The following is a 57,528-nucleotide window of genomic DNA, read 5'->3' on the forward strand; positions in this document are numbered from 1 at the left end:
TGGACTCCCCCCACCGTTCTGTCCACCTTGCCATTCATCGGGGCTTTCGCGGCGGAGACGTTGGTCACATCCCACCGGAAAACGGACAGCCCCCGGTCTCCCGGGGGCCGCTTCACACCGTCACGCGTCCTCCTCGGCTCAGCGCACGCCCACCGCCGTGAGCGCGGCGAGCTGCGCGGCGGTCGGCCGTGCCGGGAAGTACAGGTAGCAGACGCCGCCGGTGCCGGACACGACCTTGCCGGTGGCGTTGTACCGCTTGGTCCGCAGCCAGATGTTCTCGAACTCGCGCCGCGCGTAGACCCGTCGTACGGCCTGATTGGTCGCCGAGAACGGGTCGTTGGCGATCACGTCACCGTCGGCGGTGAAGCCGATCACGGTCATCAGATGGCCGGAGGTGCCGTAACCCGCCCCCGTCAGCTCGCCCTTGAGGAACGACTGGGACGTTATGGCCGGGATGCCGGCCGCGATCAGCGTCTCCAGGTCGGTGAGCGAGCCGAGCCGGGTGACCACGCCCTGCAGGTCCTTGTAGGTCGCCGCGTAGGCGGCGTTGAAGGGCCAGTTGCCGCAGCCGCCGTACTGGAAGTCGTAGGTGAAGCGGGCCGCGTGGCACACCTGCGGGTCGGCATAGGCCGGGTCGACCCAGGCCAGTTGGGCCGCCGTGGGCTTCCGGCCCCAGTACTCGATGATCATCTGCGAGGACGTGGGGCTGCACCAGGCCTCGCCTCCGTTGTCGTACTCGGGGTACTGGCCGCTGTGGATCTCCTGCGAGTAGCGCGGGACGATCAGCTCCCCGGCCGGTCCGGGCGTCGAGGCGGGGACGGTGAAGCGGTCCGGGACGTCGGAGGCCATCGCGCCGAGCCGCCAGACCGTGGGCGTGGCCGTGGTGCCGGGCCTGCGGTAGAGGGTCAGGCGCAGCCGGTACGAGACCAGGCGCAGACCCGTGGCCGGGTCGTCGATGGCGAAGGTGTCGGTCCAGACCGTGCTCCTGTCGTCGGTCTGGTCGTCGACGGAGGTCCGCTTGATGTCCTGGTCGCCGGAGGCCCAGCGGCCCATCACGTACCAGGGTGTGGCGGTGCCGTCGGAGTACGTGCCGGTCAGCTCGACCTGGAGCCAGGTCCCGGCCGGGGTGCGCGCGTTCCAGGAGGCGATGACCTCGGTGGCGGGCACCGCGGGCCGGTGCACGGGGGACGTCCAGGTCGCGTACTCCCAGGCCGCCGTCGTACCGGTGTGCGGATCGGTGTAGTCGACCTTGCCGGCCGGAGCACCGATCTCGACCCCGGGCCGCGTGCCTGCGATCACACGGGTGCCCTTGGCCGTGCCCGCGCACCAGTCCACGGACGAGGTCCAGGCGCGGTTGTCGACGGGACGGGCGGAGTCGGCCGCCACCGCGTGGCCGGTCGCCTCCGGGGGGTCCGCCGCAGCCGGGCCGGCGCTGCTCGCGACGGCGGCGGCGACCGCCGCGGCGAGGACTGTTCTGCGGGACGGCTCTTCGGCTCTGCTCATGGGCGGGTGACCCCCAGGTGTCCTAGGCGGGCGGGACAGTGCACGGCTGTGCGCCCACTATGGCCGCCGATGGCCTGCTCCTGCCAGCACTCAGGGCCGTGCCACGCCCACGAGTTTTGGTCTCGACCATTGGCGTCACCTGGGCGTCGGTGACGGCGGCGGCGGGCCACTCCCTAGAATGGCGCCTGGCAATATGTCCGAATCCCATCGCCCTCCGGGAACCGTCATCCACGACCTCGCACACACCCTGCGCCGACTGCCGCCATCCTGTGGCCCGGTCCGACTGATCGCCGTCGACGGACACGCGGGGTCCGGGAAGACCACGTTCACCGGACGACTGGCCGCCGCTCTCGGCACAACGCCCGTGCTGCACCTCGACGACATCGCCACCCACGACGAGCTGTTCGAGTGGACACAACGTCTGGTCGGCCAGGTGATCGAGCCACTGGGGCGCGGCGCGACGGCCTCCTACGCCCCCTACGACTGGACGTCCCGGCGCTTCGGACCGCCCCGGATCCTGCCGGCCGCGCCCGTGGTGCTGGTGGAGGGGGTCGGGGCCGGACGGCGTGCGCTACGGCCGTTCCTGGCGCGGCTGTTGTGGATGGAGCTGGCGGACGAGGAGGCCTGGGCGCGCGGGCGGTCGCGGGACGGGGCGGAACAGAGCGAGTTCTGGGCCGAGTGGGTCGCCGCGGAACGGCGGCACTTCGCCGCAGACCCCTCGCGTCCGTTCGCCGACACATTGGTGCGGCAGTGCGGCGAGGGATACGAGGTGCTCCCGGGGCCTGCCGGGATCGCTGGATCAGACCTGGATCTCACTCACCGTGACGGGCCGTCGGCTGTGTGCTGAACTTGTGAAGACCCTTGTCGCGCAACTTGTCCGAGTGCTTCAACTCCGCTTGACCGGTGGGCCGTACAGGACTTACGTTCTCAATGCGCGGCCGTTCGTAGCCGCCCGCAGTCGCGAAGCCCCCGGTTGTTCCCCCGTGATCGGGGGCTTCGTTCTGCCCGCGGCCTGTTTTGCGGCCGCTCCGGGGCGCGATCCGCTCACCCTCGGTGACCGCGCCGTGTGCGCCCCATCTGCTCCCACCTCGTCAAACGGCCTGTGCGGCACCCTGCTGCGGGCACGTGAAGCGCAGGTACGATGCCCTCGGTGCGACTCGGACGGCTGCTCTGCGCACCGTTGCAACTCCCGTCCGCGGCACAGCGGTTCGACCAAGCTGCCGACGGGCACCGGCCCGTCGGAGAGGCAATCGGGGGCACGGTTTGTGGGGGACGTGATGGACTTCGGCACGCAGGGCCCCGAGGCCCCGGCCGACCTCGCCTGGATGCGAGGTGTGGACGCCTACACGATGGGCGCCTATCCGCAGGCGGAGGAGGAGTTCCGCACCGCGGTGCGGATGGATCCCGGGATGGCCGACGGCTGGCTCGGACTGCATGCGCTGCGCGTCGACACGACGACCGCGCTGCTACGGATGTTCCGGCACCGGGAGCGCTTCGGGGAGCAGCGCTCCCGGCACCGCCGGACCCTCAACTCCTGGTACTGGCTGGGCTGGTGGGTGCAGCCCGTGCTGGAAAGCCCACGCGATCTGCTGCTCGCACACGCCTCCCACTGGCTGGACGGCCGTCATGTGCCGGAACTGGACCGGGCGTTGGCCGGTCTGCCGCCGGTGGACACCGACCCCCAGGTCCGTTTCCTGCACGCGTGCCGCGCCTATCTCGTCAAGGACTGGGAGCAACTGGTTCGGCACACCGACCCGTTGATCAACGACGCGATGCTGGGCATCGAGGCGGGTCTGTTCGGCGGGATGGCCCGGGTGCGCCTGGAGATGTACGGGCAGGCGGAGCCGCTGCTGTCGGCGGCCCTGATGCGATGTCGCAGCGAGCAGCCGCAGCGCAAGGAGCTGCGGTACTGGCTGGCGCGGGCCCACGAGGGTACGGGCCGCTCGGCGGCGGCCCTCCCCCTCTACCGGGCGGTGCACCGCGTGGACGCCGCCTTCATGGACACGTCGGCACGGCTCGCCGCGATCTCCGAGGGCGACGGGTACGACGAGGCGGCCGACCTCGCGGCCATAACGCTCAGCGGGATCGGACAGGAGCTGCTGGAGAGCCCGGACGGCATCGATCCCCTGTTCGGCGGCGAGGGCCGCGACCTGAAGCTCTCGGAGCCCGAACTCCCGCCTCCCGGAAGCCCGTTGCCGTCGGCGACCGACTCGGTGCGTGAGAAGGCCGCCCTTCCGGTGCAGCCGCTGCCGACCGGCCCGACCGATCCCGCGCTGCTTGAGGAGGCACTCGCCCAGCTGGAGTGCATGGTGGGCCTGGAACCGGTGAAGCGCCAGGTGAAGGCGCTCTCCGCCCAGCTGAACATGGCGCGGCTGCGGACGGGGCAGGGACTGCCGGTACAGCCGCCGAAGCGGCACTTCGTCTTCTCGGGCCCGTCGGGCACCGGCAAGACGACAGTGGCGCGCATCCTCGGCCGGGTGTTCTACGCGCTCGGGCTGCTCGGCGGCGACCATCTGGTCGAGGCGCAGCGGGCGGACCTGGTCGGCGAGTATCTCGGCCAGACCGCGGTGAAGGCCAACGAGCTGATCGACTCCGCGATCGGGGGCGTCCTGTTCGTGGACGAGGCGTACTCGCTGTCCAACTCCGGGTACGGCAAGGGCGACGCATACGGCGACGAGGCCCTGCAGGTGCTGCTGAAGCGGGCCGAGGACAACCGGGACCACCTGGTGGTGATCCTGGCCGGCTATCCGGAGGGCATGGACCGGCTCCTCGCCGCCAACCCCGGGCTGTCGTCCCGCTTCACGACCCGCGTCGACTTCCCCTCGTACCGCCCGCTCGAACTCACCTCCATCGGAGAGGTGCTGGCGGCGGAGAACGGTGACGTGTGGGACGAGGAGGCACTGGACGAGTTGCGCTCGATCGCCGGGCACGTGGTGGACCAGGGGTGGATCGACGAGCTGGGCAACGGGCGATTCCTGCGGACGTTGTACGAGAAGAGCTGTGCGTATCGGGATCTGCGGCTGTCGGTGTATCCCGGGATGCTGACGCGGGACGACTTGTCGACTTTGCGGCTGCCGGATCTTATGCAGGCGTACGGGGAGGTCCTGTCGGGGCGGGGGCCACAGGATCCGTCGGCCCCCTGACCGGCTCCGGGCGCCTTGAGTTCGGCGCCCGGAGCCGGTACTGGGGCCGGGGTGGGTCGGACGGGCGCGGAGCGCCCTCCTAGGGGCGCGGGGAACTGCGCGACCAGCCCTCACCGGGCCCGCAGCCGAAGCACCCGCCCAACAGCGGAGCGTTCAGCTCGCCAGCACCTCCTTCTGCGCCTCCTTCTGCGCCTCCGCCCTGGGCTCCGTCACCTTCGGCACCGGAGGTGACTGACGGTGGGCCGGGTCGCGCACCTCCCCCACCAACAGCTCCAGTACGTCCTCCATCGCGACCAGGCCGATCACCCGGCCCGAACCGTCCGCGACCTGGGCCAGGTGCGTCGCCGCCCGGCGCATCACCGTCAGGGCGTCGTCCAGCGGGAGTTCGGAGCGCAGTGTCGTCATGGAGCGCCAGATGTGCTGCGGCACCGCCCGTTCCGACTCCTCCAGGTCCAGTACGTCCTTCACGTGCAGATAGCCCATGAAGGCGCCGTTGTCCGCCACCACCGGGAACCGGGAGTAGCCGGTGCGGGCGGTGAGGGCGACGACCTGGCCCGGGGTGACCGACGGGCCCACCGTCACCAGGGACTCGCGGTCGAGGAGGACGTCGGTGACCGGGCGGGAGCCCAGTTCCAGCGCGTCCTCCAGGCGTTCCTGCTCACCGGGGTCGAGCAGTCCGGCCTGGCCGGCGTCCTCCACCAGGCGGTTGAGCTGTTCGCTGGTGAAGACCGCCTCGACCTCGTCCTTGGGGTCGACGCGGAAGAGCCTCAGGACGAGTCGGGCACAGGCGCCCAGGCCCACCGTGACCGGCCCGCACACACGGGCGAAGGCGACGAGGCCCGGGCTCAGCCACAGCGCGGTCTTCTCGGGCGCCGCCATCGCCAGGTTCTTCGGGAGCATCTCCCCGACGACCAGGTGGAGGAAGACCACGGCAGCGAGCGCGATCACGTAACCCAGCGGGTGGATCATGCCCTCGGGCAGGTGGACCGCCTCGAAGACCGGTTCCAGCAGGTGGGCCACGGTCGGTTCGGCGACCGCGCCGAGGGTCAGCGAGCAGACGGTGATGCCGAACTGGGCGGCGGCCATCATCTGCGGCAGCCGCTCCAGGCCGTACAGCACCTGGCGGGCCCGCGCCGTGCCCAGCGGCTCGATCTGGCTTCGGCGGACGGAGACGAGGGCGAACTCGGCTCCCACGAAGAAGCCGTTGGCGAGCACGAGGAGAAGGGCGAAGAGGAGTTGGAGGACGCTCATCGGGCCGCCTCCACCGCGAGGTCAGCTGTCTTCGTACTGCCCTCTGCCCTGATCAGGCGTACCCGCTCGGCCCGGTAGTGGCCGACCTGGCGGACCGACAGACGCCAGCCCGGCAGTTCGGCCCTGTCGCCGGGGACCGGGATCCGGCCCAGCAGGTCGGCGACGAGGCCGGCGACCGTCTCGTACGGTCCCTCCGGCACGTCGAGGCCTATGCGCTGGAGGATGTCGACACGGCAGCTGCCGTCGGCGTCCCAGGCGGGGCGGCCGTCCTCGGGCGGGGCGGCGGCGAGTTCGGTCGGTTCGTTGAGCACGTCGTCGTGCTCGTCGTGGACCTCGCCGACGAGTTCCTCGACGATGTCCTCCAGGGTGACCACGCCCGCCGTGCCGCCGTACTCGTCGACGACGACGGCGATGGGCTGCTGGCTGCGCAGCAGTTCGAGCAGCGGCTGCACGGGGAGCGTCTCGGGGACCAGCAGCGGTGACTTGGCGATCCGCCCGACCGGTGTGCGCAGCCGCTCCCCCGCGGGCACCGCGAGGGCGTCCTTGAGATGGGCCATGCCGACGATCTCGTCGATCCGCTCCCGGTAGACGGGGAAGCGGGACAGGCCGGTGGCCCGGGTCAGGTTGACGACGTCCTCGGCGGTGGCCGACGACTGCAGTGCGCTGACCCGCACGCGCGGGGTCATCACGTGCTGCGCGGTCAGCTCGCCCAGCGACAGTGTCCGTACGAAGAGGTCCGCGGTGTCCTGTTCCAGCGTGCCGGCCTGGGCCGAGTGCCGGGCCAGGGAGACCAGCTCGCCGGGGGTGCGGGCCGAGGCCAGTTCCGCGGTGGGTTCGACGCCCAGAGCGCGGACCAGGCGGTTGGCCACCGCGTTGAGCCCGGCGATCACCGGGCGGAAGAGGCGGGAGAAGGCGTGCTGCGGGCCGGCCACGAAGCGGGCGACCTGCAGCGGCCTGGAGACCGCCCAGTTCTTGGGCACGAGTTCGCCGATCACCATCTGCACGGCCGAGGCCAGCAGCATGCCGACGACCACCGAGACGGTGGGGACGACCCCTTCGGGCAGGCCGATCGCGGTGAACGGGCCGTGCAGCAGCTCAGCGAGCGCCGGCTCGGCGAGCATGCCGACGACGAGCGAGGTGATGGTGATGCCGAGCTGGGTGCCGGAGAGCTGGAAGGAGAGCTCCTTGAGGGACTCGACGACCGTACGGGCCCGTCGGTCGCCCTCGGCGGCGGCCTTCTCGGCGTCCGGCCGCTCGACCGTGACGAGGCCGAACTCGGCCGCCACGAAGAAGCCGTTGGCCAGGATCAGCAGGAATGCCGCGGCGAGAAGCAGCAGGGGGGTGGTCATGATGCCGCCGCCTCGATATGTCGGGAGGGGGCGGCGCAGGTACTACAGGACGATCCGTCCATCGCTGGAGGGAGTCACTCCTCGGGTAGCAGGGGGCCTCTGAAGACCGGGGGGAACATCAGTGGCGGAGGCGCGCGAAAACGCCTCCGCCAACAGATTAATCAAGACATGGGCCTGTGCGGCAGGGTGGACGGCCCTGAGTCAGCCCTGATCTTGCTCGGGGGCACCGGCGGACCGCGCCTCGGTGAGCGCGCGCAGGGTGCGTGCGTCCTCGATGGCGCGCTGTTTGGCGATGCCCGGCTGGATGCCGAGCGCGGGCAGACTCGTACCGTCGCTGAGGTCGAGGAACACCCAGGGGTCGCCCGGACGGAGGTTCACCCGGAGGATCTCCGCCCAGTCCAGACGCCTCTTGCTCGCGATGTTGACGACGGTGACCCCGGACTCGTCGGCGACCACCTTCGGCCGGGACAGGAGCAGGAGTACGGAGGCCAGCAGGGCGCCGGTGAAGACGAAGCTGAGGCGCTCGCCGGGGCTGAGCGTCTCCAGGAGCAGCGCGATCGTCGTGATGACGACGAAGATCGCGATACCGGCGGTGGCCAGCACGGCCCGGGTACGGCCCGGCCGGAAAGTGACGGGCAGCGCGGGCAGCGCCGCCGGTACGGGTGCGGTGGGCGGATCCTGCATCGGTGTACGGTCCCTGTCGCTCACGGTGTCGGTCGCTTCCCGTGCATCAGAGGCGGCAGGCGTGAATGGCCGTGGTCAGGATGGCCCGCGCGCCGATGTCGTACAGATCGTCCATGATCCGCTGGGCCTCCTTGGACGGGACCATCGCGCGGACGGCGACCCAGCCCTCGTTGTGCAGCGGCGAGACGGTCGGCGACTCCAGACCGGGTGTCAGGGCGACGGCCTTCTCCAGCTGCTCGACCCGGCAGTCGTAGTCCATCATCACGTACGTCCGGGCGACCAGGACGCCCTGGAGGCGGCGCAGGAACTGCTGGACCTTCGGTTCGGCGGTGTCCTCGGTCTCCGCACCGACCCGGCGGATGACGATCGCCTCGGACTTCATGATGGGCTCGCCGAACACCTCCAGGCCCGCGTTGCGCAGTGAGGTGCCGGTCTCGACGACGTCCGCGATGACCTCGGCGACGCCGAGTTCGATCGCGGTCTCGACGGCACCGTCGAGGTGGACGACGGAGGCGTCGACGCCGTGGTCGGCGAGGTGCTTGGCGACGATCCCCTCGTACGAGGTGGCGACGGTCAGACCGGCCAGGTCCTCGATACCGGCCGCGGTGCCGGGCTTGCCGGCGAAGCGGAAGGTGGAGCGGGCGAAGCCGAGCGGGAGGATCTCCTCCGCGTTGGCCCCGGAGTCGATGAGCAGGTCGCGACCGGTGATGCCGATGTCGAGGCGGCCGGAGGAGACGTAGATCGCGATGTCGCGGGGGCGGAGGTAGAAGAACTCGACCTCGTTCTCCGGGTCGACGATCCGCAGTTCCTTGGACTCGCGGCGCTGCTGGTAGCCGGCCTCATGCAGCATCGCCGACGCAGGGCCTGAGAGGGAACCCTTGTTGGGGACGGCGATGCGCAGCATGGGGTCGGCTTCCTTTGCGTGAGATGCGTGGAACGGTGGACGTGACAAGTGGTGCGTTACCGGTCGGACGAGGCTTACAGGTGGGCGTACACGTCGTCCAGCGAGATTCCGCGGGCGACCATCATCACCTGTACGTGGTAGAGCAGCTGCGAGATCTCCTCGGCGGCTGCTTCCTTGCCCTCGTACTCGGCGGCCATCCATACCTCGGCGGCCTCTTCTACGACCTTCTTGCCGATGGCATGGACACCCTTGCCGACCAGTTCCGCGGTGCGGGAGGTGGCGGGATCGCCCGTGGCGGCCTTGTGCTGGAGCTCGGCGAAGAGCTCCTCGAACGTCTTATTGGACATGATGGCCCCACATTACGTGGTGAGGAGGGCTCCCTATCGCCAGGGTTCGGATACTGAGCGGAGGGTGGCCGCCGTCGCCACGGCCGCCGTCACCGCCTCGTGTCCCTTGTCCTCGTTGGAGCCCTCGACGCCCGCGCGGTCGAGGGCCTGTTCCTCGGTGTCGCAGGTCAGCACACCCATACCGATGGGGACTCCGGTGTCGACCGAGACCTGGGTGAGGCCCTGGGTGACGCCCTGGCACACGTACTCGAAGTGGGGAGTGCCGCCGCGGATGACGACGCCGAGGGCGACGATCGCGTCGTAGCCCCGCCCGGCCAGCACCTTGGCGACGACCGGGAGTTCCCAGCTGCCGGGCACCCTCAGCAGGGTCGGCTCGTCGATGCCCAGGTCGTGCAGGGCGCGCAGGGCGCCGTCCACCAGACCGTCCATCACCTTCTCGTGCCACTGGGCCGCGATGACGGCGACGCGCAGGTCACCGCAGTTGCGTACGGACAGTTCGGGTGCACCCTTGCCGCTCACGTTCTCGTCTTCTCCTTGGTGATCTCTACAGCGATTTCTACGGCGATCTTCACTGGTTGGCGCAGGGGGACACCGGGGCCGCGTCCAGCCAGGGCAGGTCGTGTCCCATCCGGTCCCGCTTGGTGCGCAGGTAGCGGAGGTTGTGCTCACCCGCCTGTACGGGCATCGGCTCGCGGCCGGTGACCTTGAGTCCGTGGCGGACGAGCGCGTCGGTCTTGTCGGGGTTGTTGGTCATCAGGCGCACACTGTGGACGCCGAGGTCCTGGAGTATCTGCGCGCCGGCGCCGTAGTCGCGGGCGTCGGCGGGCAGGCCGAGCTCCAGGTTGGCGTCAAGGGTGTCGCGGCCCTGCTCCTGGAGCTCGTACGCCCGGAGCTTGGACAGCAGTCCGATGCCGCGCCCCTCGTGGCCGCGCAGGTAGACGACCACTCCCCGGCCCTCGTCCCGGATGCGTTCGAGGGAGGTCTCCAGCTGGGGGCCGCAGTCGCAGCGCAGGGAGTGGAAGACGTCGCCGGTGAGGCATTCGGAGTGGACGCGGACCAGGACGTCCTCGCCCTCGCCGATCTCGCCGTGGACGAGGGCGACGTGCTCGACGCCGTCCACGGTGGAACGGTAGCCGTACGCCGTGAACGTGCCGAAGACGGTGGGGAGCCTGGTCTCGGCCTCGCGGCGGACGGTGGGCTCGGCGCTCTGGCGGTAGGCGACCAGGTCCTCGATGGAGATGATCGTCAGGCCGTGCTTGCGGGCGAAGGGGATCAGCTCGGGCAGGCGGAGCATCCTGCCGTCCTCGCCGGCGATCTCCACGATGGCGCCGGCCGGGCGCAGTCCCGCGAGGCGGGCGAGGTCGACGGCGGCCTCGGTGTGGCCGTTGCGGACCAGCACACCGCCCGGCCTGGCACGCAGCGGGAAGATGTGGCCGGGGCGGACGAATTCGTCGGCGCCGGCGTCGCCGCTCGCGAGAAGCTGGAGCGTGGTCGCCCGGTCGGAGGCCGAGATACCCGTGCTCACGCCGTGAGCGGCCGAGGCGTCGACGGAGACGGTGAACGCGGTCTTCATCGACTCGGTGTTGTCGTCGACCATCTGCGGCAGCCTGAGCCGGTCGAGCTCGTCGCCCTCCATGGGGGCGCAGATGAGCCCGCGGCACTCGCTCATCATGAAGGCGACGATCTCGGGGGTCGCCTTCTCGGCGGCGATGACGAGGTCGCCCTCGTTCTCCCGGTCCTCGTCGTCGACGACCACGACCGGGCGGCCGGCCGCGATGTCCGCGATGGCCTGCTCGATCGGGTCGAGGGACCAGTCCTCGATGTTGTCGGTGCTGTAGAGGATCGGGGCCGTGGTCATGCGGGCGCTCCTTCCAGGACGGGCCGCGTGTCCTTGCGGGAGCGCAGCCACCAGTCGCGCATGCCCCACAGGACGAGCGCGCCGTAGATGACGTAGACGAAGCCGGAGAAGGCGTAGCCGTTGGCGAAGTTGAGGGGGACGCCTACGAGGTCGACGAGGAGCCAGGCGAACCAGAACTCGACCATGCCGCGCGCCTGGGCGTACATGGCGACGATGGTGCCGACGAAGATGTAGGCGTCCGGCCAGGGGTCCCAGGACAGGGTCGGGTAGGCCTTGAAGAGCAGGGCCACGGCGACCGTGCCGACGGCGGCGGCGCCGATCATCGCCGCTCGCTCGCGCCAGGTGGCGAACCGGGGGGTGATGTGGCCGTCCTCGCCCTCGCCCTTGCGGCGGTTCCACTGCCACCAGCCGTAGCCGGCGACGAGCATGACGACGACCTGCTTGCCCGCGCTGCCGGTCAGATGGCCGAAGAACGCACCGAAGAGGATCAGGCCGGAGAGGAACTGCACCGGCCAGCTCAGCAGGGAGCGCCGCCAGCCCAGCGCGAGGGCGATCAGGCCGAGGATGTTGCCGATCATGTCCGACCAGAGGATGTGCTGGTCGAGGAGGGTGAACGCCTCGGTGTTCAGCCGGTTCACTTCGCCGCCCCCTGTGGTCCGAGCAGCCGCTCGACGTACTTGGCGATGACGTCGACCTCGAGGTTGACCGGGTCACCGGGCTGCTTGCGGCCGAGCGTGGTCAGGTCGAGGGTGGTGGGGATGAGGCTGACGGTGAAGTAGTCCGGCCCGGCGTCCACGACGGTGAGGCTGATGCCGTCGACGGTGATGGAACCCTTCTCGACGACATAGCGGGTGAGGTCGGCGGGGAGCGAGATCCTGACGATCTCCCAGTTCTCGGACGGCTTGCGTTCGAGGACCGTGCCCGTGCCGTCGACGTGGCCCTGCACGATGTGGCCGCCGAGGCGTGCGCCCAGGGCCATGGGACGTTCGAGGTTGACGCGGGAGCCGACGGCGAGGACGCCGAGGCTGGAGCGGTCGAGGGTCTCCGCCATGACGTCGGCGGTGAATTCGTCGCCCTCGTGCTCGACGACCGTGAGACACACGCCGTTGACGGCGATCGAGTCGCCGTGGCGGGCGCCTTCGGTGACGACGGGGCCACGGAGCCTGAAGCGGGAGGCATCGCCGAGGTTCTCGACGGCCGTGACTTCGCCCAGTTCTTCGACGATTCCGGTGAACACTTCCCGGGTCCTCCCTGCCTCTTCGGGCACGGACTCCGGGGCCTGTCGATGACGACAGCTGTGAACGGGCAGGGACACCGGGAGCGACGCCGGACGGAGCTCGGCCCACGGCCGAACGGTACGGCGGCGCGCACGAATGCCCGCCCGCCGCGCACTGCCTCCCATCCGGACTTTAACCGTCGGTCCAGGAATTCCACCTGGTCAACCGGCCGCCGAAAAAAATGCGGACGGGTCGCGGACTATAACCGCCGGTTCGGACTTTCACCGACCCCGGAGTGCGCTGCTTCTGTTACAGGCCAGTGTGCCACGCCGGGTCGTACTCCATGCGGGTGAGTTGTGTGGACTGGCTCACAAGGACCCATGGGAATAAACGCCACGCACAAGACGGGCAATCAAGCCAGAGGATTGGTCCATACCTATTGACCGTCATGGTCCAGACCTCTTAGCGTCGATGCCGGACCGGCGGCGGTGACGACGGCCCTTGCCCGCCGCCGGGCCCTCAGACCCTCCCGCCGCGTCCGACCGGCGCCCCGAACAGCTCCTCCTGCGCGCCCTCCCGTGCGGTCAGCAACGCCCCTCGCAGTACCGCTCCGCCGCCCAGCGCACTCGCGCGCACCTGGGCCGGGAGCGGTGACATCCGGGCGAGCCGTTCCTCGACACGGGCGGCGAGTACGTCACCGCCCGCCCGTCCGACCTCACCGCCCAGCACGACACACCCCGGGTCGAGGACGGCGACGACGGACGCGGCGCCGATGGCGATGCGATCGGCGAGGGTGTCCAGGAAACCGTCGTGGGCCGGCACCCCGGGGGTCGCCACGGCCTCGCGGACCAGGGCCGCCGCATAGGGCTCATGGGCGCCGGCATCGGCCACCAGGCCCTGCGCGCCCGCCAGTCGGGCGACGGCCGCCGCTCCGGCGAGGGAGTGGAAGCCACCCGCACAGTCCGTGGCCGACGGCAGCTGCCCCGTGCCCGGCACCGGCAGGAAGCCGATCTCGCCCGTACCGCCGGAGGCCCCCCGGCGCAGGACGCCGTCGAGAACCACGGCCGCACCGGTGCCGTGACCGAGCCACAGCAGCACGAAGGTTTCCCGGTCCCGGGCGGCGCCGTCGCGCTGTTCGGCGAGGGCGGCGAGGTTGGTCTCGTTCTCGACGATCACGCGGGCCCCCGGAAGCCGTTCCTGGAGCGCGGCGACAAGCCTGCGGTGCCACTCGGGCAGACCCGTGGAGTCCCGGAGTTCGCCGGTCGCCGGGTCGATCAGACCGGGGGCGCCGATCCCGACCGTGTGGAGCTGCCCGGCCCCTGCCTCTTTGGCGACCCGTTCGACGAGAGCGACCGCCCGTTCCACGGCGGGGCCGGTGCCGGTGTCGTCCCCGATCGGTACGGACGCCTCGGCGAGAGCCTCGCCCAGCAGGTCGGCGACGACGACGGAGACGCCTTCGGTCCGGATGTCGAGGGCGGCCAGATGGGCGAGGCCGGCGACGATCCCGTACACCTTCGCGTTGGGGCCGCGCCGCTGCTCCCCCGACTCCCCCACGACCGTGACCAGTCCGGCGGCGGTGAGGCGTTCGACCAGGTCGGCGACCGTCGGCCGGGACAGGCCGGTGAGCTGCTTCAGCCGCCCGGCCGTCAACGGGCCCTCCTGCTGGAGCAGACGCAGGGCGAGCCGGTCGTTGATGGCCCGGGCGGTGCTCGGTGATGCGGGCATGCCGAGATCCTTCCAGATCGGCGGGGCCGTTCCCGCTGCGGACGGCCGGTATCCCGCTATCTATCAGGCAGGGTTCCTGATAGTTTACGCCAGCGCGCGGCCGAGCCGCTGTGCCGCAGAGGAAGACCGAACAGAGAGCCGACCCGGGGAGGGGCGCAGAATGAGTGCGGTGCTGTACGAACGACACGAGGTGAGGCGCGCCCGGTACGCCGTGGCCGCCGTCTTCGCCGTGCACGGCGCCGTCACCGGCTCGTTCGCGACCCGGGTGCCGTGGATCCAGGACCACGCCTCGGTCAGCGCGGGGCAGTTGGGGCTGGCGCTGGCGTTCCCCGCGCTCGGCGCGTCCCTCGCGATGCCGCTCGCGGGCCGTGTCAGCCACCGTTTCGGCGCCCGTACGGCGCTGCGCGGTCTGATCTCCCTCTGGACCCTGTCGCTGGCCCTGCCCGCCCTGGCCCCGAATCTCCCCACACTCTGCCTCGCCCTGTTCGTCTACGGCGCCACGGCCGGTATGGCGGACGTGGCGATGAACGCGCTGGGCGTCGAGATCGAGAACCGGCTGGGCAGGTCGATCATGTCCGGCCTGCACGGCATGTGGAGCGCGGGCGCCCTGATCGGCGCGGCGGGCGGCACCCTCGCCGCGCACCTGGGCTCGGACGCGCGCCTCCATCACGTACTCGCGGCGGCGACTCTCACGGTTGTCGGCGTGGGTGCCTGCCGCTGGGTGCTCGATCTGCGCCCCACCGAGGACGAGGAGCCGCCCCCGAGGTTCGCGCTGCCGCCCAGGTCCGCGCTGCTGATCGGCGCGGTCGGCTTCTGCGCGGTGTTCGCGGAGGGCGCGAGCCTGGACTGGTCTGCGGTGTACCTGCGGGACGAGCTGGGCACCTCGGACGGGCTGGCGGCGGCCTCCACGACCGGCTTCATGCTGACGATGGCGGTGGCCCGGCTTGTCGGCGACTCGGTCGTGAACCGTTTCGGCGCGGTGCGCACGGTCCGCGCGGGGGGTGTGCTCGCCGTACTCGGCGGTGTGCTGATCGTGGTCGCGGAACATCCCGTCACGGCGATGACCGGCTTCGCGCTGCTCGGCCTCGGCATCGCCGTGGTCGTCCCGCTGTGCTTCGCGGCGGCTGGCCGCAGTGGCCCCAACCCCAGTCAGGCCATCGCGGGCGTCGCCACCATCACGTACACCTCGGGGCTGGTCGCGCCGAGCGCGATCGGTACGCTGGCCCAGGCAACGAGCCTGGTGGTGTCGTTCGGGCTGGTCACGGTGCTGGCGGGTGGGCTCGCCGGGTTCGCGGGGGTGTTGCGCGCCGGCGAGAAGGACCGCCTGAAGGTCACTCCGCCGAGCGCAGGAGTTCCCGACCGCAGGCCCTGAACCGGTCGCTCCACGGCGTGGGCCGCAGGGTGCCGGCGTCGAGCCGGACCAGCACCCGAGTGCCCCGGGCGTACGTCACCTCACCGTCGGCCGAGCAGAGCCGGAAGCCGTAGGTGAGGCCGGTGGTGCCGAGGCGTTCCATCCAGAGGTGCACGGCGTAGGCACCGGGCCGGTCGACCGGCGCCTCGTAGCTGATGAGCAGCTCCCTGACCACGTTGCAGAAGTCGCCGGCCGCCGCCCAGTCGCCGTCGAAGGTGAAGCCGTACCCGTGCAACAACTCGTTCCAGGCACGCTCGACCAGCAGCGGGTAGCGGGCGTTGTGGAGCATGCCGAGGAAGTCGAGGTCGTCGAAGTGGACGGTGACGGGCATCAGCCGCCCGTACGAGCCGTACTGCGCGGCGGGGGCTATGGAGGCTTCGGCGGTCACGACGGGGCTCCTGGGACGTACGGGATGAATGGTGGATGCAGTTACCTGCGCACCCTCATCCTAAGCGCACGCTCAGAATCACCCTCCGGTCGGCTTACCGCGCCAGGTCGTAGGCGTACGACGCGGTGAACGTGCCGGGGGTGCCCTTGCAGCCGTCCGACTCCCCCGGCAGCTTGACCCACAGATAGGCGTCGATCCGCGCCTCGCCGGTGTTGGTGGTCGGCGCCCGGCCGAGTTTCCGGCCCGCCGGGTCGCACCACTCGCCGTCGGCCGGGGCGCCGTTGCCGTTGCGGCTGGTGTCGATCACGGCACCCAGGCCGGCGGGGCCGCCGAGGGCGTCGAGGACCTGTCGGTCGTAGGAGATCTCGTCGTCCGTGCGGTGGAAGTTGGAGACGTTGCTGAAGACGCCGTCGGAGGAGGCGGCCGAGGCGGCGCCCGCCTGACGGAGCAGGGTCGCCTGCTTGGCGGGGGCGTTCCAGCCGGAGTGGCCCGCGTCGTAGTAGACGCGGGCGTTGGGGTCGGCGGCCTTCAGGACGCGGCCCGCGCGGGCCAGCGAGGCGAAGCGGGCGGTGCGCTGAGCGGTGGAGAGACAGTCGGACAGGGCGACCGAGTCGGGCTCCAGGACGACGATGACCTCGTCGGAGCCGAGGCCCGCCGCGAACGCGTCGATCCAGTCGTCGTACGCGTCGAGGCCGGGCGCGCCGCCCTGGGAGGCGCCGCCGCAGTCGCGGTCCGGAACGGCGTACGGCACAAGCACCGGGACCCGGCCGGCGACCGCCGCGCCCGCGGTGACCGCGCGGACCCGGGCGGTGATCGTCGACGGCGAGAAGTCGGCGAACCAGACCGCCGCCGGGCGGTCGGCGATCTCCGCCTCGATGACGGGGCGGCGCGGATCGTCGCGGTGGGTGCCGACCCAGTCGAGGACCTGGGAGTCCGGGTAGCGGTAGAGGCGGGCGGACGCCTGGGCGGGCGCCTGCTTCGCCTCGGGCCCGGGCTTCGGCGCCGTGGGCGAGGGCGTGCGGCTCGGTTCCTTCGCCTTCGTCGTTCGGGCGGACGGGGAGGGCGACTTCGAGGCGCTCGGTGTGGGCGGGGCCGACGTCACGGCCGGCAGCGGGGCGAGCAGGGGTGAGCTGGTCGCCTCGGGCCTGGCCTCGTCGGCACCGCCACCGCCGGTGTCGAGCGCGGAGAGCAGCCCGGTGGCGGTGCCGACGGCGACCACGACCGAGGCGGCGGCGACCATGACGGAACGCCGGGCGGCGCGCCTGCGTTCGGCCCGGCGCGCGGCCAGGCGGTGGGCGCGCAAGCCTGACACGTACAGCTCCTCTTCCTCTGCCGCGGCGGGCGCGTTCCCCCGTTCTGGGGAAGCGTCCGGCCCGGCGGCACGTGCGCCAGCCTAGGACTGGGACCCTGCCCTCATGGTGCAATTGGAACAGTTCACCACTTCTGTCGACCACGTCCTCTCCCGTATGCGCGCGCTGGAGGCACATCTGCCGCCGCGCGACGGGCTGGCGGTCTTCAACCGCGTCTACCTCGCCGTCACGGAGGCCTTCGACCGGCGTCTGGAGGCCGGCGCGTTCCCCGACGCCGAGGCCGCGATCACTTTGGACGTACGGTTCGCCGAGCGGTATCTACGGGTGGCAGAGGACGACCACGCGCCGGCCTGCTGGCGCCCGTTGCTCCAGTTCCGCCACCATCCCGGCGTACGACCGCTGCAGTTCGCGCTCGCGGGCATCAATGCGCACATCGGGCACGACCTGGCGCTCGCCGTCCTGGACGCCTGTCGTACGCTCGACTGCGAACCGGCCGATCTGGAGGACGAGTTCGAGCGCGTGGGTGATCTACTCGTCTCGCTGGAGGAACGCATCCGCGAAGAGCTGATGCCGGGCCCCGACCTGCTCCAGATCGCCGATCCGCTCACCCACCTGCTCGGCGCGTGGAGCATGGAGCGGGCCCGGGCCGCCACCTGGTCGGCGGCCCGCACGCTGTGGGCGCTGCGCCGGCTGCCCGATGTCACCGAGGAGTTCACCGACCGCCTCGACGCGGCGGTCGGCTTCGCGAGCCGCATGCTCCTCACGCCACTGCCGGACTGATCCGGCCAACTCCCGCGCACGGCCCCCGCCATAGCTAGATGAACGTTGTACGTTCGATGGCCAGAGCATCTCTTGCGAAGGAGCACGAGTATGGCCGTCCGTCTGGGTCTGGGTCTTCCGCAGTCACGGCAGTACGAGATCGGACGGGACGTGCCGGACGTGGCACGCGCGGCCGAGCAGATCGGCTACGAGAGTTTGTGGGTGTTCGAACGCGCCCTGTATCCGGAACCGGCGACCCAGGGCCTGTACGGCATGGAGGGCGTCCCCTGGCCCGACGCGTACCGCGGTCTCGCCGACCCGCTGGTGACGCTGACGCTGGCCTCCGCGGCCACCGAGCGCGCCCGCCTCGGCACCAGCGTGCTGGTCGCCCCGCTGCACGGCCCCTTCCAACTGGCCCGCACGCTCGGCACGTTGGACGCGGCGAGCGGCGGCCGGGTGGTGGCGGGCCTGGGCACCGGCTGGTCCCTCGACGAGTACGCCGCCGCGGGGGTGGCCCCGTTCGCCGAGCGCGGCCGGGTCCTGGACGAGATCCTCGACGTGTGCCGGGCGGTCTGGGGCCCGGACCCGGTCCAGTACGAGGGCAGCCTGACGAAGATCGCATCGTCCGTCGTCGGCCCCAAGCCCGCCCGGCCTATACCGATATTCCTGCCCGCCTTCAGCAAGAAGTCCCTGACCCGCCTCGTCGAACGCGGCGACGGCTGGAACCCGATCGCCATGGGCGCCGAGCAACTCGCCACCCAGTGGCGGCAGGTGCAGGACTTCGCCGCCGAGAAGGGCCGCACGAGGCCGATCGAAACGGCGGTGCGGGTGAACCCCTCCTACACGGCGAAGGCGTACGACGGTGCCGACCGCCGGCCCTTCCAGGGCAGCGTCGACCAGATCGTGACGGACCTGGCCGCCCATGCCGAGATCGGCCTCGACGAGTTCTTCTTCGACTTCGGCGACGCCCCGAGGGACGCCGGCGAACTCAAGGAGCTGGCCGCCGAGTTGTACGAGGCGGCTCGGGCGGCCGGGATCTGACCGACCCCGACCGCCTCTAATCCTCGGGGAGTTCGACGGGCGCGATCTCGTCGTACACGTCACCGGGGCCCGGGTTGGTCGGGTCAGTGGTCCCACCGAAGTGGTGCATGACGCCCCAGACCGCGTTCAGCGCGGTCTGGACGGCGCCCTCGGCCCAGCCCGCCGTCCAGGAGATGTCGTCGCCGGCGAGGAAGATGCCCCGCTTGTCGGCGGGCAGCCGGTCCTGCATGAAGTGCGTGAACAGGCGCCGCTGGTAACGGTAGTGACCGGGCAGGTTGGCCTTGAACGCGCCCATGAAGTACGGCTCGTTCTCCCAGGAGACGGTGACCGGGTTGCCGATGACGTGCTTCCGGATGTCGACCTTCGGATAGATCTCGCCGAGCGATTTCAGCATGACCTCCATCCGCTCGTTCGCGGACAGCGGCAGCCACTTGAGGCTGTCGTCGCACCACGTGTACGAGAGGCAGATGACAGCGGGCCTGTCCGGACCGTCGTCGAGGAGGTAGGTCCCGCGCGTCATACGGTCGGTGAGGGTCATCGACATGACGTCCCGGCCCGTGCTCTCGTCCTTGTCGAGCCAGAACGGCCGGTCGACGGGCACGAAGAGCTTGCTGGACTCCATGTAGTGGGTGCGCTCGATGGCGGTCCAGTGGTCGATCGGGAAGAGCGAGTCGTCGCAGGCGATCTTCGAGAGCAGCATCCAGGACTGGGCGGTGAAGACGGCCGCCGGGTACGTACGGATGTCGCCGCCCGCGTCGGTGACGGTGATCCGGTTGCCGGCGGTGCGGTGGAGACGGGTCACGGCCGGGCGCGGTACGCCGTTCACGTGCAGGGACGCGAGGGAGGTCCCGTACGGCCAGTGGAGGATCTTCCCGGGCTCGCGTTCCCAGAGCCGCAGCGGCAGTTGCTGGCTGCCGCCCACGATGCCCCGGTGGTGGTCGTCGGCCTCGGTGTAGACGACCCGCAGGATCTCCAGGATCGAGTTGGGGAAGTCGGTGTCCCAGCCGCCCGTCCCGAAGCCGACCTGGCCGAATATCTCGCGGTGCCGGAACGACTTGAAGGCCTCGGAGTCGCAGAGGAAGCCGTAGAAGGTCTGGTTGTCGAGCTTCTCGACGAGCCGTGCCCAGATCTCGCGGATGCGCGGGATGTCGCGCTCGCGCAGGGCCCGGTTCATGTCGGAGAAGTCCGCGCCCTCTTCGAGGCACGTGTTCCAGGCCTCGGCGACATCACGGTAGACCTGCGGCAGATCGCCGACCGTCTCGGCGTAGTGCGACTCGCCCTTGAGGTCGACGACCGTCGAAGGTGTGCATTCCGCGAGGGGGTTGGGGAACGGCCTGGTCTCCAGGTCCACCAGGTCGATGTAGTGCTGGAGGGCGGTCGAGGAGGGCGGGAAGCGCATCGCGCCCATCTCTGCGGTGAGGGAGGGGTCGCAGCCGTCGAACCCGACGGTCCGCAGCCGCCCGCCGATCCGATCGGCCTCGTACACCACGGGCTTGAGGCCCATCTTCATCAGCTCGTACGCGGCGATGATCCCCGACAGCCCGCCGCCGATGACGGCGACCTCGGTACCGTGCTCGGTCGCGGGCACCTGCCCCAGGCCGGCCGGATGGGCGAGGAAGTCGTCGTAGGCGTAGGGGAAGTCCGGCCCGAACATGGTGATCGGCGGCTGCTGCGCGTCGGTGTGCTGGACGGCGGTGGGCACCGTGGACGTCATGGGGTACGGACTCCTTGCGGGGTGAAGCAGGTGAAGGGGGTACGGAAAAAACGGGGGAGGCTCAGCCGAGGGAGCCGTACAGGCCGGGACGCCGGTCCTGGAGGTACGGGTTCGCCTCGCGGGAGGCGGCGAGGAGAACGGGGTCGACGTCGGCGAGGAGGAGTTCCTCGCCGCGGCCGGCCCGGGTGCGGGCGACTCCGTCGGGACCGGCGAGCGTGGAGAGCCCGACGAATTCGAACTCCCCTTCCTGGCCTACCCGGTTGACGTAGGCGACGTACAGCTGGTTCTCGAAGGCCCGCACCGGGACGACAGACTCGGCGACGAACTGGAAGGGGTGCATCTGCGCCGTCGGGACCAGGAGGAGGTCGGTGCCCGCGAGGGCGTGGGCGCGGACGTTCTCCGGGAACTCGACGTCGTAACAGATCATCAGGCCGATCCGGAGACCGTCGAGTTCGGCCTGTACGACGGACTGCTCGCCCGGCGTGAAGTGGTCGCGTTCGAAGCAGCCGAAGAGGTGGGTCTTGCGGTAGTTGGCGAGCCGGTCACCGTCGGCGGAGACGAGCTGCGCGGAGTTGAAGACCTGGTCGCCGGCCCGCTCGGGGTAGCCGTAGGCGATGGCGAGACCGTGTCGGCCGGCGATCTCGGCGACCGCGTCGGCGGAGTCCCCGTCGGCGGGCTCGGCGAGGTGGCCGATGCCGTCGCCGATCGCGTACCCGGTGAGGAACATCTCCGGCGCGGCCAGCAGCGCGGCGCCCGCGGCGGCGGCCCGGCCCGCGGCCTCGTCGAGCACCTTGAGGTTCTCGACGAGGGAACCGGGGCGGCCGGAGCTCTGGAGCAGGGCGGTGCGCATGCGGGGTCCTTGCAGGGGCTTAAGGGGGGTTGAGGGCCAGATAGACGGTACGGGGGGTGGGCACGGCGGTACAAGGAGCAGCTGTTGCGCGCTGACAGGCGAATCGTTGCGTGAAGCGGGGGCGAGGCGACGATTCGTTGTTCCGCCCCCGCCGCCCCTACCCGTCCCATCCTCGGGGGCTGCGCCCCCGAACCCCCGCTCCGGCCCTGAACGGGCCTTGTCCTCAAACGCCGGACGGGCTGGGGGTGCCGGCCGGGGCTTGATCTTTCAGCCCGTCCGGCGTTTGAGGACGAGCGCCTTCAGCGCGAAAGGGGGGTCTGGGGGCGCAGCCCCCAGTAACGAGATGGGACGGGTAGGGGCGGCGGGGGGCGAGGAAAAACCTCTACCGGAGCCCGAACGTGGTCAGTACCGCCGCGTGGTCCGAAGGCCAGACATTGCCGGCCACCTCGGGCCACGCATGCACCGCCCCGCTCACCACCACCCGGGAATCCAGCACCCTCAACCCCCTCCCCCCGTACAGCACGAAGTCGATCCGGTCCTGCGGCTCGGGCCGGCCACTCCCGTCCTCGTGCTCGACGTGGATCGGCGACCAGGTGTGACCGGGCTCCCGGACCGGGTCCGGATGCACCTCCCGGTACGAGTCCCGCAGCCCCGCCTCCTGCGCCGCCTTCGTCACCGGCCACTCCACCCCGGGCCAGTCCAGATGCGACGGCGTGTTGAAGTCCCCGACGAGCACGACGGGCACGACCCGGGTGGAGGCGGCGTCCGCGGCCGCAGCTCCGGTCCGCCGCAGGATCTCCCGCATCCGCTCCAGCCGCCCCGCCTCCTTGCCGATCACCTCATCCGCCGGAAGCCCGTTGAAGTGGACCTCGTAAGGCCCGTACGGCGCGCAGTCGAGGTGGGCGCTCCAGACGTCGACCTCCTGCCCCGCGTCCAGCCGGACGCGTACCCCGGTCGCCCCGTAGAAGCCGACGTCCGGGTCACCGTGGTGCGCGGTGATCGGATACCGGCTGATGACACCCAGGTTCGGGCCCGCCTGGTGGTGGTACCAGCCGAGCGCCTCCGCCAGTTCCCGGGCGGAGGTGCCGGCGGTCTCCTGAAGACCGACGACGTCGGCGCCCGTCTCGGCGATGACCTTGAGCTGCTTCGCACGGTGGTCGTCGATCTTCGTACCGCCCAGCCACAGGTTCCAGCTCATCACCCGGAGCTGTCGCTCGGGGGTGACCATGGCGTCGAGCCGCGCCACGGTGACCCCGGCCAGGCTGGTCAGCACCGTCCGGCCGGGCGCCGCCTCGATCGGCGCGAGTGAGGGAACGGCGAGCACCGCGCAGCCGGCCGCCTCGGCCGAGGTGACGCCGGTCTCGGTGTCCTCGACGGCCACGCAGGCGGCCGGGTCGACGCCCAGGGCGTGGCAGGCGGCGAGGTACGGATCGGGGGCGGGCTTGGTGTGTTCGGTGTCGTCGGCGGTGACGGAGACCGCGAAACGGGAGGCGCCGAGCGCTTTGAGTACGGTGTCGGCGACAGCCCTGGGGGAGGCGGTGACCAGGGCGGTGGGTATGCCGGCCTCGGCGAGCGCGTCGAGCAGGTCGAGGGCGCCGGGGCGGGGCACGATGCCGGTGCGGACGCGCACCGCGAACTCGCGGTGCAGTTCGGCGGCGAGGCGGCCGGGCTCCGCCCCCGTGGCGGCGGCCAGCCAGTCGGCGGTGTGCTCGACCGGCCGACCGAGCACATCGGGCTGGTCCGCCTCGGTCAGCGGTCTCCCGGCGACCTGTTCCACCGCCTCCCACCACAGCCGCTCGGTGTCGACGAGCGTGCCGTCCATGTCGAACAGGGCTGCCTGGAGCTGGAGTTGTGGCAGGCCGGAGGTGTCGGAGGTACGGGGGATGTGGGGGGTCACGTTTCTCTCTCTCGCAAATTCTTGTTCACTACGGGCGGTTGGCGCGCTCTGCCACCAGCACCGGCCGCTCCGGCAACGACACGTGTACCGCCGTTCCCGCGCCCAGCGTGACGGCCTCGTGCGCGGGCAGGTCGGCCTTCACCTCCGTGCCGTCCACGAGCCTTACGGTGATCCGGGTGACCGCGCCGAGGAAGGCCGTGGCCACCACCCGCGCGTCACCCCCCGCGTCGGCGCCGACCCGCACCGCCTCGGGCCGGACCAGTACGTCGACCTCGGCGGTGGCCGGCGCCTCACCGTCGACCGGGAGCCGCTGCCCGAGCACCTCGACCGAGCCTGCGTCCAGCCGCCCCGGAATCCGGCTCATCGTGCCGACGAACTCGGCGACGAAGGCGGTGGCGGGCCGGCCGTACAACTCGGCGGGGGCGGCGCACTGTTCGAGTCGCCCGGAGTGCATCACGGCGACCCGGTCGGCCATGGACAGAGCCTCCTCCTGATCGTGCGTCACGAACAGGGTGGTGATGCCGAGTTCCTGTTGCAGCCGCCGGATCTCCTCGCGCAGGTTCAGCCGCACCTTGGCGTCGAGCGCCGACAGCGGCTCGTCGAGGAGCAGTACACGCGGACGCAGGGCGAGTGCGCGGGCCAGTGCGACGCGCTGCTGCTGGCCGCCGGAGAGCTGGTGCGGAAACTGCTCGCCCTTGTCGGCGAGGCCCACGAGGTCGAGCAACTCGGCGGCTCGGGCGCGCCGTTCGGACGTACGCACCTTGCGCATCCGCAGCCCGAAGGCCACGTTGTCGAGGGCACTGAGGTGCGGGAAGAGGCTGTACGACTGGAAGACCATGCCGGCGTCCCGACGGTGGGCCGGGACCTGGGTGACATCCTCACCGTCCACCAACACCTCACCGGCGTCGGGGTGTTCGAACCCGGCGAGCATGCGCAGCGCTGTGGTCTTGCCGCAGCCGGAGGGACCGAGCAGCGCGAGCAGCTCCCCCGGCCGCACGGCGAGGTCGAGTCCGTCGAGGGCGACGGTCGGGCCGAACTCCCGGCGCAGGCCCCGGAATTCGACAGTGGCTGCCTTGTCGAGCGTCATGTGGATCATCCCTTGGCGGCGACGGTTCGGGAACGCCCGCCGAGCCCGGCGAGCGCGAGGAGGAGGGCCCAGGTGACGAGCAGGCTGAGCACGGAGACGGCGACGGACAGCTGGGCCTGCGAGCCACCGACGCTGTAGATCCACACGGCGAACGGCTGGAAGCCGAGCAACTGGGCCACCGTGAACTCGCCCAGTACCAGGGCCAGCGTGAGGAAGGATGCGTTGAGCAGCGCCCCGCGCAGATTGGGCAGCACGGCCGTCACCAGCGCCTGCGCCGGGCTCGCACCGCAGCTGCGGGCGGCCTCGACCAGCGTGCGGACGTCGATCGCGCGCAGCCCGGCGTCCAGTGCCCGATGGACGAAGGGCAGCGCCATCACGACGTACGCGAGGACGAGGACGACGGGGAAGTCGGGGTTCTGGATGGCGACGAAGGTCTGGAACAGGGGCGTACGGGAGAGGTGTTCGGGACCCCACTTGAGGACCGTCGAGATCCCGGCGACGAACGCGATCGGCGGGACCACCAGCGGCAGCGAGCAGATCACCTCGACGACCGGACGCAGCCGGGGTGCGCCGAGCCGCAGGGCGACCATCGCGGGCACCATCAGCAGCAGGACCACGGCGATGGTGGCGGCGGCCAGTTCGAGGGAGAGCACCAGACCGGGCAGGAAGCCGTCGGCGCCGACGATCTGGCCGTACGCGTCGAAGGTGACGCCCTCGCCCGGTACGTCGACCGTGAAGATCACGGAGGCGGCGAGCGGGACGATGAAGTAGACCGCGGCGCCGATCAGGACGACCCCGCGCCACAGGTTCAGGCGAGCCATCGCGCGCTCCTCCGTTGCAGGGGCAGGTACACGGCCATGACCAGGCCCGCGACAAGGACCATGTCGAGGCTGAGGGCGAGCGCCACGTTCTCCTGGCCGACCAGCACGTTGCCGGAGATGGCGTCGGCGATCTGGAGAGTAACCAGCGGGACCGAACTGCCCACCATGGCCGCGGCGGTGGCGTACGCGGCGAAGGCGCTGCCGAAGAGGAGCACGAACCCGCCGAGCAGTGAGGGCAGCAGCACGGGCAGGGCGACGTGCTGCCAGTACTGGACGTTGGTGGCCCCGTTGTTCCGCGCGGCCTCGCGCCACTGGGACCGCAGGCCGTCGAGCGCGGGCGTGATCGTGAGGACCATCAGCGGGATCAGGAAGTAGAGGTAGACGATCACCAGTCCCCAGAAGCTGTAGAGGCTCCAGCCCTTGTCCGTCAGCCCCAAGTGCCGGGTCAGCACACCGGAGTTGCCGAGGGTGGCGACGAAGGCGAAGGCCAGCGGCACTCCGCCGAAGTTGGCGAGGACCCCGGAGGCGGTGAGCACGGCCTCGCGCAACGCCCGGAACCGCGAGGACACCACGGCCTGGGCGAGCAGCAGTCCGAGGACGGTCGCGATGAGCGCCGACACCGCCGACAGCTTGACGCTGCCGAGCAGGGCGGTGAGATACGCGCCCTGGAGGGAGTCGGTCAGATTGGCTGTGGTGTACGAACTGGCGCCGGTGGCCTGGTTCTTGACGGTGAAGGCGCCGTTCAGCATGGCCAGGGCGGGCACCCCGAAGGCGACCGCCACGAAGGCGAGCAGCGGCAGTACGGCGAGCCAGCCGGGGGCGCGGCGCCGCCGCTTCACTGAAGCGGCGGGCGCCACGTCGACCCGGGTGAGGGTGGCGGTCATCCGGAGACGGCCTTGCCCCAGCCCTGGGCCAGCACGGTCTTGGCCTTGCTCTGCTGGGCCTCGGTCGGGAAGGACGGCGTGCCGGAGACCTTGGGCAGCTTGGCTGCGGCTGCCTTGTCGAGGGTGCCGGCCTTCTCCATGGCGGTCATCAGGGCCGGCCGGGCGTACCCCTTGAGCCAGAGGTTCTGCCCCTCGGCGCTGTAGAGGTACTCCTGCCACAGCCGGGCGGCGGCCGGGTGCGGGGCGTCCTTGTTGATGGCCTGGGAGTAGAACTGGGAGAACTCGCCGTCGCCGGGCACGGACACCGTCCAGTCGACGCCCTTGGACTTGAACTCGTCGGCGTAACCGGCGTTGAGGTAGTCCCAGTCGATGCTGATGGGCGTCTCGCCCTTCTCGACGGTGGCCGGGGTCGACTCGACGGGCGTGTAGTTGCCGTTCTTCTTCAGCTTGGCGAAGAAGTCGAGGCCGGGCTGGATGTCGTCGAAGGATCCGCCACTGGCGAGCGAGGCCGCCCAGACGCCGGCGAAGGCCGAGCCGGACTTGGTGGGGTTGCCGTTGAGGGCGACCTGCCCCTTGTACTGGGGCTTCAGCAGATCGGCGAAGGAGGTGGGACAGGTCTTCACGCGCTTGGCGTCGCACCCGATGGAGATGTAGCCGCCGTAGTCGTTGAACCAGCGCCCCTCCGGGTCCTTCTGCCCCTCGGGGATGTCGGCGAAGGAGGCGACCTTGTAGGGCGCGAGCAGCCCCTGCTGAGCGGCGCTCAGCGCGAACGAACTGCCCAGGTCGAGGACGTCCGGTGCCCGGTCCTGCCCCTTGCGGGAGGTGACGGCGTTGATCTCGTCCTGACTCGCCCCGTCGGGGTTCTCGACCTCGATCTTGATGCCGTACTTCTTCTGGAAACCGTCGATCAGGGCGCCGTAGTTGGCCCAGTCGCGCGGCAGCGCGATGGCGTGGAGCGTGCCCTCCTTCTTGGCGGCGGTGACCAGCTTGGCCAGGCCGCCGAAGTCGGCGGCGGAGGTCGCGGTGGCCGCGCTCCTGCCGTTCGCGGTGGTCGACGTGTCGTCGGGGGCCGCGCCGCAGGCGCTCAGGGCGAGCGCGGCGACGACGGCGAGGGCGCCGCCGCGGACGGCTGTTCTCGGCAGGGTCACGATCACGGTCTCTCCAGGGGTGCGCACGAGGGTTGAGGTAGTGCGGAGAACTTGTCTGAACAAGTTGGCTTCAGTAGGACTTCCGCTGGTATCACGCCCGTAAACACTGGCGAAACACTGACCACTGATTCCCTGCACATTTCCGGCGCGCCTGGACCGGTCGCAGATGTCGATTAGGCTGGTCACGCTGTGCACAGCGACAAACCCAGAGGGGAAGCATGACGGCGCGACACGAGGAGATCGCCGACGAGCTGCGCCGGGCGATCGACCGCGAGCAGTACACGGTCGGCAGCCGTCTGCCTCCGGAAACCGAACTCGCCGCCCACTACGGCGTGGCCCGCGGTACGGTCCGCCAGGCGGTGGCGGCCCTGACGGCCGAGGGCCTGATCGGCTCCCGCCAGGGCGCCCGCCGGGTGGTCCTGGCCAGCCGCCGCAGCCAGACCTTCGAGGAACTGCGCAGCTTCGCCCAGTGGGCCCGCGCCATGGGCCGCGAGGCGACGGGCCAGGTGGTGCACCAGGAGTACCGCCGGGCGACGACGGAGGACGCGATCCGCCTCCAACTCCGCGAGAAGACCAAGGTGTTGCACGTCCTGCGCGTGCGCGGCCTGGACGGCGAACCGGTCCTCCTGGAGCGCACGGTCTACGCCGACTGGATCGCCCCGTCCGTGGAACCCATCGAACCGGACTGTCCCTCGGTCACCCAGCGCCTCTTCGAGGACACGGGCCTGGTCTTCGCATACGGCGAACACGTCATCGACGCCGTGGCGGCCGGCGCCCAGGACGCCGAACTCCTCGACATCCGCCGCACCAGCCCTCTCCTGCGCGTCCGCCGCGTCACGACGACGAGGGAGGGCCGCCCGGTCGAATGGTCCGACGACCGCTACCGGGGCGACGCGGTGAGCTTCAGCGTCCACAACTCGATAGCGAGCAACGCCCTCGCGAGAAAGACAGCCGAATAGGCGGTGACTTGCAAACAGGGCTTTGGGCACTGCCGCCAAGGGGCGCGGGGCTATGACATTTGCGGCTCCGCCGCGTGGGCGCGACAAGCCACAACGAACCCGCACCCGCCAACGAACCCGCAAGAACCACCTACGTAGGCGACCCGGCAGAAAACCTCCGCAGCAACGGCGACAGCACCAGCACGGACTTGGTCCGCTCGACGAACGGCTCCCCGGCGATCCGCTCAAGGACCCGCTCGAAGTGCCGCATGTCAGAGGCGAAGACCTGCACCACCGCATCCGCCTCCCCCGTCACCGTGGACGCGGCCACCACCTCCTGATACCGCTCCAGCCCCCGCTGGATCGTCTCCGGCGAGGTGTTCCGCCGGCAGTAGATCTCGACGAACCCCTCCGTCTCCCACCCCAGCGCCGCCGGATCCACCCGCACGGTGAACCCGGTGATCGCCCCGCTCTCCCGCAACCGGTCCACCCGCCGCTTCACGGCCGGCGCGGACAGCCCGACCAACTGCCCGATGTCCGCGTAGGAGCGACGCGCGTCCTCGGCGAGGGCGTGCACGATACGTTCGTCGAGATCGTTCAGCACCGTCGGCTCAGCTCCAGCTGGCGTGGAGCGGCTTGCCCTCCGCGTACCCGGCGGCGCTCTGGACTCCGACGATGGCCTTCTGGGCGAACTCCGCGAGGGAGTTGGCTCCGGCGTAGGTACAGGAGGAGCGGACTCCCGCGATGATCGAGTCGATCAGGTCCTCCACGCCCGGACGGGCCGGGTCGAGGAACATCCGGGACGTGGAGATGCCCTCCTCGAACAGCGCCTTGCGGGCCCGGTCGTACGCCGACTCCTCCGACGTACGGTTGCGCACCGCACGCGCCGAAGCCATGCCGAACGACTCCTTGTAGAGGTGCCCGGCGGCGTCCTGCTGAAGGTCGCCCGGGGACTCGTACGTCCCCGCGAACCAGGAGCCGACCATCACGTTGGACGCACCGGCGGCCAGCGCCATCGCCACGTCGCGGGGATGGCGCACCCCGCCGTCCGCCCACACGTGCTTGCCGTACTTCTTCGCCTCGGCCGCGCACTCCATGACCGCCGAGAACTGCGGCCGGCCCACGCCCGTCATCATGCGGGTGGTGCACATGGCGCCCGGTCCGACGCCGACCTTGATGATGTCGGCGCCCGCCTCGATGAGGTCCTTGACGCCCTCGGCGGCGACGATGTTGCCCGCGGCGATCGGGACGCGCGGGTCGAGGTCGCGGACCAGCTTGATCGCGCTGAGCATCGACTCCTGGTGACCGTGCGCGGTGTCGATGACGAGCGTGTCGACGCCCGCGTCGAGCAGTTGCTGCGCCTTTCCGGCCACATCGCCGTTGATGCCGACGGCGGCGGCGATACGCAGCTTCCCGTTCACATCCGTGGCCGGTGTGTAGAGGGTCGCACGCAGGGCGCCCTTGCGGGTGAGGATGCCCGCGAGCCTGCCCTCGGCGTCGACGGCGGGCGCGTACCGGCGGTTGGCGCCGTCCAGGCGGTTGAAGGCCTCGCGCGGGTCGATGTCGGCGTCGAGGAGCAGCAGGTCCTTCGACATGACCTCGGAGAGCTGGGTGAAACGGTCCACACCGGTCAGGTCGGCGTCGGTGACCACACCGACCGGCCGCTGCTCGGCGTCGACGACCACACCCGCGTTGTGCGCCCGCTTGGGCAGCAGGGCGAGGGCGTCGGCGACGGTCTGGTGAGGGGCGAGCATGATCGGTGTGTCGAGCACGAGGTGGCGGCTCTTCACCCAGGTGACGACGTCGGTGACGACCTCGATCGGGATGTCCTGCGGGATGACGACGAGCCCGCCGCGCCGCGCGACCGTCTCGGCCATCCGGCGGCCCGCGATGGCCGTCATGTTGGCGACGACCAACGGGATCGTGGTGCCCGTACCGTCCGGGGAGCTGAGGTCCACGGCCTGCCGGGAGCCCACGGCGGAACGGCTCGGGACCATGAAGACGTCGTCGTACGTCAGGTCGTACGGAGGCTGGATGTCGTTGAGGAAACGCACGTGCTGCACATCCCGGTCGATCAGAGGTGGCCCCCGGACAGGACAGCCAGGGGGAAGAGCACGTACCTCATTGTCCCATGCCGCTGACCTGAAATCGCCTGGTCGGATCGTCCAGACGGATCGCGGGACGACTCGTGGCATCCTCCGACGGACCGCCACCGCCTCGACGCCGTACGACGGCACACGACGGCACAGGCTTCAGGCGAGCACCATCACCACCGCCAGCCCCGTCTCCGTCTCCCGCCAGCTCGCGGCGGCGTCGGCGAAGATCTCCTGGAGCGTGTTCCACTCCTCGGGCCGGGCCGCCGCGTACGCCTGCCAGTTGCGGACGAGCAGGAGCCTGCCTCGGCTCGCGGGCCACCACTGCAGATCGCCGAGACAGTCCGCCAGGGCGTCCCAGTTCGAGCCGAAGTGGTCCGGGAAGCGCATCGCGGTGGCACAGGCCGTCATCAGCCCGGCCTTGTCCGACACATCGGCGAGGTCGAGGTCGGCGCTCTCCCAGCCCGCCTCGCGGGCGGCTTCGAGCGCGCGCTCGTACGGCAGCGCGGCGGGCCAGGACAGGACACCGGCGGGCGCGCGGCCGGCGAACACCGGAGCGAGCGGGTGGTCGGTCATCTCAGCACCACCGTGAGGAGTCGCGAAGGGTCGAAGTGATCATCGCTGTAGTAGATCCCACCGCCCGACCCATGACAACGAGGACCCGGGCGGGAAACCGGGCGAAAACCTGCACGAGAACCTGCACGAGAACCTGGACGACAGCCTGCCAACAGGACACGTCGATCGGCTGGTCGTTCAATGAAGATGACCGGCAGTCTCCGGTGGGAGCCGCGCATGTCATCGTCGACAGCAACACCAGCACCTGCATCGGGGGAACGCAAGGACTCGCGTGGGAGACTGCGCCGGCTGGGCGAGTGGTGTGCCCGGCACTTCGTGATCGTCATCGTGGCCTGGCTGATCGCGCTCGCCGCGCTCCAGGTACTCAACCGTTCCTTCGGCGGTGACTACTCCGACAACTTCTCCCTGCCCGGCGTCCAGTCGCAGCAGGGCCTCGACGTACTGAAGAAACACGATCCGGCGGCCGGCGGCTACGGCAGCCAGATCGTGCTGCGGGACTCGGCCAAGCCCCTCACCTCCATGTCCACGCAGATGTCCCAGACCGTCGCCGACCTGCAGAAACTCCCGCATGTCCTGTCCGTCCAGAACCCGCTGCCACCGCCGGGATCCCAGCCCGCCGGCAAGCAGACCGTCGGCCCGCTCGCCGGCGACGCGAAGACCGGCTACATCACCGTTCGGTTCGACGTCCAGCCGTCCACCCTCGACGACGACTATCTCGACGGCGTCGACGACTCCGTGAAGCCGCTGCGGACGGCCGGTGTGCAGGTCGAGTACGGGGGACCACTGGGCGAGCTGGCCCGGCCCGCCGCCGACGACCGGGTCAGCGAGCTGATCGGGTTCGCGGTGGCGATCGTCGTCCTGCTGGTCGGCTTCGGCAGCGTCCTCGCCGCCGGCATCCCCCTGCTGACCGCGCTGATCAGCGTGATCGGCGGACTGGCCTCCCTCGGGCTGCTCGCGGCGGCGTTCACCTTCGCCACGGTCTCCCCCACACTGGCCACCATGATCGGCCTCGGCGTGGGCATCGACTACGCGCTGTTCCTGATCACCCGGCACCGGCAGAACCTGATGAACGGCGACGATCCGGTACGGGCGGCAGGCCGGGCCACCGCCACCAGCGGAAGGGCCGTCCTGGTCTCCGGGTGCACGGTGATCGTCGCGCTGGCGGGGCTGTCCGTCTCCGGGGTCGCCTTCATCGGCAAACTGGGGGTGGCCGCCGCCGTGACGGTGGTCTCCGCGGTCGTGGGCGCTCTCACGCTGGTCCCTGCCCTGCTGGGGCTCATCGGCCACCGTATCGACCGCTACCGGGTACGCCGCCCGGTCGCCGAGGCCGGCTCCGACGATGCCGAGGGACACGGCGCCTGGCACCGCTACGCACAGCGCGTCGAGCGGCGCCCCTGGTGGTTCCTGGCCGGCGGGGTCCTGGTGGTTCTGGTGCTGGCGATCCCGGTGGCGTCCATCCAGCTCGGCCACATCGGGGACGGCGCCGATCCGAAGTCGTTCACGGACCGGCGGGCGTACGACATCATGGCGCAGTCCTTCGGACCCGGCTCCAACGGCCCGCTGACCGTCGTCATCGACCAGACCAAGGTGCCCTCCGACCAGCGCTCCGCCCTCGCCTCGAAGGCGTCCAAGGCGCTGACGGACGTATCGGGCGCCGCGACCGCCACCCCGCTCACCGCGACGAAGGACGGCGACGTCCTGATCGGCACGGTCTACTCCAAGGCGGCTCCGCAGAGCGAAACGACCACCGACCTGACGAACCGCCTGGTCGACGACACCCTGCCCGAAGCAGTCTCCGGAACGGCCGCGCACGGCTATGTGACCGGCACGACCGCCGCCCAGGTCGACTTCCGGGACATCGTCGCGAGCCGCCTCCCGCTGATCATCGGCGTGGTCGTCGCCCTCGCCTTCCTGATCATCCTGGCCGTCTTCCGAGGCCTGCTGGTGGCGCTGAAGGCCGCCGTGCTCAACGTCCTGTCGATCGCGGCCTCGTACGGCGTCGTCGTGGCCGTCTTCCAGTGGGGCTGGGGCGGGCCCGCACTGGGTGTGACGGGCAAGGTGCCCATCGAGAGCTACGTACCGATGATGATGTTCGCGATCATCTTCGGGCTCAGCATGGACTACGAGATCTTCCTGCTCTCCCGTGTCCACGAGGCCTGGCTGCGCACCGGCGACGCACGGGCGTCCGTGGCCCATGCCCTGGAGATCACCGCCCGGGTGATCACCTGCGCGGCCCTGATCATGGTCAGCGTCTTCGCCGCGTTCGTCGTGAGCGACAACGTGGTGGTGAAGATGCTCGGCCTGGGACTCGCCGTCAGCGTGCTCATCGACGCGACGGTCGTACGGCTGCTGCTGGTGCCGGCGGTCATGACGCTGCTGGGTGCCCGCGCCTGGTGGACACCCCGCCGGCTCGACCGGATCCTGCCGCGCCTGGACCCGGAGGGCGACGAGCACGACCGATGACCCCATCCCCCTGTACGCGGCGATCGAACAGAGCGGTGCCCGGGCCCCGAAAGGGAACCCGGGCACCGCCCGCGACTTCACAACCCGTCAGATCCCGTCCGGGTCCGCCCTGTTGAGTGCCGGCTTCGGCGTCGGGCCCGCCGTCATCAGGTAGTCCGCGGCCGAGGTGTCCGTGACCAGGCTGGTGACCAGCCCGGACCGCAGCACCGCGTCGATCGCCGCGGCCTTGCGCTGCCCGCCCGCGATCGCGACGACCTCGGGGACCCGGCGGAGCTGGTCCGTCTTGACGGTGATGCACCGCTCACCGAGGTCACGTCCGACCCGGCGCCCTTCGCTGTCGAAGAGGTGCGCGGACATCTCGGCGGCGACACCCAGGGACGCGTAGTGGCCGCGTTCCTCGTCGCTGAGCATGTCGTGCACCGTCGAGATACCGGCCTCCCAGGAGCCGATGGAGACGCAGGCGACGGTCACCTTGTCGAAGTACTCGAAGGCCCGCGCGATCCCGGTCTGGTTGCGCAGCGCGGCGGCGGTGGCCGCGTCGGGCAGCAGCATCGGGGCGTAGATGGGGTGGGCGTCCCCGCCCGACACCTGGGCGGCGCGGCGAACCGCCTCGACCGAACCGCGCTCGGCGGTTCCGGCGTCGTACACCCCCGTCAACTGGACCACCGTGCAGGGCGGCAGCCGGTCGAGGGCAGCCGCCATGTGGATGGTGGACCGGCCCCACGCGAGACCCAGCACATCGCCTTCGTTGACCAGCTCGCCGAGCAGGTCGGCGGCCACTTCACCGAGGTTCTCGGGATCGGGTGACTCCTCGGCGGCCTCGGCCGGGGACTCGACCACGACCGCGTGCCTGAGGCCGTACCGGGCACGCAGCGCGTCCGAGCGCTCGGCGTCCAGTTCGGCCGGGACACGGATCTCGATCCGCACCAGATCCCGTTCGAGAGCGGTCTCCAGGACCCTGGCCACCTTGAAGCGGCTGACGCCGAACTCCTCGGCGATCTGGATCTTGGACTTGCCCTCCAGGTAGAAGCGGCGGGCCATGGCCGCCGCCTGCACCAGCTCAGCGGGTCCCATCCGCATGGCTGACCGGCCAGCCGACATACCCGACACGGCGATCTCCTCACTGCTTTTACATCGCTGCTGTTCACATTCTGGATTCGCCGTTCATCCTGTCAGATCCCGAGTACTTGATCTGCCCAGAAGTACGTCGTTCACGTTCCCTTGGCTCAGTGGCCGCACGCCCAGGACGCACCGGCGGTCGCCGTCTGCGCCTGGGTGCGCAGTGCACGTACCGCCTCGGCCGGGTCCGCGGCGCCGTAGACCGCCGATCCGGCGACGAAGACATCGGCGCCGGCCTCGGCACAGCGCTCGATGGTGGAGGCGGCGACGCCTCCGTCGACCTGGAGCCACAGTTCGAGGCCGTGCTTGCTGATCAACTCGCGGGTGCGGCGAATCTTGGGGAGCATGATGTCGAGAAACGCCTGGCCGCCGAAGCCCGGCTCGACCGTCATGATCAGCAGCATGTCGAGTTCGGGCAGCAGGTCCTCGTACGGCTCGATCGGGGTCGCGGGCTTGAGGGCCATGGAGGCCCGGGCGCCCTTCGCCCGGATCTCACGGGCGAGCCGCACCGGAGCGGCGGCTGCCTCCACATGGAAGGTGACGGAACCGGCACCCGCTTCCACGTACTGCGGAGCCCATCGATCGGGGTCCTCGATCATCAGGTGACAGTCCAGCGGGGTGTCCGTCGCCCGGGCCAGGGACTCTACGACCGGCACACCCAGCGTGAGGTTCGGTACGAAATGGTTGTCCATCACATCGACATGAAGCCAGTCGGCCCCTTCGACCGCCTTCGCCTCCTCGGCGAGTCGGGCGAAGTCTGCGGACAGGATACTGGGGTTGATCTGCGCGGCCATGCCCCAAGCCTGCCATGCCCTCCGGGGGTTGCGCGTGCGGGTCCGTTCTGGCAAGGGTGGTGCGCGGTCTGCGGGTCCGTCGTGGTTGCTCGCGCAGTTCCCCGCGCCCCTGGGCGGGATCAGCGGAGGTTGGTGTGAACGGGAACCGTGGGATTGCTCATCTCGTCTGTGGGCGGCGCTCCAAGTGGGTGGTGTTGGCTCTGTGGCTGGTGCTGCTCGTGTTTGTCGCGCCCTTCGCCCAGAAGCTCACGGACGCCCAGGACAACGACGCCGCCTCCTGGCTGCCGGGGTCCGCCGAGTCCACCCAGGTCCTCCATCTCTCCGAGGACTTCAGGCCCGAGCAGATCCCCGCGATCGTCGTCTACGCGCGCGGGAGCGGCCTCACGGCGGCGGACCGGGCCCGGATCACCGCGGGCGCCGCGCGGATCGAGCAGCTGAGCGACCACGGCATCCGGGGCTCCGAGACCCGGGGCCCGGTGTACGACCGGGCCTCCGATCCACGGGCCGCGCAGATCTTCGTACCCATCACGATGGACGAGAAGGGCTGGGAGCGGATCGCGCCCGCCGTCGACTCCATCCGGGCCGCCGCCGGTACCGGTGCGGCCGGGCTGGCCGTGCACATCACGGGTCCTGGCGGTACGTCGGCGGACTTCTCGGAGGCCTTCGAGGGCATCGACTCGACGCTGCTGCTCTCGGCGATGGGCGTCGTCATCGTGATGCTGCTGCTCACCTATCGCAGCCCCACCCTGATCCTTGTGCCCCTGCTGGGCGTGGTCGCTGCCCTGTTCACCGCGCAGGCACTGATCTACTTCCTCGCCGAACACGCGGGTCTGACGGTGAACGGACAGAGCGCCGGCATCCTCACCGTGCTGGTGTTCGGCGCGGGGACGGACTACGCCCTGCTCCTGGTCGCCCGCTACCGGGAGGAGCTGCGCCGCCACGAGGACCGCCACGAGGCGATGTCCCTGGCCCTGCACCGCGCGGGCCCCGCCGTCATCGCGTCGGGCGCGACGGTCGTGCTCGGCATGCTGGTGCTGGTGGCCGCCGAGATGAACTCGACCAGCGGCCTGGGCCCGGTGGCCGCGATCGGTGTGGCGGTGGCCCTGCTGGCCATGATCACCCTGTTCCCCGCCCTGCTGGTGATCTGCGGCCGCTGGATCTTCTGGCCGGTGATCCCGCACAACGACTCGCCCGACCCGACCGAGCGCGGCCTGTGGGCCCGGACGGGCCGAGGCATCGCGATCCGCCCGCGCATGATCTGGGGCATCACGGCGGCGGCTCTGATCGCATGCTCGTTCGGCCTGATGCAGCTGCGCGCCGAGGGGCTGAGCAACGCCGACGCGTTCACCGACAAGCCGGACTCGATCGTCGGCCAGGAGGTGTCCGCGCGCTACTTCCCGGCGGGCAGCGGTGACCCTCTCGTCGTCATCAGCAACCAGGCACAGGCCCAGGAGGTCGGCCGGGCGGTCGCGGAGACGCGTGGCGTGGTGCCGACATCCCTCGGTCTGCCGCCGGGCACGAAGTCCTCCCACGAGGGCAAGGTGCTGTTCGAGGCCACGATGAGCGCCCCGGCGGACAGCGAGGCCGCGAAACAGACCGTGGAGCGGGTCCGGGACGCCGTGCACGCGGTGCCGGACGCCGACGCCCAGGTGGGCGGCGGTACGGCCGCCATCCTGGACATGGACAAGGCGACGACGCACGACAACATGCTGATCATCCCGCTGGTCCTGGCGGTGGTTCTGCTGATCCTCTGCGCCCTGCTCCGGGCCCTGATCGCCCCGCTGCTGCTGATCGGCACGGTGGTGCTGTCCTTCGCGGCGGCCCTGGGTATCAGCGCCCTCGCCTTCCGCCACCTGTTCGACTATGCGGGCGAGTCGACGGACTTCCCGCTCTTCGTCTTCGTGTTCCTGGTGGCGCTGGGCATCGACTACAACATCTTCCTGACCACCCGGATCCGCGAGGAGGCGGCCCGTCAGGGCACCCGCAAGGGCGTGGTGACTGGCCTGTCGACGACCGGCGCGGTCATCACCTCGGCGGGCCTGGTCCTGGCCGGCACGTTCGCGGCCCTGGGCACGCTGCCCATGGTGGCGTTCGCGGAGATCGGCTTCGCGGTGGCCCTGGGCGTGGTCCTGGACACGTTCGTCGTCCGGTCGGTGCTGGTCCCGGCCCTGTTCCTGGACGTGGGCCCGAAGGTGTGGTGGCCGCACCGGCTGGCCAGGGAGGACGGCGGGGCAACGTCCCGGGAGTCCGCCCCGGAGGTCAACCGGTCCGGCGGATGAGAGCCAGATACATGGCGTCGGTCCCGTGCAGATGCGGCCACAGCTGTACGTCAGGACCGTCGCCGAGGTCGGTCACGCCCTCCAACAGCGGCCGGGCGTCGACGAGTTCGGTGTTCGGGTGCTGCTTGATCAGGTCGTCGACAACGGCCCGGGTCTCGGCGAGGTGCGGCGAGCAGGTGGCGTAGCCGACGATCCCGCCGACACGGACCGACTCCAGCGCGGTGGCCAGCAGCGCTCGCTGGAGCGGCGCGAAGCCCTCCAGGTCCTCGGGGCGTCTCCGCCAGCGCGCCTCGGGGCGCCTGCGCAGCGCCCCGAGCCCGGTGCACGGCACGTCCATCAGCACCCGGTCGAAACTGCCGGCCCGCCACGGCGGTCTGGTTCCGTCCCCCACAACGACCTGGTAGGGGCCCGGATTGCCGTTCAGTGCCTTCGCGACCAGACCGGCCCGGTGCGGCAGCTTCTCGGAGGCGAGCAGCAGCGCACCCCGCTCCGCGGCGAGGGCGGCGAGCAGCGCGGCCTTGCCGCCGGGCCCGGCACACCCGTCGAGCCAGGCCTTGTCGGGCCCGTCGAGCGGGGCGTTGGCCAGGGCGAGTGCGACGAGCTGGCTGCCCTCGTCCTGTACGCCCGCACGCCCGTCCCGTACGGCGTCGATGGCCCCGGGTTCGCCGCCCTCGGCGAGCCGCACGGCGTACGGCGACCAGCGCCCCGGCACCGCGGCCTCTTCCTGGAGCAGTTCCTCGGTGGTGGACCGCCCGGGCCGGGCGACCAGGGTGACCTCGGGCCGCTCGTTGTCGGCGGCGAGCAGCTCCTCGATCCCGGCGCGTCCGCCACCGAGGGAATCCCACAGCGCGGAAACGACCCACCGGGGATGCGAGTGCACCACGGCGAGGTGATCCTCGGGATCGTCGTCGTAGGGCGGCGCGACCCGCTCGATCCAGGCGTCGAGATCGTGCTGGGCGACCTTGCGGAGCACGGCGTTCACGAACTTGGCGCGCCCGTCGCCGAGCACGACCCTGGCCAGCTCGACCGAGGCGGACACGGCGGCGTGCGTGGGGATGCGCGTCCCGAGCAGCTGGTGCACGCCGAGGCTCAGCACATCGAGCACCGGCGGATCGACCTCGCGCAGCGGCCGGTCGACGCATTCGCCGATCACGGCGTCGTAGGTCCCCTGCCGACGCAGCGTCCCGTACACCAGCTCGGTCGCGAGAGCCGCGTCCCGCCCGTCGAAGTCCCCCTTCGCCCGGGCCGCCCGCAGGAGCGGCGGCAACACCAGATTGGCGTACGCGTCCCGCTCGTCCACGGCCCGCAGCGCCTCGAAGGCGAGGATACGGACGGGGTCCTTCTGGGGCCGACGGTAGGGCTTGCCGGGCTTGTGTGGCCGACGGGGCTGCTCGCTCACGAAAAAGGTGCTCCGGATACGGGAAAAGGGGTGCGGTTTCCAGCGTACGTCGTGTCGGGCGGGCCGGGATCTCGCGGTGCCGCGCTGGAACGGGCCGCGAGAACGGCTCAGCCGCCGAGCACCTCGCCGTCGGCGATCCGCACGCCGCGTGCCCAGTCGGCGGCACGCATCGGCTTCTTCCCCTGAGCCTGCACCCAGAGCAGCTCGACGGCGTACGACCCGGTGCCGACGTACACGTTGTTCTTGCCCACGGAGAGCACGCCGGGCGCGAGATCGGTGCGGTCGGGCACGGGCGTGACATGGATGAGCTTGAGCCGCTCGCCCCGGAACACGGTCCAGGCGCCGGGCGCGGGAGTGCACCCGCGCACGATCCGGTCGGCCCGGAGGGCGGGCACGGACCAGTCGACGTGCGCGTCCTCGACCGTGATCTTCGGCGCGAGCGTGATGCCCTCGGCGGGCTGCGGTACGGCCTTCAGGGTCCCGTCCTCGATGCCGTCCATGGTCGCGGCGAGCAGCCCGGAGCCGGCGAAGGCGAGCCGCGTCAGCAGGTCGCCGCTGGTGTCCGTGGGCCGGATCGTCTCGGTCACCGTGCCGTAGACGGGCCCGGAGTCGAGGCCCTCCTCGATGAGGAAGGTGGAGGCGCCGGTGATCTCGTCGCCGCCCATGATGGAGTGCTGCACGGGCGCGGCGCCACGCCAGGCGGGCAGCAGCGAGAAGTGCAGGTTGACCCAGCCGTGGGCGGGGATGTCGAGGGCGACGCGGGGCAGCAGGGCCCCGTACGCGACCACGGGACAGCAGTCGGGCCCGATCTCCCGCAGCCTCGCGAGGAACTCCTCGTCCCTGGGTTTGACAGGCTTCAGCACCTCGATCCCGGCCTCCTCGGCCCGCTGGGCCACGGGGCTGGCGACCAGCCTGCGTCCCCGCCCGGCAGGCGCGTCGGGCCGTGTGACGACGGCGACCACTTCATGCCGTCCCGACCCGATCAGGGCATCCAGAGCGGGAACGGCGACCTCAGGGGTACCAGCGAAGACAAGCCTCATGGGTGGGCGTGGGCCTCTCGGACGGGATTCTGCGGGCAGCGCACCAGTCTAGGACCGCACTCCAGGGGGCGTACGCATATGCCCCTACGCCCCCGCACCGTGACCACTCACGCAAAATCGCGTTGGTCAAGAAAGAGTTGACCACAACGGGCCGCACACCGCGCGGCCCTTCCTTTTCAACGCCGGTTCGAGAGGCTTGTTCATGGCCGACCACGCAACCCACGACGCCCAGGCTCGGGCCAGCCTGCACTTGCTGGTGCGGGACATCGAGCGGGTCCGCCGGCAGGTGGACGCACTGCGCACGCTCACCGCCCAGTTGGGCAACGTCTACCGCCCGCGACGCTCCGGCCCCTCCACGGGCTTCGTCGTCTACGGACGTGCCCCCGCGCCGACCGTCCGTCTCGCCCAGGAACTGCGGGACAGCGTCGAGACCCTGGTCACCGCCGCCGTGGACTTCGACCGCTCGCTCGGCTTCTCGTGGGACGCGGTGGGTTCCGCGCTCGGGGTCACCAAGCAGGCCGTCCACCGCCGATACGGTGCCCGCCGCGCCGCCGCCCAGGCAGCGGCCGACGCCGAGCGCGCCACGGAGACCTCGGCCGGCCGCACGGTCGGCGTCGGGACGGTCAGCGGCGCCGGCACCGTCATGCCCGCGGTGCCGACGGTCCCCGCGGCCCGTTCGATGCCGACCCAGCCGACAGCGGGCAGCCCGACCCTCCGCGACGAGGCGAGGCCCTCGGCCTTCCCCGGCCCACGCAACGGCTGACCCGAGCCGACGCCCGCCCCCACCCTCTGCCCTCCCGAACCACACCCGGGAGGGCAGAGTCATGCAACACCCCCAGGCCCAGCCACTTTCAGCCCGTCTGGGGGTCCCCCCTCTGGGGGAGTTTGAGGACGAGCGCCTTCAGCGCGACCGGGGGTTCGGGGGCGGAGCCCCCGAGGATGGGACGGGTAAGGGCGGCGGGGGCGAACCCCGCTGCCTCAGCCGCCGCAGGCGTCCAGACCGACGACGCCCACCCCCTTCTCACCCGATGTCGGGCGGATCGATCCGCACCCACACGCTCTCCTCCCCGCCCCGCCCCGCCCGAGCCATCCGCGCCGCCTGGGCCGCCTTCAGCGCGGCGGCCAGCGCGGACCCGCTCCCCGGTGGCACCCGGACCAACGCACGCTCCCAGTGCTCCCCCGGCGGCGGCGCCCCCGCCCGACGTGGCCGTCCCGCCGCCGTGACCGGCAACGGCACCGGCCCCAACACCTGCGCGTCCCCCGGGAGTTCCGCGGCGGCGAGGAACCCCGCGACGGCCTCCGCGGTCCCGGCCACGGAGGCCATCCTGGACACCGGCGGGAACCCGAGCTCGGCACGCTCCGAGAGCTCCCGCACGGCGTGCCCGACGGGATCCCATCGCACCAGCGCCTGCACCGGCCGCAGGGTGGGCTCGGCGACCACGACGACCGTCCCGCCCGGCGTCCCCTCCCCGCGCGCACCCTGCCCCCGGACGAGTGCCGCAGCCGCCATCCACCGCCGCAGCGCGTCCTCCCCGGCCCGCAGGTCGGGGCGCCCGAGCATGGCCCACCCGTCCAGCAGCAGGGCAGCCGCATAGCCACCTTCGGCGACGGGCTCGGCGCCGGGCGTGCTCACGACGAGCGCGGGCGTCCCCGGCACCGTGTCCAGCACATGCTCGCGCCCGGAGGTCCGCACGGGCACGGCCGGAAACGCCCGCCCCAGCTCCTCGGCGGTCCGCCGCGCGCCCACGATCTGCGCCCGCAGCCGGAACCCACCGCACTCCGGACAGTGCCAGCCGGTCTCCTCCCGCCCGCACCACGCGCACCACGGCGCCCCGGCGTCCCGCGCCTCCATCGGTCCGGCGCAGTGCCGGCACCGTGCGGGTTCCCGGCAGCGGGCGCAGGCCAGCCGCGGTACGTATCCCCGGCGGGGCACCTGCACCAGCACCGGCCCGTGCTTCAGCCCGTCCCGCACCACCTGCCAGGCGAGGGTCGGCAGCCGTGCGGCCCGGGCAGCCTCGTCCCGGGCAAGATCCCCGTCCCCCACGGTCCGTACGAGCGGGGCGGCCCCCCGCACCTGCTCCCGCCCGGCGACCAGCGGCCGTGCCCACCCGCTCTCGACGAGCTGCGCGGCCTCCACCGTGCAGCTCCAACTCCCCAGCAGGAAGGCGCACTTGTCCTGCGCGGCCCGCAGCAGCAGCACCTCACGCGCATGTGGCTGCGGGGCGTGCGGCTCACTGTGGCTGTCGTCGCCGTCGTCCCAGATCGCGACGAGCCCCAGATCCCGGACGGGCGCGAACATGGCGGCCCGGGTCCCGACCACCGCCCGTACGGCACCCCGCCGCACGGCGAGCCACTCCCGGTACCGCTTCTCGGGGCCGGCGTCGGCGGTGAGCACGGCGTGCCGCCCCTCACCCAAGAGGGAGGTCAGGGCGGCGTCGACCCGCGCGACGGCCCGCCCGTCCGGTACGACGACGAGCGCCCCGCGCCCGGAGGCGAGCGTCGCACCGACGGCCCGCGCCAGCTCCTCGCTCCACTCCGGCCCGGGCAAGGCGTTCCACACGGCACGCGGCGCACCCCCGGAGGCGAGCGCCTCGAGAAACGCGCCTCCCCGCTCGTACCGCCCCCAGGTTCCGGCATCCGGTGCTCCGGTGACGGGCAGTGCCGCGGCCGAGGCCGCTTTCTCGGCCCGGGCGTTCCTCGGCGGAACGGCCAGTTGCAGCACATCGGCGAGGCTCCCCGCGTACCGATCGGCGACAGCCCGAGCCAGCGACAGCAGCTCCTCGCTCAGCACGACCTCGGGGGACACGACCTGCGCCAGCGCGGCCAGGGGCCCGGAGTAGTCGGACTCGGCAAGACGCGCCACAAGGAACCCGTCGATGAGCCCCCCGCCCTCACGGCGCCCGTCCCGCACCCGATGCCGCCCGGCCCCGAACCTGACCCGCACCCGCACCCCGGGCTGCGCCTCGGCATCCAGCTCTTCGGGCACGGCATAGTCGAAGTACCGGTCGAGATGCAGCACGCCCTTGTCGACCAGCACCCGAGCGACAGGCAACTCCCTTGCCAGCGCGGCCCCCCGCCAGGTCCGCGGTTTGGCCCGCGGCGCCTTGGCCTGCCGCACACTCTCCCGAATCAACGCGAGCTGCTCGGGCGGCGCCCCGTCTCCACCCCGGGCCCCGCCGCCCTCTCCGCTCCCCTGCCCGTTCTCGCTGCTCACGTCTGCATTCTTACCAAACGCCACTGACAACGGACGGCGTCCGAACTCCCGAGATCAAGTCGGCAGCGGCAGGAAAATCCAGATTCACCGCACGCCCAACGGACGCACTCCACCGAAGCAACCGCGGCCCGCGCACCGGGAGACCGCCACAGTAAGAACCCACGCCCCCACCCCGCCAGCCATTTACCGGTACGCCGAGGCCCGGCGCCCCCTACAGGGCGCCGGGCCTCGGCGTATCAATCAAGCAAAGTCCGCAGCAGGCCTTACAGACCCACAGCCTTCCGCAGCGCCTCCACGCGGTCCGTCCGCTCCCACGTGAAGTCGGGCAGCTCGCGGCCGAAGTGTCCGTACGCCGCCGTCTGGGCGTAGATCGGGCGCAGCAGGTCGAGGTCGCGGATGATCGCGGCCGGGCGGAGGTCGAAGACCGTCGTGATCGCGGCCTCGATCTTCTCGGCGTCGACCTTGGCCGTGCCGAAGGTCTCCACGAAGAGGCCCACCGGCTCGGCCTTGCCGATCGCGTACGCGACCTGGACCTCGCAGCGCGAGGCCAGACCCGCGGCGACGACGTTCTTCGCGACCCAGCGCATCGCGTACGCCGCGGAGCGGTCGACCTTGGACGGGTCCTTGCCCGAGAAGGCGCCGCCGCCGTGGCGGGCCATGCCGCCGTACGTGTCGATGATGATCTTGCGGCCGGTGAGGCCCGCGTCACCCATCGGGCCGCCGATCTCGAAGCGGCCGGTGGGGTTGACCAGCAGGCGGTAGCCCTCGGTCTCCAGCTTGATGCCGTCGTCGAGGAGGGCCTTCAGCTCGTGCTCCACGACGAACTCGCGGATGTCGGGGGCGAGGAGCGAGTCCAGGTCGATGTCGCTCGCGTGCTGCGAGGAGACGACGACCGTGTCCAGGCGGACCGCCTTGTCACCGTCGTACTCGATGGTGACCTGCGTCTTGCCGTCGGGGCGCAGGTACGGGATCGTCCCGTTCTTGCGGACCTCGGACAGACGGCGCGCGAGACGGTGCGCGAGGTGGATCGGGAGCGGCATCAGCTCCGGGGTCTCGTCCGTCGCGTAGCCGAACATCAGGCCCTGGTCGCCGGCGCCCTGCTTGTCGAGCTCGTCCTCATCGCCCTCGACGCGCTGCTCGTACGCCGTGTCCACGCCCTGGGCGATGTCCGGCGACTGCGAGCCGATCGACACCGACACGCCGCAGGAGGCGCCGTCGAAGCCCTTCTTCGAGGAGTCGTAGCCGATCTCCAGGATCTTGTCGCGCACCAGTTGCGGGATGGGTGCGTAGGCCTTGGTCGTGACCTCGCCGGCCACATGCACCAGGCCGGTGGTGATCAGCGTCTCGACGGCGACGCGGGACGTGGGGTCTTCGCGCAGAAGCGCGTCGAGAATCGTGTCGCTGATCTGGTCAGCGATCTTGTCGGGGTGACCTTCGGTCACGGACTCCGAGGTGAAAAGGCGACGGGACACAACGCTCCCTGTGGTTGCAGCGGCTGCTGGCTGATCATTGGCGGACGGCTCGGGAGCTGCGCCCGGTGTCGTCCGAGAACAGTTTATCGGTCGCACTCGGCCATCGGCCCCTCCGTCTCGCCTCTCGGAAGCGTCATGACCTGCGACACGGGCATTCTGCCCAATCATGTGCGCTGGACGCCAGGGGCGCCACGCCCCGAAATGCGAGGATGAAGGGGTGTCCGCGATCTGTCGGGGAGACAGAACCACTCACTCCAGGCGACCGGCAACCAGATCCCATACGATCTCGGCCAGCGCCTCCTTCGGCCCGTGCGGCACAGTGGTCTCGCTGCCGTCGGCGCCCAGCACGACGGCCTCGTTCTCCTCGGAACCGAAGGTCCGGCGTTCGCCCACCTCGTTCACGACGAGCAGGTCGCATCCTTTGCGCCGCAGCTTCGTACGGCCGTTGGCGAGGACGTCGTCCGTCTCCGCGGCGAAGCCGACGACCACCTGGCCCGCTCTGGCGCGGTCGGCCGAGATCTCCGCGAGAACGTCCGGATTCCGGACCAGGGCGACGGGTTCGGGGTCCTCGCCGTCCTTCTTCTTGATTTTTCCGGCCGCGTACGCCGCCGGACGGAAGTCCGCGACCGCCGCGGCCATCACCACGGCGTCGGCGTCCGCGGCCGCCTTCAGCACGGCCTCGCGCAACTGCACGGCCGTCCCCACAGGCACGACGTCCACACCTGCCGGGTCCGGCAGGCCGGTGTTCGCGGCGATCAGTGTGACCCGGGCGCCCCGCGCGGCGGCCGTACGGGCGAGCGCGTACCCCTGCTTGCCGGAGGAACGGTTGCCGAGGAAGCGGACCGGGTCGAGGGGCTCACGGGTGCCACCGGCGCTGACGACGACGTGCCGGCCGACCAGGTCGGGGTCCGTCACGCCCCTGGCCAGCACCCGGCGGCAGACCTCGAAGATCTCGGCAGGGTCGGGCAGTCGCCCCTTGCCCGTGTCGACGCCGGTGAGGCGTCCCACGGCCGGTTCGACGACCAGGGCACCGCGGCGGCGCAGCGTCGCCACGTTCTCCCGGGTGGCCGGGTGCTCCCACATCTCCGTGTGCATGGCGGGGGCGAAGACGACCGGACAGCGGGCGGTGAGCAGGGTGTTCGTGAGCAGGTCGTCGGCGAGGCCGTGGGCCGCCTTCGCGAGCGTGTCGGCGGTCGCCGGGGCCACGACGACCAGGTCCGCCTGCTGGCCGATGCGGACGTGCGGGACTTCATGGACGTCGTCCCAGACCTCCGTGGAGACGGGGTGGCCGGAGAGTGCGGACCAGGTCGCGGCGCCGACGAAGTGCAGGGCCGAGGCGGTGGGCACGACGCGGACGTCGTGGCCCGACTCCGTCAGCCTCCGCAGCAGCTCACAGGCCTTGTACGCGGCGATGCCGCCACTGACCCCCAGTACGACCTTCGGCTTGCCCATCGGGCCTCCCCTGACTCGATACGCGACTCGACACCCGACTCGGTACGCGTCTATGACACACCACAGGCCCGACAGTCGCGCTGTCGGGCCTGTGGATAACTGAGCCGAAAGTTGAAAATACTACTGCGCGGGGCCCTCGACGGCCTCGGACGTCAGCAGTCCCGCGTTGATCTCACGCAGGGCGATCGAGAGCGGCTTCTCGTGGACGTGGGTGTCCACGAGCGGACCGACGTACTCAAGGAGGCCCTCGCCGAGCTGCGAGTAGTACGCGTTGATCTGGCGGGCACGCTTGGCCGCGTAGATCACCAGGCTGTACTTCGAGTCGGTGGCTTCGAGGAGCTCGTCGATCGGAGGGTTGATGATGCCCTCGGGCGTGGAGATGGAAGAGGACACGCTCTGCCTTCCGAAAGGTGGGATGGGATCGAAAACGATCACACAACTTCCATCAAGGCTAGCAGCTCGCGCGCCACGTCCTTGACAGAGGTGTTGACCAGGGTCTCGTCGAACTCCGGCTCGGCGGCCAGTTCGATCTTGGCCGCCTCCAGGCGGCGTTCGATCACCTCGGGCGGTTCGGTGCCCCGCCCGGTCAGTCGGCGCACCAGCTCCTCCCAGGAAGGAGGAGCCAGGAACACCAGCAGGGCGTCCGCCATGGACTCGCGGACCTGCCGGGCGCCCTGGAGGTCGATCTCCAGGAGGACCGACTCGCCGGACTCCAGCCGCTCCAGCACGGCCGCACGCGGCGTGCCGTAGCGGTTGCCGGCGAACTCGGCCCACTCCAGGAGCTCGCCATTGGCGATCAGCTTGTCCATCTCCTCGTCGGTGACGAAGAAGTAGTGGACGCCGTGCCGCTCACCGGGGCGTGGCTTTCGGGTCGTCGCCGACACCGAGAGCCAGACCTCGGGGTGTGCCTTGCGCATATGGGCGACGACCGTGCTCTTACCGACGCCCGAGGGGCCGGAGAGCACGGTCAGCCGCGGACGTACGTCCGGGGGCTCGGGGGTCGTCCCCCGGAATGTTGCAGCCATGCGGCGATTATTCCAGGAATCCCGGGGTGCCAGGACTCAGGAGCCGGTGCTGCCGAACTCACGCTCCAGGGATGCGACTTGATTGGACCCGAGGCCACGCACCCGGCGGCTCTCGGAGATACCGAGTCGCTCCATGATCTGCTTGGCGCGGACCTTGCCCACGCCCGGGAGCGATTCGAGCAGCGCGGAGACCTTCATCTTGCCGATGACGTCGTTCTCACGGCCCTGCTTGATGACCTCGTGAAGGGAGGCGCCGGAGTGCTTGAGTCGATTCTTGACCTCGGCCCGCTCCCGGCGAGCCGCGGCGGCCTTTTCGAGCGCGGCTGCGCGCTGTTCAGGGGTAAGGGGCGGAAGAGCCACGCCTACGTCACCTCGGATGTCGAACTGTCGGATACGGACCGGTGAGGAACCTAATCGCCCCTCACCTGGTGAGCTACGAGCAACACGCTCGCTCGTTGGCTCTCGTCGGAGACTAGCGGCCAAGTCCGCCAGAGTCAGCGAGAACAGCGGAAAAGTCCTGGTCAGCCTTCACCAGGTCGGATATTTCGGTCAAACTGCCCTGGATTTGAGAATGTATTCAGTCTCAAGGCGACCGGAAGTCACTCATCGGAGGACTCCGCCCAACTGTGCGAATCCTCAGGTAGCGGCCACGACGGCCCGGATCTCGTCCGCGAAGCGGTCCGACGCGTCCCTCAGAGCGACGAGTTCGGGACCGTGACGCAGAACACCTCGGCTGACGTTCGGAACCACGTTCCGCAGCGCCGCCCCGAACACCCCGCGAAGATCGGCCGGGGTCGCGCCCTGCGCACCGACCCCGGGCGCCAGGAGAGGTCCGTTGATGTCGAGGTCGTAGGACGAGATGTCGCCGAGCGTGGCCCCGACGACCGCGCCGAAGGAGCCCATGGGCCGCTCCCCCGCGTTCTCCGCGGCGAGGTACGCCAGCATGGTGGCGCCGACGTTCAGCCCGTCCTCGCGGACGGCGTGCTGCACCTGACCGCCCTCGGGGTTGGACGTCAGCGCCAGTACGAACAGGCCCACGCCGCTCTCCCGTGCGAGGTCGACCGCCGGCTGCAGCGAGCCGTAGCCGAGATACGGCGAAACGGTGAGCGCGTCCGAGAACAGTGGGGCGCCCTTCTCCAGAAAGGCTGCGGCGTACGCGGCCATGGTGGAGCCGATGTCGCCGCGCTTGGCGTCCATCACGACCAGCGTGCCGGCCTCCCGCGCCTCCTGGACCGTCTTCTCCAGTACGGCGATCCCGCGCGACCCGAACCGCTCGAAGAACGCGCTCTGCGGCTTCATCACCGCGACCCGTCCGGCCAGCGCCTCGACGACGGTGCGGCTGAACCGCTCCAGGCCGGCGACGTCGTCGTTCAGCCCCCAGTCGAGGAGCAGGGAGGCGTGCGGGTCGATGCCGACACAGAGCGGGCCGCGCTCGTCCATGGCGCGGCGCAGACGGGCACCGAAGGGTTCCAGGACTGTCATACGGTCTTCCTCACGTCGGCGCCGACAGCGTCGGCGAGGGTGGCGTACGGGCTCGTGCGGAGGCGGGCCGCGAGGCCCTTGTGGATGGCGCGTCCCCAGAACGGGCCCTCGTATACGAAGGCGCTGTAGCCCTGTACGAGCGTGGCACCGGCCAGGATGCGCTGCCAGGCGTCCTCGGCGTTCTCGATGCCGCCGACACCCACCAGGGTGATCCGGTCGCCCACGCGCGCGTAGAGGCGGCTCAGCACCTCCAGGGAGCGTGCCTTCAGGGGTGCGCCGGAGAGGCCGCCGGTCTCCTTCACCAGGGTGGGGTCGGAGGTCAGGCCGAGTCCCTCGCGCGCGATGGTGGTGTTCGTGGCGATGATCCCGTCCAGGCCCAGTTCGACGGCGAGGTCGGCGACGGCGTCCACGTCCTCGTCGGCGAGGTCGGGCGCGATCTTCACCAGCAGCGGGACGCGGCGCGTGGTCACCGTACGGTCGGCGGCCTCGCGGACGGCGCTGAGGAGGGGGCGCAGCGCCTCGGTGGCCTGGAGATTGCGCAGGCCGGGCGTGTTGGGCGAGCTGACGTTGACGACGAGGTAGTCGGCGTACGCGGCCAGCCGCTCGGTCGATTTCACGTAGTCGGCGACTGCTTCGTCCTCGGGGACGACCTTGGTCTTGCCGATGTTGACGCCGACGACGGTCCTGAAGACCGCCTCCCGGCTCGCCAGACGGGCCGCCACGGCCAGCGAACCCTCGTTGTTGAACCCCATGCGGTTGATGAGCGCCCGGTCCGGCACAAGGCGGAACAGCCGCTTCTTCGGGTTGCCGGGCTGCGGCTCCCCCGTGACCGTGCCGATCTCGACGTGGTCGAAGCCGAGCATCGACATCCCGTCGATCGCGACCGCGTTCTTGTCGAAACCGGCCGCCAGCCCGAAGGGCCCGTGCATCCGCAGCCCGAAGGCCTCGGTGCGCAGTTCCTCGTACCGGGGCGCCAGCGCGGCGGCGACGAACGTCCGCAGCACGGGGACACGGGCGGCGAGGCGGATCCAGCGGAAGGCCAGGTAGTGGGCTTCCTCGGGGTCCATCCGGGTGAAGACCAGCCGGAAGAAAAGCTTGTACATGGTGGTGTCCTCGCTACGGCCTCGCGGTGAGGCCTCATGAAGAGGGGGACACCGTTTCCGGTGTCCCCCTCAGGTCTGCTAGTCGCGGGCCGCGGTCAGATGTTCGGCGTGTTCCTGGAGTGAACGCACGCCCACGTCACCGCGGTTGAGCGCGTCGATGCCCTGGACGGCCGCGGCGAGCGCCTGGACGGTCGTCAGGCACGGCACGGACCGCGCCACGGCCGCCGTACGGATCTCGTAGCCGTCGAGGCGGCCTCCGGTGCCGTACGGGGTGTTGACGATGAGGTCGACCTCGCCGTCGTGGATGAGCTGGACGATGGTCTTCTCGCCGTTGGGACCCGTGCCCTCGTTCTGCTTGCGGACGACCTTCGCGTTGAGGCCGTTGCGCCTGAGGACCTCGGCCGTGCCGGAGGTGGCGAGCAGTTCGAAGCCGTGGGCGACCAGTTCACGAGCCGGGAAGATCATCGAACGCTTGTCCCGGTTGGCGACCGAGATGAACGCGCGCCCCTTCGTCGGCAGCGGGCCGTACGCACCGGCCTGCGACTTGGCGTACGCCGTGCCGAAGACGGAGTCGATGCCCATGACCTCGCCGGTGGAGCGCATCTCCGGGCCGAGCACGGTGTCGACGCCCCGCCCGGAGGTGTCCCGGAAGCGGTTCCACGGCATGACGGCCTCCTTGACGGAGATCGGCGCGTCCAGCGGCAGTTCGCCGCCGTCACCGGTCGCCGGGAGCAGTCCCTCGGCCCGCAGCTCGGCGACGGTCGCGCCGAGCGAGATCCGGGCGGCGGCCTTCGCCAGCGGCACCGCGGTCGCCTTCGAGGTGAAGGGGACCGTACGGGACGCGCGCGGGTTGGCCTCCAGGACGTAGAGGATGTCGCCGGCCAGCGCGAACTGGATGTTGATCAGGCCCCGGACGCCCACCCCGCGCGCGATGGCCTCGGTCGAGGTCCGCAGCCGCTTGATGTCGAAGCCGCCCAGGGTGATCGGGGGCAGCGCGCACGCCGAGTCGCCGGAGTGGATGCCGGCCTCCTCGATGTGCTCCATGACGCCGCCGAGGTACAGCTCCTCGCCGTCGTACAGGGCGTCGACGTCGATCTCGATCGCGTCGTCGAGGAAGCGGTCGACCAGGACCGGCCGGGAGGGGCTGATCTCGGTCGACTCGGCGATGTAGGAGGACAGCCGGGTCTCGTCGTACACGATCTCCATGCCGCGTCCACCGAGGACGTACGACGGGCGTACGAGGACCGGATAGCCGATCTCGTCCGCGATCGCCTTGGCCTCGGCGAAGGTGGTCGCCGTGCCGTGCTTGGGGGCCGGGAGACCGGCCTCCGCGAGGACCCGGCCGAAGGCGCCCCGGTCCTCGGCGGCGTGGATGGCCTCGGGCGGGGTGCCCACGACCGGTACGCCGTTGTCCTTGAGGGCCTGCGCGAGGCCCAGCGGGGTCTGGCCGCCGAGCTGCACGATCACGCCCGCGATCGGGCCCGCCAGGGACTCCGCGTGGACGATCTCCAGCACGTCTTCCAGCGTCAGCGGCTCGAAGTACAGACGGTCGGAGGTGTCGTAGTCCGTGGAGACGGTCTCCGGGTTGCAGTTGACCATCACGGTCTCGTAGCCCGCGTCGCTCAGCGCGAAGGAGGCGTGGACACAGGAGTAGTCGAACTCGATGCCCTGGCCGATGCGGTTGGGGCCGGAGCCGAGGATGATGACGGCCGGCTTCTCGCGGCTCGCGACCTCGGTCTCCTCGTCGTACGAGGAGTAGAAGTACGGAGTCTTGGCCGCGAACTCGGCGGCGCACGTGTCGACCGTCTTGTACACCGGGCGTACGCCCAGCGCGTGCCGCACCTCGCGCACGACGTCCTCGCGCAGCCCCCGGATCTCACCGATCTGCTGGTCGGAGAAGCCGTGCCGCTTGGCCTCGGCCAGGAGTTCGGGATTCAGCCGCTCCGCCTCCGCCAGCTCGTCCGCGATCTCCTTGATCAGGAACAGCTGGTCGACGAACCACGGGTCGATCTTCGTGGCCTCGAAGACCTCCTCGGGCGTGGCGCCCGCGCGGATGGCCTGCATGACGGTGTTGACGCGCCCGTCGGTCGGCCGTACGGACTCCGCCAGCAGCTCGGCCTTGTCGCCGATCTCGCCGACGAACGTGAACTGGCTGCCCTTCTTCTCCAGCGACCGCAGCGCCTTCTGGAGGGCCTCGGTGAAGTTGCGGCCGATGGCCATGGCCTCGCCGACCGACTTCATGGTGGTCGTCAGCGTGGAGTCGGCGCTCGGGAACTTCTCGAACGCGAACCTCGGGGCCTTCACTACGACGTAGTCGAGCGTCGGTTCGAAGGACGCCGGGGTCTTCTCCGTGATGTCGTTCGGGATCTCGTCGAGGGTGTAGCCGACGGCCAGCTTTGCGGCGATCTTGGCGATCGGGAAGCCGGTCGCCTTCGACGCGAGGGCCGAGGAGCGCGACACGCGCGGGTTCATCTCGATGACGATGATGCGGCCGTCGTCCGGGTTGACCGCGAACTGGATGTTGCAGCCGCCGGTGTCGACCCCGACCTCGCGGATGATCGCGATGCCGATGTCGCGCAGGCGCTGGTACTCGCGGTCGGTCAGCGTCATCGAGGGCGCCACGGTGATCGAGTCACCGGTGTGCACGCCCATGGGGTCGAAGTTCTCGATGGAACAGACGACGACCACGTTGTCGTTCTTGTCGCGCATCAGCTCCAGCTCGTACTCCTTCCAGCCGAGGATGGACTCCTCCAGGAGCACCTCAGTGGTCGGAGACAGGGTCAGGCCCTGGCCGGCGATGCGGCGCAGTTCCTCCTCGTCGTGGGCGAAGCCGGAGCCGGCGCCGCCCATGGTGAAGGAGGGCCGGACGACGACGGGGTAGCCGCCGAGCGTGTCGACGCCCGCGATCACGTCGTCCATGGAGTGGCAGATGACCGACCGGGCGGACTCGCCGTGCCCGATCTTCGCGCGGACGGCCTCGACGACGCCCTTGAAGAGGTCGCGGTCCTCGCCCTTGTTGATCGCCTCGACGTTGGCGCCGATCAGCTCGACACCGTACTTCTCCAGCACACCCTGCTCGTGCATGGAGATCGCGGTGTTCAGGGCCGTCTGGCCGCCCAGGGTGGGCAGGAGGGCGTCCGGCCGCTCCTTGGCGATGATCTTCTCGACGAACTCGGGGGTGATCGGCTCGACATAGGTGGCGTCGGCGATCTCCGGGTCGGTCATGATCGTCGCCGGGTTGGAGTTGACCAGGATGACCCGGATGCCCTCGGCGCGCAGGATGCGGCACGCCTGGGTGCCGGAGTAGTCGAACTCGGCGGCCTGGCCGATGACGATCGGGCCGGAGCCGATGACCAGGACGGACTGGATATCGGTGCGCTTAGGCACGCTGGCCCTCCATCAGTGCGGTGAAGCGGTCGAACAGGTAGGCGGCGTCATGCGGGCCCGCAGCCGCTTCGGGGTGGTACTGGACGCTGAACGCGGGCCGGTCGAGCAGCTGGAGCCCTTCCACGACCTGGTCGTTCAGGCAGACGTGCGAGACCTCGGCGCGCCCGTAGGGCGTCTCGGAGACCCGGTCGAGCGGCGCGTCCACGGCGAAGCCGTGGTTGTGGGCGGTGACCTCGACCTTGCCCGTCGTACGGTCCTGCACGGGCTGGTTGATGCCCCGGTGCCCGTACTTCAGCTTGTACGTGCCGAAACCGAGCGCCCGTCCCAGGATCTGGTTGCCGAAGCAGATGCCGAAGAGCGGTGTGCCGCGCTCCAGGACTGCCTGCATGACGGCGACGGGGTGGTCGGCGGTGGCCGGGTCGCCCGGCCCGTTGGAGAAGAACACACCGTCGGGGTTCACGGCGTACACGTCCTCCACCGTCGCCGTGGCGGGCAGTACGTGCACCTCGATGCCGCGTTCGGCCATCCGGTGCGGAGTCATGCCCTTGATGCCGAGGTCGACGGCGGCGACGGTGAACTTCTTGGTGCCGATCGCGGGGACGACGTACGTCTCCTTGGTGGCGACCTCGGCCGAGAGGTCGGCGCCCTTCATCTCGGGGGCCTGGCGCACCTCGGCGAGCATGGTGCCGTCGTCGGGCAGCGCGTTGCCGGAGAAGATGCCGACGCGCATGGCGCCGCGCTCCCGCAGATGACGCGTCAACGCGCGCGTGTCGATGCCGGAGATGCCGACCACGCCCTGGTTGCGCAGTTCCTCGTCGAGGGAGCGCCGGGAGCGCCAGTTGGAGGGCACGCGCGCGGGGTCCCGTACGACATAGCCGGCGACCCAGATCCGCTGCGACTCGGGATCCTCGTCGTTGACGCCGGTGTTGCCGACGTGCGGGGCGGTCATCACGACCACCTGGCGGTGGTACGACGGATCGGTGAGGGTCTCCTGGTAGCCGGTCATACCGGTGGAGAAGACGGCCTCTCCGAAAGTCACCCCCACGGCCCCGTAGGCACGGCCGAGGAAGATCCGGCCGTCCTCCAGGACGAGTACGGCGGGAGTCTTCGTGGCTCCCCGGGTGGAGGTCGTCATCGTGCGCCTTCCGTTTCCGTCGTCTTGTTGATCATCTGGTTCAGGGTGCGGACCCACTCGTTGTGCTCGGCCGCGCGATCGGAGCGGAACCCGGAGTCGAGCAGCTTGCCGCCGTGCTCCCAGGTGACGACCAGCAGGCCGCCCTCGGTGAGGACCTTGCCCGCGATGCCCTTGTCGAGCCGAGCCTCGCGCAGTGCCTCCAGCGGGACGTAGAAGTCGGCCGCGCCGGGGCGTACGACGTCCAGTCCCGCGTCCGTCAGCGTGAGCTCGACCCGGCTGCGGGTGCCGAGACCGTGCGCCACGATGCGGTCCAGCCACTGACCGGCGGTGGTGGACCCGTGATAACGCCCGCTCATCGTCAGTCTGGCCGCACCGGGCTCGTCCGGCGCGGCAAGCAGCTCGGGCAGGTCGCCCTGGAGCGTGCCGCGCCACTTCCAGCCCTCGCGCATCAGCCAGTAGATGAGCGCGACGAAGAGCGCGAGCCCGACGAGCCAGCCCACCCGGGCGGCCCAGTCGGTCACCTCCGCCGACTTCTGTTCGGCGGCGACGTACGTCAAATGCGGCAGTGATGTCACGCGAGCTTCCCGTCGACGAGCGTGGCCTTGCCCCGGAGCCACGTGTGCGTGACACGGCCCGGCAGCTCACGGCCCTCGTACGGGGTGTTGCGGCTGCGGGAGGCGAAGCCCGCGGGGTCCACGGACCCACGGTATGCCGTGTCGACGAGCGTGAGGTTGGCGGGCTCACCTGCCGAGACGGGGCGGCCGTGGCCCGTCGCCCGCCCGATGCGCGCGGGGGCGAAGGACATGCGGTCGGCGACGGTCGCCCAGTCCAGCAGTCCGGTGTCCACCATCGTCTCCTGGACCACTGACAACGCGGTCTCCAGGCCGACCATGCCCATGGCGGCGGCGGCCCACTCGCAGTCCTTGTCCTCGTGCGGGTGCGGGGCGTGGTCGGTGGCGACGATGTCGATCGTGCCGTCGGCGAGCGCCTCGCGCAGGGCCAGCACATCGCGTTCGGTGCGCAGGGGCGGGTTGACCTTGTAGACCGGGTTGTACGTCCGGACCAGCTCGTCGGTGAGGAGGAGGTGGTGCGGGGTCACCTCGGCGGTGACGTCGATGCCCCGGGACTTGGCCCAGCGGATGATCTCGACGGATCCGGCGGTCGACAGGTGGCAGATGTGGACGCGGGAGCCGACGTGCTCGGCGAGCAGCACATCACGCGCGATGACCGACTCCTCGGCGACTGCGGGCCACCCACCGAGCCCCAGCTCGGCCGACACCACACCCTCGTTCATCTGGGCGCCCTCGGTCAGCCGCGGCTCCTGCGCATGCTGGGCGACGACCCCGCCGAAGGCCTTCACGTACTCCAGCGCCCGCCGCATGATCACGGCGTCGTCGACGCACTTGCCGTCGTCGGAGAAGACGGTGACACCGGCGGCCGACTCGTGCATGGCGCCCAGTTCGGCGAGCTTCTTGCCCTCCAGCCCGACGGTGACGGCCCCGATGGGCTGCACGTCGCAGTAGCCGTGCTCCTGCCCGAGCCGGTAGACCTGCTCGACCACACCTGCGGTGTCGGCCACCGGGAAGGTGTTGGCCATGGCGAACACGGCCGTGTAGCCGCCGCTCGCCGCCGCCCGGGTCCCGGTGAGCACGGTCTCGGAGTCCTCGCGCCCCGGCTCGCGCAGATGCGTGTGCAGGTCGACGAGCCCCGGCAGCAGCACCTTCCCCTCGGCCTCGACGACCTCGGCCCCCTCGGCGGACAGGCCCGCTCCGACTTCGGCGATGGTCCCGCCGTCGATCAGGACGTCCTGCGGCTCGCCGCCGAGCACCCGCGCACCACGAATAAGGATCTTGCCCATGTGTCTTACTTCTCCTCGGTACGGGTGTGGGTGACGGCGGGTTCGTTGCCGCCGAGCAGCAGATAGAGCACGGCCATCCGGATCGAGACACCGTTGGTGACCTGCTCGATGGCGGTGCAGCGCTCCGAGTCGGCGACCTCGGCGGTGATCTCCATACCGCGGACCATCGGCCCGGGGTGCATCACGATGGCGTGCTCCGGCATCCGCGCCATGCGGTCGCCGTCGAGGCCGTAGCGCCGCGAGTACTCGCGCTCGGTCGGGAAGAACGCGGCGTTCATGCGCTCGCGCTGGACGCGCAGCAGCATCACCGCGTCGGACTTCGGAAGGGTGCTGTCCAGGTCGTACGAGACCTCGCAGGGCCAGCTCTCGACTCCGACCGGCACCAGGGTCGGCGGCGCGACGAGGGTGACCTCGGCGCCCAGGGTGTGCAGCAGGTCGACGTTGGAGCGGGCGACGCGGCTGTGCAGGATGTCGCCGACCAGGGTGATGCGCTTGCCGGCGAGGTCCTGGCCGATGCCCGCGTCCCGGCCGACCAGTCGGCGCCGCATGGTGAAGGCGTCCAGCAAGGCCTGCGTCGGGTGCTGATGCGTCCCGTCGCCGGCGTTGATGACGACCGCGTCGATCCACCCGGAGGTGGCGAGCCGGTACGGGGCCCCGGAGGCGCCGTGGCGGATGACGACCGCGTCGACGCCCATGGCTTCGAGGGTCTGGGCGGTGTCCTTCAGGGACTCGCCCTTGGAGACGCTCGACCCCTTGGCGGTGAAGTTGATGACGTCCGCGGACAGGCGCTTCTCGGCGGCCTCGAAGGAGATCCGGGTCCGCGTCGAGTCCTCGAAGAAGAGGTTGACGACGGTACGGCCGCGCAGGGTCGGCAGTTTCTTGATCGGCCGGTCGGCGACCCGGGCCATCTCCTCGGCGGTGTCGAGGATCAGGACGGCGTCGTCGCGGGTGAGGTCGGCGGCCGAGATGAGATGACGCTGCATCTTTCAGGCTCCGTAAGGAAGTTCAGGAGATTCCGGGCAGGCAGGGCATCGCGAAGGTGCGTACGGCGCGGGGCCGCACGCGCGCGTGCTACTGCTGGGCGGTCTGCTTCACACCGAGCAGCACGGTGTCCCGACCGTCCTCCTCGGCGAGCTGGACCTTGACCGTCTCCCGCAACGACGTGGGGAGGTTCTTGCCGACGTAGTCGGCGCGGATGGGCAGTTCGCGGTGGCCTCGGTCGACGAGGACGGCGAGTTGCACCGCGCGCGGGCGCCCGAGGTCGTTCAGGGCGTCGAGGGCTGCGCGGATGGTGCGGCCGGAGAAGAGCACGTCGTCGACGAGGACGACCAGTCTGCCGTCGAGGCCGTCACCGGGGATGTCCGTGCGGGCCAGCGCACGCGGCGGGTGCATGCGCAGATCGTCGCGG

50 protein-coding genes and 1 riboswitch (1 of these 51 cut by a window edge) are annotated in these 57,528 nt (G+C 70.7%); of the genes, 9 read left to right on the plus strand and 41 right to left on the minus strand.

All coding sequences use genetic code 11. The features are described 5' to 3' along the window. Positions 1-138 precede the first annotated feature (138 nt). Positions 139-1,503: a peptidase C39 family protein gene (locus OHN74_RS06595; RefSeq protein WP_327693596.1), complete on the minus strand. Its 1,365-nt coding sequence runs from the start codon at positions 1,501-1,503 to the stop codon at positions 139-141. 193 nt (positions 1,504-1,696) lie between these two features. On the opposite strand from OHN74_RS06595, the gene OHN74_RS06600 reads away from it, so the two are divergent. Then, positions 1,697-2,350, plus strand: coding sequence for a uridine kinase family protein (locus tag OHN74_RS06600; protein WP_327693597.1), 654 nt, complete (start codon positions 1,697-1,699; stop codon positions 2,348-2,350). 430 nt (positions 2,351-2,780) lie between these two features. After that, positions 2,781-4,646 (plus strand): AAA family ATPase, encoded by a 1,866-nt coding sequence (locus OHN74_RS06605; protein WP_327700018.1) that lies wholly within the window; start codon positions 2,781-2,783, stop codon positions 4,644-4,646. Positions 4,647-4,799: 153 nt separating this feature from the next. On the opposite strand, the gene OHN74_RS06610 is transcribed toward OHN74_RS06605, so the two are convergent. The 10 genes from OHN74_RS06610 to OHN74_RS06655 form a co-directional block, all read right to left on the minus strand. Then, positions 4,800-5,897, minus strand: coding sequence for a hemolysin family protein (locus OHN74_RS06610; protein ID WP_327693598.1), 1,098 nt, complete (start codon positions 5,895-5,897; stop codon positions 4,800-4,802). Next, a complete protein-coding gene (locus OHN74_RS06615; RefSeq protein WP_327693599.1) occupies positions 5,894-7,246 on the minus strand; it encodes a hemolysin family protein in 1,353 nt (450 codons plus the stop codon). The genes OHN74_RS06610 and OHN74_RS06615 overlap by 4 nt, the downstream gene beginning before the upstream one ends. A 201-nt stretch (positions 7,247-7,447) precedes the next feature. After that, positions 7,448-7,930, minus strand: coding sequence for a PH domain-containing protein (locus tag OHN74_RS06620; RefSeq protein WP_327693600.1), 483 nt, complete (start codon positions 7,928-7,930; stop codon positions 7,448-7,450). Positions 7,931-7,976: 46 nt separating this feature from the next. After that, positions 7,977-8,834 carry an ATP phosphoribosyltransferase gene (hisG, locus tag OHN74_RS06625; RefSeq protein WP_327693601.1) on the minus strand — a complete coding sequence of 286 codons (858 nt, stop codon included), beginning with the start codon at positions 8,832-8,834 and terminating at the stop codon, positions 7,977-7,979. A 74-nt stretch (positions 8,835-8,908) separates the two neighbouring features. Next, a complete protein-coding gene (locus tag OHN74_RS06630; protein WP_055533705.1) occupies positions 8,909-9,181 on the minus strand; it encodes a phosphoribosyl-ATP diphosphatase in 273 nt (90 codons plus the stop codon). A 33-nt stretch (positions 9,182-9,214) separates the two neighbouring features. Then, positions 9,215-9,700, minus strand: coding sequence for a 6,7-dimethyl-8-ribityllumazine synthase (gene ribH, locus OHN74_RS06635; protein WP_327693602.1), 486 nt, complete (start codon positions 9,698-9,700; stop codon positions 9,215-9,217). Between the two features lie 49 nt (positions 9,701-9,749). Beyond that, positions 9,750-11,039: a bifunctional 3,4-dihydroxy-2-butanone-4-phosphate synthase/GTP cyclohydrolase II gene (locus OHN74_RS06640; RefSeq protein ID WP_327693603.1), complete on the minus strand. Its 1,290-nt coding sequence runs from the start codon at positions 11,037-11,039 to the stop codon at positions 9,750-9,752. Further along, a complete protein-coding gene (locus OHN74_RS06645; protein WP_327693604.1) occupies positions 11,036-11,677 on the minus strand; it encodes a nicotinamide mononucleotide transporter family protein in 642 nt (213 codons plus the stop codon). The genes OHN74_RS06640 and OHN74_RS06645 overlap by 4 nt, the downstream gene beginning before the upstream one ends. Then, positions 11,674-12,276, minus strand: a complete 603-nt coding sequence (locus OHN74_RS06650) for a riboflavin synthase (protein ID WP_327693605.1) — start codon at positions 12,274-12,276, stop codon at positions 11,674-11,676. Before OHN74_RS06650 ends, OHN74_RS06645 begins: the two co-directional genes overlap by 4 nt. 147 nt (positions 12,277-12,423) lie before the next feature. Next, positions 12,424-12,559: riboswitch (FMN riboswitch) on the minus strand. Between the two features lie 216 nt (positions 12,560-12,775). After that, positions 12,776-13,981, minus strand: coding sequence for an ROK family transcriptional regulator (locus OHN74_RS06655; RefSeq protein WP_327693606.1), 1,206 nt, complete (start codon positions 13,979-13,981; stop codon positions 12,776-12,778). Between the two features lie 160 nt (positions 13,982-14,141). On the opposite strand from OHN74_RS06655, the gene OHN74_RS06660 reads away from it, so the two are divergent. Further along, positions 14,142-15,353 carry an MFS transporter gene (locus OHN74_RS06660; RefSeq protein ID WP_327693607.1) on the plus strand — a complete coding sequence of 404 codons (1,212 nt, stop codon included), beginning with the start codon at positions 14,142-14,144 and terminating at the stop codon, positions 15,351-15,353. Here the strand turns inward: OHN74_RS06660 and OHN74_RS06665 are convergent. Both OHN74_RS06665 and OHN74_RS06670 read right to left on the minus strand, forming a co-directional pair. After that, entirely contained in the window at positions 15,313-15,780 is a 468-nt protein-coding gene (locus OHN74_RS06665) for an acyl-CoA thioesterase (RefSeq protein ID WP_327693608.1), read from the minus strand. The genes OHN74_RS06660 and OHN74_RS06665 overlap by 41 nt on opposite strands. 94 nt (positions 15,781-15,874) lie before the next feature. Beyond that, positions 15,875-17,020 carry a glycoside hydrolase family 6 protein gene (locus tag OHN74_RS06670; RefSeq protein WP_327700019.1) on the minus strand — a complete coding sequence of 382 codons (1,146 nt, stop codon included), beginning with the start codon at positions 17,018-17,020 and terminating at the stop codon, positions 15,875-15,877. 175 nt (positions 17,021-17,195) lie between these two features. Between OHN74_RS06670 and OHN74_RS06675 the strand changes: the two genes are divergently transcribed. Beyond that, entirely contained in the window at positions 17,196-17,870 is a 675-nt protein-coding gene (locus tag OHN74_RS06675) for a DUF5995 family protein (protein ID WP_327693609.1), read from the plus strand. 90 nt (positions 17,871-17,960) lie between these two features. Then, positions 17,961-18,890 carry an LLM class F420-dependent oxidoreductase gene (locus OHN74_RS06680; RefSeq protein ID WP_327693610.1) on the plus strand — a complete coding sequence of 310 codons (930 nt, stop codon included), beginning with the start codon at positions 17,961-17,963 and terminating at the stop codon, positions 18,888-18,890. Positions 18,891-18,906: 16 nt separating this feature from the next. Here OHN74_RS06680 and OHN74_RS06685 read toward each other — a convergent pair whose 3' ends face one another. From OHN74_RS06685 to OHN74_RS06715, 7 genes are all read right to left on the minus strand, one after another. Next, entirely contained in the window at positions 18,907-20,604 is a 1,698-nt protein-coding gene (locus tag OHN74_RS06685) for a flavin monoamine oxidase family protein (RefSeq protein ID WP_327693611.1), read from the minus strand. Positions 20,605-20,665: 61 nt separating this feature from the next. Continuing rightward, complete coding sequence (locus OHN74_RS06690; RefSeq protein WP_327693612.1) at positions 20,666-21,454, minus strand: carbon-nitrogen hydrolase family protein; 789 nt, start codon at positions 21,452-21,454, stop codon at positions 20,666-20,668. Between the two features lie 382 nt (positions 21,455-21,836). After that, positions 21,837-23,312: an HAD-IA family hydrolase gene (locus OHN74_RS06695; protein ID WP_327700020.1), complete on the minus strand. Its 1,476-nt coding sequence runs from the start codon at positions 23,310-23,312 to the stop codon at positions 21,837-21,839. Positions 23,313-23,379: 67 nt separating this feature from the next. Next, positions 23,380-24,438 (minus strand): ABC transporter ATP-binding protein, encoded by a 1,059-nt coding sequence (locus OHN74_RS06700; protein WP_327693613.1) that lies wholly within the window; start codon positions 24,436-24,438, stop codon positions 23,380-23,382. A 5-nt stretch (positions 24,439-24,443) separates the two neighbouring features. Next, positions 24,444-25,259: an ABC transporter permease gene (locus OHN74_RS06705; RefSeq protein ID WP_327693614.1), complete on the minus strand. Its 816-nt coding sequence runs from the start codon at positions 25,257-25,259 to the stop codon at positions 24,444-24,446. Beyond that, positions 25,247-26,143: an ABC transporter permease gene (locus OHN74_RS06710; protein WP_327693615.1), complete on the minus strand. Its 897-nt coding sequence runs from the start codon at positions 26,141-26,143 to the stop codon at positions 25,247-25,249. The genes OHN74_RS06705 and OHN74_RS06710 overlap by 13 nt, the downstream gene beginning before the upstream one ends. Beyond that, a complete protein-coding gene (locus OHN74_RS06715) occupies positions 26,140-27,297 on the minus strand; it encodes an ABC transporter substrate-binding protein (protein ID WP_327700021.1) in 1,158 nt (385 codons plus the stop codon). Before OHN74_RS06715 ends, OHN74_RS06710 begins: the two co-directional genes overlap by 4 nt. Before the next feature lie 212 nt (positions 27,298-27,509). Between OHN74_RS06715 and OHN74_RS06720 the strand changes: the two genes are divergently transcribed. Continuing rightward, a complete protein-coding gene (locus OHN74_RS06720) occupies positions 27,510-28,250 on the plus strand; it encodes a GntR family transcriptional regulator (RefSeq protein ID WP_327693616.1) in 741 nt (246 codons plus the stop codon). 130 nt (positions 28,251-28,380) lie between these two features. Here OHN74_RS06720 and OHN74_RS06725 read toward each other — a convergent pair whose 3' ends face one another. From OHN74_RS06725 to OHN74_RS06735, 3 genes are all read right to left on the minus strand, one after another. Beyond that, positions 28,381-28,833 (minus strand): Lrp/AsnC family transcriptional regulator, encoded by a 453-nt coding sequence (locus OHN74_RS06725; protein ID WP_327693617.1) that lies wholly within the window; start codon positions 28,831-28,833, stop codon positions 28,381-28,383. A 7-nt stretch (positions 28,834-28,840) separates the two neighbouring features. Then, a complete protein-coding gene (locus tag OHN74_RS06730; protein ID WP_327700022.1) occupies positions 28,841-30,283 on the minus strand; it encodes a GuaB1 family IMP dehydrogenase-related protein in 1,443 nt (480 codons plus the stop codon). Positions 30,284-30,481: 198 nt separating this feature from the next. Beyond that, positions 30,482-30,898, minus strand: coding sequence for a barstar family protein (locus tag OHN74_RS06735; RefSeq protein ID WP_327693618.1), 417 nt, complete (start codon positions 30,896-30,898; stop codon positions 30,482-30,484). Positions 30,899-31,114: 216 nt separating this feature from the next. On the opposite strand from OHN74_RS06735, the gene OHN74_RS06740 reads away from it, so the two are divergent. Further along, a complete protein-coding gene (locus OHN74_RS06740; protein ID WP_327693619.1) occupies positions 31,115-33,361 on the plus strand; it encodes an MMPL family transporter in 2,247 nt (748 codons plus the stop codon). Positions 33,362-33,448: 87 nt separating this feature from the next. On the opposite strand, the gene OHN74_RS06745 is transcribed toward OHN74_RS06740, so the two are convergent. Together OHN74_RS06745 and rpe are read right to left on the minus strand one after the other, a co-directional pair. After that, on the minus strand, positions 33,449-34,441 hold the full coding sequence (locus OHN74_RS06745) for a sugar-binding transcriptional regulator (protein ID WP_327693620.1): 993 nt from the start codon (positions 34,439-34,441) through the stop codon (positions 33,449-33,451). Between the two features lie 146 nt (positions 34,442-34,587). Continuing rightward, positions 34,588-35,274 (minus strand): ribulose-phosphate 3-epimerase, encoded by a 687-nt coding sequence (gene rpe, locus OHN74_RS06750; RefSeq protein WP_327693621.1) that lies wholly within the window; start codon positions 35,272-35,274, stop codon positions 34,588-34,590. A 134-nt stretch (positions 35,275-35,408) separates the two neighbouring features. Between rpe and OHN74_RS06755 the strand changes: the two genes are divergently transcribed. Next, positions 35,409-37,553, plus strand: a complete 2,145-nt coding sequence (locus tag OHN74_RS06755; protein WP_327693622.1) for an MMPL family transporter — start codon at positions 35,409-35,411, stop codon at positions 37,551-37,553. Here OHN74_RS06755 and OHN74_RS06760 read toward each other — a convergent pair. Both OHN74_RS06760 and fmt read right to left on the minus strand, forming a co-directional pair. Next, complete coding sequence (locus tag OHN74_RS06760; RefSeq protein ID WP_327693623.1) at positions 37,534-38,952, minus strand: RsmB/NOP family class I SAM-dependent RNA methyltransferase; 1,419 nt, start codon at positions 38,950-38,952, stop codon at positions 37,534-37,536. The two genes, OHN74_RS06755 and OHN74_RS06760, sit on opposite strands and share 20 nt — an antisense overlap. A gap of 107 nt (positions 38,953-39,059) precedes the next feature. Beyond that, entirely contained in the window at positions 39,060-39,992 is a 933-nt protein-coding gene (gene fmt / locus OHN74_RS06765; protein ID WP_327693624.1) for a methionyl-tRNA formyltransferase, read from the minus strand. A gap of 202 nt (positions 39,993-40,194) precedes the next feature. Between fmt and OHN74_RS06770 the strand changes: the two genes are divergently transcribed. Continuing rightward, positions 40,195-40,755, plus strand: a complete 561-nt coding sequence (locus OHN74_RS06770) for a hypothetical protein (protein ID WP_327693625.1) — start codon at positions 40,195-40,197, stop codon at positions 40,753-40,755. A 258-nt stretch (positions 40,756-41,013) separates the two neighbouring features. On the opposite strand, the gene OHN74_RS06775 is transcribed toward OHN74_RS06770, so the two are convergent. The 14 genes from OHN74_RS06775 to pyrR form a co-directional block, all read right to left on the minus strand. Continuing rightward, positions 41,014-43,206, minus strand: coding sequence for a primosomal protein N' (locus OHN74_RS06775; RefSeq protein WP_327693626.1), 2,193 nt, complete (start codon positions 43,204-43,206; stop codon positions 41,014-41,016). A 263-nt stretch (positions 43,207-43,469) separates the two neighbouring features. Beyond that, positions 43,470-44,678 (minus strand): methionine adenosyltransferase, encoded by a 1,209-nt coding sequence (gene metK / locus OHN74_RS06780; RefSeq protein ID WP_327693627.1) that lies wholly within the window; start codon positions 44,676-44,678, stop codon positions 43,470-43,472. Between the two features lie 249 nt (positions 44,679-44,927). Then, entirely contained in the window at positions 44,928-46,130 is a 1,203-nt protein-coding gene (gene coaBC / locus OHN74_RS06785) for a bifunctional phosphopantothenoylcysteine decarboxylase/phosphopantothenate--cysteine ligase CoaBC (RefSeq protein WP_327693628.1), read from the minus strand. Positions 46,131-46,250: 120 nt separating this feature from the next. Further along, positions 46,251-46,523: a DNA-directed RNA polymerase subunit omega gene (gene rpoZ / locus OHN74_RS06790; RefSeq protein ID WP_006382157.1), complete on the minus strand. Its 273-nt coding sequence runs from the start codon at positions 46,521-46,523 to the stop codon at positions 46,251-46,253. A gap of 38 nt (positions 46,524-46,561) precedes the next feature. Then, positions 46,562-47,155 (minus strand): guanylate kinase, encoded by a 594-nt coding sequence (gmk, locus tag OHN74_RS06795; protein ID WP_327693629.1) that lies wholly within the window; start codon positions 47,153-47,155, stop codon positions 46,562-46,564. A 36-nt stretch (positions 47,156-47,191) separates the two neighbouring features. Then, positions 47,192-47,515: an integration host factor gene (locus OHN74_RS06800; RefSeq protein WP_164315001.1), complete on the minus strand. Its 324-nt coding sequence runs from the start codon at positions 47,513-47,515 to the stop codon at positions 47,192-47,194. Positions 47,516-47,791: 276 nt separating this feature from the next. Continuing rightward, positions 47,792-48,637, minus strand: coding sequence for an orotidine-5'-phosphate decarboxylase (gene pyrF, locus OHN74_RS06805; protein ID WP_327693630.1), 846 nt, complete (start codon positions 48,635-48,637; stop codon positions 47,792-47,794). Continuing rightward, complete coding sequence (locus tag OHN74_RS06810) at positions 48,634-49,740, minus strand: quinone-dependent dihydroorotate dehydrogenase (RefSeq protein ID WP_327693631.1); 1,107 nt, start codon at positions 49,738-49,740, stop codon at positions 48,634-48,636. The genes pyrF and OHN74_RS06810 overlap by 4 nt, the downstream gene beginning before the upstream one ends. Before the next feature lie 78 nt (positions 49,741-49,818). Further along, positions 49,819-53,127 carry a carbamoyl-phosphate synthase large subunit gene (gene carB / locus OHN74_RS06815; protein ID WP_327693632.1) on the minus strand — a complete coding sequence of 1,103 codons (3,309 nt, stop codon included), beginning with the start codon at positions 53,125-53,127 and terminating at the stop codon, positions 49,819-49,821. Further along, positions 53,120-54,262, minus strand: coding sequence for a glutamine-hydrolyzing carbamoyl-phosphate synthase small subunit (carA, locus tag OHN74_RS06820; protein WP_327693633.1), 1,143 nt, complete (start codon positions 54,260-54,262; stop codon positions 53,120-53,122). The genes carB and carA overlap by 8 nt, the downstream gene beginning before the upstream one ends. Next, positions 54,259-54,837, minus strand: coding sequence for a PH-like domain-containing protein (locus OHN74_RS06825; protein ID WP_327693634.1), 579 nt, complete (start codon positions 54,835-54,837; stop codon positions 54,259-54,261). Before OHN74_RS06825 ends, carA begins: the two co-directional genes overlap by 4 nt. Next, a complete protein-coding gene (locus OHN74_RS06830; protein WP_327693635.1) occupies positions 54,834-56,120 on the minus strand; it encodes a dihydroorotase in 1,287 nt (428 codons plus the stop codon). Before OHN74_RS06830 ends, OHN74_RS06825 begins: the two co-directional genes overlap by 4 nt. 5 nt (positions 56,121-56,125) lie before the next feature. Beyond that, a complete protein-coding gene (locus tag OHN74_RS06835; RefSeq protein WP_164408620.1) occupies positions 56,126-57,103 on the minus strand; it encodes an aspartate carbamoyltransferase catalytic subunit in 978 nt (325 codons plus the stop codon). 88 nt (positions 57,104-57,191) lie between these two features. After that, a protein-coding gene (gene pyrR, locus OHN74_RS06840; RefSeq protein WP_189146201.1) for a bifunctional pyr operon transcriptional regulator/uracil phosphoribosyltransferase PyrR crosses the window boundary here: on the minus strand, positions 57,192-57,528 show its 3' portion. 245 nt of this gene lie beyond the right edge of the window; the window shows 337 of its 582 coding nt (coding positions 246-582); its start codon lies off the right edge, out of view; its stop codon occupies positions 57,192-57,194.

Source organism: Streptomyces sp. NBC_00459 (assembly GCF_036013955.1).
In the GTDB taxonomy this organism is placed as follows: Bacteria; Actinomycetota; Actinomycetes; order Streptomycetales; family Streptomycetaceae; genus Streptomyces.

Excerpts from the sequence above, each read along its gene's own strand:
- OHN74_RS06615 (WP_327693599.1), bottom strand. The coding sequence starts at position 7,246 with ATGACCACCCCCCTGCTGCTTCTCGCCGCGGCATTCCTGCTGATCCTG.
- OHN74_RS06675 (WP_327693609.1), top strand. The coding sequence starts at position 17,196 with ATGGTGCAATTGGAACAGTTCACCACTTCTGTCGACCACGTCCTCTCC.
- OHN74_RS06600 (WP_327693597.1), top strand. The coding sequence starts at position 1,697 with ATGTCCGAATCCCATCGCCCTCCGGGAACCGTCATCCACGACCTCGCA.
- carA (WP_327693633.1), bottom strand. The coding sequence starts at position 54,262 with ATGACGACCTCCACCCGGGGAGCCACGAAGACTCCCGCCGTACTCGTC.
- OHN74_RS06660 (WP_327693607.1), top strand. The coding sequence starts at position 14,142 with ATGAGTGCGGTGCTGTACGAACGACACGAGGTGAGGCGCGCCCGGTAC.
- OHN74_RS06670 (WP_327700019.1), bottom strand. The coding sequence starts at position 17,020 with ATGGTCGCCGCCGCCTCGGTCGTGGTCGCCGTCGGCACCGCCACCGGG.
- gmk (WP_327693629.1), bottom strand. The coding sequence starts at position 47,155 with ATGGCTGCAACATTCCGGGGGACGACCCCCGAGCCCCCGGACGTACGT.
- OHN74_RS06700 (WP_327693613.1), bottom strand. The coding sequence starts at position 24,438 with ATGACGCTCGACAAGGCAGCCACTGTCGAATTCCGGGGCCTGCGCCGG.
- OHN74_RS06610 (WP_327693598.1), bottom strand. The coding sequence starts at position 5,897 with ATGAGCGTCCTCCAACTCCTCTTCGCCCTTCTCCTCGTGCTCGCCAAC.
- OHN74_RS06745 (WP_327693620.1), bottom strand. The coding sequence starts at position 34,441 with ATGCGGATGGGACCCGCTGAGCTGGTGCAGGCGGCGGCCATGGCCCGC.
- OHN74_RS06640 (WP_327693603.1), bottom strand. The coding sequence starts at position 11,039 with ATGACCACGGCCCCGATCCTCTACAGCACCGACAACATCGAGGACTGG.
- OHN74_RS06620 (WP_327693600.1), bottom strand. The coding sequence starts at position 7,930 with ATGCAGGATCCGCCCACCGCACCCGTACCGGCGGCGCTGCCCGCGCTG.
- OHN74_RS06630 (WP_055533705.1), bottom strand. The coding sequence starts at position 9,181 with ATGTCCAATAAGACGTTCGAGGAGCTCTTCGCCGAGCTCCAGCACAAG.
- OHN74_RS06595 (WP_327693596.1), bottom strand. The coding sequence starts at position 1,503 with ATGAGCAGAGCCGAAGAGCCGTCCCGCAGAACAGTCCTCGCCGCGGCG.
- rpe (WP_327693621.1), bottom strand. The coding sequence starts at position 35,274 with ATGGCCGCGCAGATCAACCCCAGTATCCTGTCCGCAGACTTCGCCCGA.
- OHN74_RS06680 (WP_327693610.1), top strand. The coding sequence starts at position 17,961 with ATGGCCGTCCGTCTGGGTCTGGGTCTTCCGCAGTCACGGCAGTACGAG.
- OHN74_RS06655 (WP_327693606.1), bottom strand. The coding sequence starts at position 13,981 with ATGCCCGCATCACCGAGCACCGCCCGGGCCATCAACGACCGGCTCGCC.
- hisG (WP_327693601.1), bottom strand. The coding sequence starts at position 8,834 with ATGCTGCGCATCGCCGTCCCCAACAAGGGTTCCCTCTCAGGCCCTGCG.
- OHN74_RS06830 (WP_327693635.1), bottom strand. The coding sequence starts at position 56,120 with ATGGGCAAGATCCTTATTCGTGGTGCGCGGGTGCTCGGCGGCGAGCCG.
- OHN74_RS06685 (WP_327693611.1), bottom strand. The coding sequence starts at position 20,604 with ATGACGTCCACGGTGCCCACCGCCGTCCAGCACACCGACGCGCAGCAG.
- OHN74_RS06710 (WP_327693615.1), bottom strand. The coding sequence starts at position 26,143 with ATGACCGCCACCCTCACCCGGGTCGACGTGGCGCCCGCCGCTTCAGTG.
- coaBC (WP_327693628.1), bottom strand. The coding sequence starts at position 46,130 with ATGGGCAAGCCGAAGGTCGTACTGGGGGTCAGTGGCGGCATCGCCGCG.
- OHN74_RS06690 (WP_327693612.1), bottom strand. The coding sequence starts at position 21,454 with ATGCGCACCGCCCTGCTCCAGAGCTCCGGCCGCCCCGGTTCCCTCGTC.
- OHN74_RS06705 (WP_327693614.1), bottom strand. The coding sequence starts at position 25,259 with ATGGCTCGCCTGAACCTGTGGCGCGGGGTCGTCCTGATCGGCGCCGCG.
- OHN74_RS06740 (WP_327693619.1), top strand. The coding sequence starts at position 31,115 with ATGTCATCGTCGACAGCAACACCAGCACCTGCATCGGGGGAACGCAAG.
- OHN74_RS06770 (WP_327693625.1), top strand. The coding sequence starts at position 40,195 with ATGGCCGACCACGCAACCCACGACGCCCAGGCTCGGGCCAGCCTGCAC.
- pyrF (WP_327693630.1), bottom strand. The coding sequence starts at position 48,637 with ATGACAGTCCTGGAACCCTTCGGTGCCCGTCTGCGCCGCGCCATGGAC.
- OHN74_RS06835 (WP_164408620.1), bottom strand. The coding sequence starts at position 57,103 with ATGCAGCGTCATCTCATCTCGGCCGCCGACCTCACCCGCGACGACGCC.
- OHN74_RS06720 (WP_327693616.1), top strand. The coding sequence starts at position 27,510 with ATGACGGCGCGACACGAGGAGATCGCCGACGAGCTGCGCCGGGCGATC.
- fmt (WP_327693624.1), bottom strand. The coding sequence starts at position 39,992 with ATGAGGCTTGTCTTCGCTGGTACCCCTGAGGTCGCCGTTCCCGCTCTG.
- OHN74_RS06810 (WP_327693631.1), bottom strand. The coding sequence starts at position 49,740 with ATGTACAAGCTTTTCTTCCGGCTGGTCTTCACCCGGATGGACCCCGAG.
- OHN74_RS06735 (WP_327693618.1), bottom strand. The coding sequence starts at position 30,898 with ATGACCGACCACCCGCTCGCTCCGGTGTTCGCCGGCCGCGCGCCCGCC.
- OHN74_RS06605 (WP_327700018.1), top strand. The coding sequence starts at position 2,781 with ATGGACTTCGGCACGCAGGGCCCCGAGGCCCCGGCCGACCTCGCCTGG.